The sequence below is a fragment of the Streptomyces sp. DSM 106670 genome (assembly GCF_055792845.1).
Window position 1 is genome coordinate 1,994,022 of the sequence record NZ_CM147704.1, and the last position, 55,603, is coordinate 2,049,624.

A 55,603-nucleotide genomic window follows, 5' to 3' on the forward strand; every position below is an offset into this window, starting at 1 on the left:
CGCCCAGAACGGCGGCAGCAGCGAGGACGGATAGACCCCGCCGGAGCTGGGGTTGCCCAGGACCGTGAAGATCAGGATGGTCAGGCCCAGGCCGACCGTGCCCGCCACCGACTGGAGGGCGACGCCCACGGCGCCGGAGGCGAACACCACCAGGGTGCCGATCCCGACCAGCTCCCAGAACGCCCCCGGCAGGCAGTCCAGCACCGGGCCGACGATGAGCGCGCCGCCGATGCCCGAGACGAAGCCGTACGGGAGCATCGCGGCGAGCCGGACCAGGGTGCGGCGCAGGGTGGGCTTCTTGGAGCCGGCCGCCATGTTCAGGGCCGAGGCGGCGAGGTAGCCGCCGATGGTCCAGCTGAGGACGAGGTAGAAGGACGACAGGCCCCGCGAGTCGCCCGCCGAGGGCGCGCGCAGGTCGCGTACGACGATGGTCCGCTCCTGCGCCCGCGCGACCTCCTGGAGGATCTCCGTGGCCGCCGTGGTGGCCGACGGGCCGCCCGCCGAGGCGACGAGCAGGGTGTCCCTGCGGCTCGCCGGGTCCACCACGAGGGCGGCGTCGGTACGCCGGTCCAGCAGCCGCGCCCGTGCTTCGGCGCGGTCCGCGACCGGGGTGACCTGGAGGGGGTCGCCGGGGAGTGCGTCGAGCCGGGCCACCAGGTCGCGTTCGACGGCGGGCGGGGCGACCAGCGTGATCGGCACCTTGTGCGGCTCGGGGGCGTGGAACGCGCCCATGTAGGAGAGCGCGAAGCCCAGCTGCAGCAGGAGCACCCCGAGCATGACGAGCGCGGACCGGGTGGAGACGGCGTCGCGCACCTCCCCCAGGAAGCCCCGGTCCCCTTCCGCCGCCCGTGCGGTCGATCCGGCCCCGGCCCCGGATCCGGGCCCGTACCCGTCGTCCCTCGCGTCTGCCACGCGGTCCTCCCTCGTCGGCCCGCCACGGCCGTGGCGAGGCCGTCACATGGTCGGCCCCGGGCGGCGCCCGGTGTCCGGGACGCGCCCCACGGGCGAGCCCCTCGACCCGAACGGCGGAGGGGCGGGGAGGTGGAGGGGCGGGCGGAGGGTCAGCCCGCTTCGGCGGCGGTCAGCACGCGCTGCCTGCGGACGTAGTACCAGGTCATGTTCGACGAGAGTCCCGCGATGAGCACCCAGACGATCCCGAGCAGACTGCCCTGTACGAAGGAGACCACGGCCGCCGCGACGGCGAGGACGCAGACGACGAGGGCGTAGAGAGCGATACGGGGCATGGGGGTCGACTCCTGTCGGGAACGGGTCGCGGTCCCGTCCAGTGTCCCCCATGCCCCGTTGTCGCCCCGTTGCGCCCCGCCCCGGGAGCCTTCCGCGGGGCGTGGCCCGGTCAGACGTCGGTGGTGCGCAGTCCGGCGTGGGCCTTGTAGCGGCGGTTGACCGAGATCAGGTTGGCGACCAGCGACTCGACCTGGTGGGCGTTGCGCAGCCGGCCCGCGAAGATGCCGCGCATCCCGGGGATACGGCCCGCCAGCGCCTGCACGATGTCCGTGTCGGCCCGTGCCTCGCCGAGGACCAGGACGTCGGTGTCGATCTCCTCGATGGACTCGTCCTGGAGCAGTACGGCCGAGAGGTGGTGGAAGGCGGCGGTGACCCGGGAGTCCGGCAGCAGGGCGGCGGCCTGTTCGGCGGCGCTGCCCTCCTCCGGCTTGAGGGCGTAGGCGCCCTTCTTGTCGAAGCCGAGCGGGTTGACGCAGTCGATGACGAGCTTGCCCGCCAGCTCCTCGCGCAGGGATTCCAGGGTCTTGGCGTGGCCGTCCCACGGCACGGCGACGATCACGATGTCGCTGCGCCGGGCGCACTCCGCGTTGTCCGTTCCCTCGACGCCGTGGCCGAGCTCGGCGGCCGCCTCGGCGGCGCGTCCGGCGTCCCGGGAGCCGAGGGTGACCCGCTGTCCGGCGCGGGCGAGCCGGTAGGCGAGGCCGCGCCCCTGCGGGCCGGTTCCGCCGAGCACGCCGACGCTCAGGCCGGAGACGTCGGGAAGGTCCCAGGGGTCCTTGGCGGGGGGCTTGGGCGCGCTGCCGCTGTCCTGTGTAGTCATGGTGCCGACCCTACTGCCAGGTAGCGCCCGGGAAGCCGCCTCGCGGGCCCTCGGTCCCGGTCGCCGAACGGCCCTCCGTCCCGGTCGCCGCGCGGTCCTCCGTTCGGGTGAGGGAGCGGCCGGCGGGCGTCCGTGGCGGGCGGCCCGGGGGTGGCGGAAGGGCGGTTCCGGGGCGTACCGGAATATGGGCTTGCCCGGAACGCCCGGCAGTACGGATCATGGCCTCTCGTGACCTCAGCACCTCCCTCGCCCTCCGGCTCCCCGACTCCTCCCCCGTCCGCCTCGGCTCCCCCGTCCTCGCCGTGGTCGGCCCGGATCCGCGCCCTGCTGCCGGACCTCGCGCCGTGGCGTTCCTCGGCGGACTTCCGGCTGCTGTGGGTGCAGGGTCTGATCACGTACTTCGGCAGCTTCATGGCGCTCATCGCGCTGCCGCTCCAGATCAAGGACCTCACGGGCTCGCCGCTCGCGGTCGGGGCGATGGGCGCGGTCGAGCTGGTGCCGCTGGTGGTCTTCGGGCTGTACGGCGGGGCGCTCGCGGACTCGGTGGACCGCCGCCGGGTCATTCTGCTGACCGAGGCGGGGCTCGGTGTGCTGGCGGCGATCCTGCTGGTGAACGCCCTGCTTCCGGAGCCGCTGCTGTGGCCGCTGTACGTGGTGGCCGGCGGGGTGTCCGCGCTCGCCGGGCTCCAGCGGCCCGCGCTGGACTCGCTGATGGCCCGGATCGTGCCGCACAAGCAGCAGACGGCGGCGGCCGCGCTGAACTCGCTGCGCTGGCAGATCGGGGCCATCGCGGGCCCGGCGCTGGCCGGTCTGGTGGTGGCGTACGCCGGTCACGGCACGGCGTACGCGGTGACGGTGTGCACGTTCGCCGTCTCCGTCGTGCTCTGTCTGCGGCTCTCCCCCGCGCCGCCGGCCGGTGACGCGCAGAAGCCGTCGCTGCGCGGGATCGTCGAGGGCGCGCGGTACGCGTGGAGCCGGCCGGTGCTGCTGGGGACGTACGCGATCGACCTGGCGGCGATGTTCTTCGCCTTCCCGAACACGATCTTCCCGTTCCTGGCGGACGAGCTGGACGCGGAGTGGTCGCTGGGCCTGATGTACGCGGCGGGCTCGGTCGGCTCGCTGGTGCTGGGGCTGACCAGCGGCTGGACGTCACGGGTGCGCAGGCACGGGCTGTTCGTGGTGTTCGGCGCGGTGGCGTGGGGGCTGGCCATCGCGGCGGCGGGCTGGTTCTCCAGCGTGTGGGTGGTGCTGCTGTGCCTGGCGGTGGCGGGGGCGGGCGACATGCTGAGCGGGCTGGGGCGCGCGACGATCTGGAACCAGACGATCCCGGAGGAGCTGCGGGGGCGGCTCGCGGGCATCGAGGTGCTCTCGTACAGCGTCGGCCCGCAGCTGGGTCAGGTGCGGGCCGGGGCGATGGCCGGCTGGACGGGGACCCGGTCGGCGATCTGGTCGGGCGGGGTGGCGTGCGTGGCGTCGGTGGTGCTGTTGACGGCCGCGTTGCCGAAGTTGGTGCGGTACGACTCGGAGACGGATGAGGATGCGGTGCGGAGGCGGGAGGCCCGGGTGGAAGGGTGACCCGGGGCTCCGCCCCGTACCCCGCTCCTCAAGCGCCGGACGGGCTGGGGTGCGGCCCCACGCGCCGGAGCGGCTGAAAAGATGTCCTCAATCGCCGGACGGGCTTGAGGTGCCCTTGTCCTTGTCGTGCCATTTCGGGTCCGTGTCCCACTCCAGGTTGCGGTCGCGGGCCGTGTCCATGGCGTGTTGGGCCGCCTCGCGGGAGGTGTAGGGGCCGAAGCGGTTCTGGGCAGGGCACTCCGGGCCCTCCTCGACCTTCTTGTGCTCCAGGCAGTAGTACCATTCGCCCGGTTTGCCGACCGTGCGCTTCTTGAACAGGGCCATCGACGGCTCCTTTCCTCCCTGCCATGGTGCCCCGGGGCCGCTGGTTAGACTCGCTGGCATGTCTGGCCAGTCGCTTCTCGTACCAGGGGAGATCACTCCCGTCCGTTCCGTACCCGGAAACATCCGGCGTCCCGAGTACGTGGGGAAGCCGGCTCCGCAGCCGTACACCGGCCCGGAGGTCCAGGACGCCGACACCGTCGAGCGGATGCGCATCGCGGGCCGTATCGCCGCGCAGGCGATGGAGGAGGCCGCCAAGCACATCGCCCCGGGGGTCACCACGGACGAGCTCGACCGGGTCGCCCACGACTTCATGGTCGATCACGGCGCGTACCCCTCGACGCTCGGTTACCGGGGCTTCCCGAAGTCGCTGTGCACCTCGCTCAACGAGGTCATCTGTCACGGCATCCCCGACTCCACCGTGCTGCGCGACGGCGACATCGTGAACCTGGACGTCACCGCGTACATCAACGGGGTGCACGGCGACAACAACGCCACCTACTTCTGCGGTGACGTGGACGAGGAGTCCCGGCTGCTGGTCGAGCGCACCCGGGAGTCGCTGAACCGGGCGATCAAGGCGGTCCGGCCCGGGCGTCAGATCAATGTGATCGGCCGGGTCATCGAGTCGTACGCGAAGCGGTTCGGCTACGGGGTCGTCCGCGACTTCACCGGGCACGGGATCAACTCCTCGTTCCACTCCGGTCTGATCATTCCGCACTACGACAGCCCGCACGCCACCACGGTGATGCAGCCGGGCATGACGTTCACCATCGAGCCGATGCTGACGCTGGGCACCCACGAGTACGACCTGTGGGAGGACGGCTGGACCGTGGTGACGAAGGACCGGAAGCGGACGGCCCAGTTCGAGCACACGCTCGTGGTCACGGAGACCGGGGCGGACATCCTCACCCTTCCCTAAATCACCCCGAAACGGTCAGAAGTGCACCCTTCACCCCCTCTGGGCGTAGGTTTTTACCGACAGGCAGTCGGGAACCAGTTGACTTAGGTAAACCTAAGTAGGAGGATCGGGCGTACCGGCACGCGCCGCCGCACCGTCGCGGCGGCCGCCTGCCGATATTTCCGTCTCTTTCTGGACTTCCCGTCCCCCTCGGTCCCCGGAGGCCCGCCTTGGACGCAACCGCCACCGTCACTCCCTTCTCGACGCTCATCCGCACCGCGTCGCACGAACAGCACACCGAGGCCGAGACCTCGACCTTCATGGGTGACCTGCTCGGCGGGCGGCTGGGAGTGGACGCGTACACGCGCTACACCGAGCAGCTGTGGTTCGTGTACCGGGCGCTGGAGGAGGGTTCGGAGGCCCTGCGGAACGACCCGGTCGCCGGCCCGTTCATACAGCCCGAGCTGATGCGCTCCACCGAGCTGGAGCGCGACCTGGCGCATCTGCGCGGGGCCGACTGGCGCGAGGGCCTGGAGGCGCTGCCCGCCACCGCCGCGTACGCGGACCGGGTCGCGGAGTGCGCGCGCACCTGGCCCGCGGGATATATCGCCCACCACTACACGCGCTACCTCGGCGACCTCTCCGGCGGCCAGATCATCCGCGACAAGGCGGAGAAGACCTGGGGCTTCGAGCGCAAGGGCGACGGTGTGCGCTTCTACGTCTTCGAGGAGATCACCAACCCGGCCGCCTTCAAGCGCGGTTACCGCGAGCTGCTGGACGCGGTGAACGCGGACGACCTGGAGAAGCAGCGCATCATCGAGGAGTGCAAGCGGGCCTTCTCACTGAACACCGCGGTCTTCCGCGAGCTGGGCGAGGTCTTCCCGCTCAGCGCCTAGACACCCCTTAGCAGCACCGGGTGAACGCAAGGCTGCGGGCGCACGGTTCCACCGGAGGTTTGGTGGAGCCGTGCGCTTTTCTCATTTCCGCTTTTCCCCTTTTTGCCGCAGGAAAAGGGAAATACCGCTCGGCACAAGGGGTTTGACGCTCCATCGACCTGCGGGTAGATTCCCGTGCCGTCTTCACTTCACTTTCACATGACATCCGGGCGGGGGGCCTTCTGATGCGTGGGTGCCATGCCTGAAAGAGAGAATTCCCGCCGCGGAGTCATGTCCGGCGACAGGAAATATCATCGTGCCCCGACTCCGCCCCCGTGCGGCTGTGACGAGCGGGCTGCTGGCAACAGCCCTCGTCTCAGGCACCTTTCTGGCTCCTGCGGCCCAAGCCGTGGTGGGAACCCCGTCCGCCGACAACGCCCACGCGTTCACCGCACGGCTGGACATAGGCGACGGCAAGCGCGCGTGCACCGCCACGCTGGTCGACCGTGACTGGCTGCTGACGGCGGCCAGTTGCTTCGCGGACAACCCGGCCGAGGCCCAGCAGCTCCTGCCGGGCGCGCCGAAGGACGCCACCACGGCGTACGTCGGCCGCACCGACAGCACCACCACCGCCGGCCAGGTCCGCACGGTGGTCCGGCTCGTGCCCCGCGGCGACCGGGACCTGGTGCTGGCCCGGCTGTCCAAGCCGGTCACCACCATCACCCCGGCCGCCCTCGCCACGACCGCGCCCGCCCCGGGCGAGACCCTCACGGGCACCGGCTTCGGCCGGACCGCCGACGAGTGGGCCCCGGTCAGGATGCACCAGGGCCGCTTCTCGGTCGACGGGTCGGACGCCACCACCGTGAACATCACCGGAGTGGACGGCGCCGCCGTGTGCGCAGGTGACACCGGTGGCCCGGTCTTCCGCGAGCAGGGCGGAAGCGCCACCCTCGTGGGCGTCAACAGCCGTTCCTGGCAGGGCGGCTGCTTCGGCACCCCGGCGGAGGAGACCCGTACCGGCGCGGTGGGCAGCCGCGTCGACGACCTCCACGGCTGGCTCTCCGAGACGGTGACGGCCGCCCCGTTCGTCGACTTCAACGGCGACGGCCACCGCGATGTCGCCATCGCCGACCCGAAGGCGACGGTGGGCACCGCGGCCGAGGCCGGTCTGATCCGCGTCGTGCACGGCAACGGGGCGGGCGTCTCCGAGGTGGTCCAGGGCGGCCCCGGCGTCAACGGCGGCCCTGAGGCGGGCGACGGATTCGGTACGGCGCTGGCCACGGTGGACTACAACGCCGACGGCTACACCGATCTGGTGGTCGGCGTGCCCAACGAGGACATCGGCAAGGTCGCGGACGCCGGGGCGGTGCAGATCGTCTACGGTTCGCCCGAGGGGCTGGGCAAGGGGCGCGGCGGGACCTGGTTCGAGCAGGGCAGCGGATCCGGAGCGCTTCTCGGCTCTGCCTCCGAGGCCAAGGACCACATGGGCTTCTCGATCGCCGCCGGGACCACCGCCGCGGGCGACCCGTACATCCTGATCGGCGTGCCCGGCGAGGACCTGGGCACCGTCGTGGACGCGGGCAGCGCGATCTACGTACGCGGTGACACCAACGTCGCGATCAACCAGGGCAAGGAGAGCGTGGCGGGCGGTCCCGAGACCGGCGACCAGTTCGGCTACTCGGTCGCCGGTTCGCCGAACCACCTCGCCATCGGCATCCCGAACGAGGCCATCGGCACCGTCGCGAACACCGGCATGATCCAGATCCTGAAGCACGAGTTCAACGCCGAGAAGATCCCGACGCCGGTGAAGTCCATCAACCAGGACACCGCGGGCATCAGCGGCGCGGCCGAGGCGAACGACCTGTTCGGCAAGGCGCTCTCGGTGACCTCCTACCGGCCCGAGGGAGCGGCCACGGACGGCGACTCGATCATCGCCGTCGGCTCGCCGGGCGAGGGCATCACGGTCGCGGGCGTGAACAGGCCGAACGCCGGCCGGGTCGTCACCCTGCGCGTCACGGCGGGCGGCGCGGTCAGCGAACTCCAGGACATCCAGCAGGAGCAGCCGGACGTCACCGGGGGCGCCGAGACGGGCGACCGGTTCGGCGAGCAGGTCTCCGTCGTCAACACCTCGCCCAGGAACGTCGGTACGACCACGTCGATGCTGCTGGCCGTCGGCATCCCGGGCGAGAACGAGGGCACGGTCGTCGACTCCGGCGCCGTCCAGACGTTCTCGCTGCTGGGCGCCCCGGGCCTCACGGACCGCTGGATCTCCCCGGGCGGCGCCCCGGGTCTGCCCGGCGTCCCCGGCACCAACGAGCTGCTCGGCAGCAGCATCCACGCCACCGCCACGGATCTGTACATCGGTATGCCCAACGGGCCGGGCGCCCGTGGCGCCGCGCATCTGATGCCGTGGTCCAACGTCACCGGCGGCGCGGTGCAGCCCGTGACCAGCTACGAGCCGGGCAAGGGCGGCCTGCCGGCCGTCGGCAAGGCGTTCGGCGGCGCGATCCGCTAGAGCGCGGCGGTACGGGCCGTCCGGGGCTCAGCCCCGGACGGCCATCAGGACGCGGCCCCCGACCTCCACCGTGCCGTCCGGCGCGGGTGCCGTGAGGATCTGGGAGCCGCGTCCCTGGGTGATGTTGAGGGCCCGGCCGAGGTGTGCGCTGAGCAGCAGGGCGGCCGCGCCGGTCGCCTCGTCCTCGACAATGCCGGTCGCATCGCCGCGCCTCGGGAAGGCCCGCGCGCGCACCCGCCCGGCGGCCTCGTCCTCCCAGGCCCAGGCGTAGAGCCAACCCTCGCCGGGTGGCGGTCCCGGCAGCGCCTCGACCTCGGCTGCGGTGGCGTACTGCTGGAGGATGCGCGGCGGGACCCACTCGGGGCGGGCGGTGATCCAGGTGAACTCCCCGTCCTGGCGCGCGAACACGTCCCCGACCGTCAGTTCCAGGATCTCCAGGTCCAGCAGCCAGGCGGTGCCCACCAGCGGGTGCCCGGCGAACGGCAGCCGCAGCCCCGGGGTGTGGATGTCCACCCGCCCGCGCTCCGGGTCGTCGACGAACACCGTCTCGCTGAAGCCGAGTTGCCGGGTCAGCCGCTGCCGGGACGCCTCGTCGGGGTGGCCGCTTCCGTCGCGTACGACGCCGAGGGCGTTGCCGTGCCGGCCGTCGGGTCCGCAGAACACCCGCAGGACGTCGATGCCCCGGGGTACGTCGTAGTCGTTCACGGGGGCATTCAAGCACTGCGCGGCGCCGGGGCGGGAACCGAGCGGGTACGGCCGCGGGGCCGCACCGGCGAGCACTGCTGCTGCCGGTACGGCCCCGGGGGGACGTGCGGGTGGTGCGGGTGGGTCAGGCGGTGACGTTACGACGACGGCGCGCCGCGATCACGACACCGGCGCCGGCCGCCACGACGACGCCGGAGGCGGCGATCAGGGCGCCGGTCGGGACGTCGGAGCCGGTGGAGGCCAGGGCGCCGGAGCCGCCGACCGAACCGCCGGTGGAGCCACCGACCGTGCCGCCGCCGGTGGTGGAACCGCCTGCCGTGGAGCCGCCGGTGGAGCCCGAACCGCCGGTGGAGCCGGAGCCGCCGGTGGAACCGCCGGTGGAGTCGCCCGGAAGCTGGGCGTCCTTGTCGATGGAGACCGCGACGTTCAGCGCGTCGAGCTCCTCGCCCTTCTTGTAGAAGCCGCCGAACGCCTTGGCGCCGTCCGTGGTGAGCGTCGCCGGGACGTTCTTGAGGGTGACGATGCCGTCCTTGGCGACGAGCGCGCCGGCCGGCACCTTCAGGTCGGCGAAGGACAGGGCGGTGTACTCGCTGACCTTGCCGGTCGCCTGGTCCTTGGCGGAGACGTCGGCGAGAAGCTTGCCGGAGGTGCCCTCGATGTCGACCTTCAGATTGCTGATCGACAGGTCGAGGACGTACTCGCCCTTGGTCTCGTGGCCGAGGAAGCGCACCTTGCCCTTGAACGCGGCGTCGAGGGTGTTCTTGTCGGCGTCGAGGAGGCCGGTGGCCTTGGTGAAGCGGTAGCCGTTGGCGTTGGCGGAGGCGCCGTCGCTCGTCTCGATCTTGCCGTGCGCGATGTTGCCGACGACGTAGGCGCGGAAGCTCTCCTTGACGCCCCAGTTGAGGGTGCCGTCGACGACCGGGCCGCTGACCGGCGCGGCGGTCTCGGAGGCGGTCGGGGTCGGCTTGCCGGTGGGCTCCTCGGTGGGGCCGGTCGGCTGGCCGGTCGGCTGCTCGGTGGGCTTGCCGGTCGGCGGGGGCGTCACCGGGGGTGTGGTCGGGTTCTCGGTGGGCGGCACGGTCGGGGCCTGCTTGACCGACAGGGTCACCGGGTCGAGGGCGGAGCCCTCCGCGTAGAAGCCGGCGAAGGCCTCCGCGCCGTCCGCGGTCAGGGTGGCCGGGATGTCGGCGAAGACCATCTCGCCGCCCGCGCCGCCGCCCGGCTTGACGGCGGTCATGTCGAGCGCGGCGATGGGGGCGTCGTCCTTGGTGACGACGGTGCCGTCCGTCTTCTTGCTGGTGAAGTCGGCGGTGATGGTGCCGGTCTCGCGGCCCGTGCCGGCCTTGATGTCGCTCAGCTTGACGTCGAGCACGCCGTGGTGGCCCTCGAACCGGACGCTGCCCTTGAACGCGGTGTCGGAGGCGTGCGTCGCGGTGTCGTAGGTGCCCTTGCCGTCGGTGAAGGTGAACACACCGTTGCCGTCGGCCTGCTGGGCGCCGTCGGCGACGGTGATCTCGCCCTGCGCGATGGGGCCGGCGATGTACTTGCGGAAGGACTCCTTGATGCCCCACTCCAGCTTGCCGTCCACCAGCTCCAGCTTCGGAGCCGCGGCGGGCGCGGCCGCCGGGGAACCGGCGGCGAGGGCCGGGAGGGCGAAGGCGGTGGCGCCGAGGGCGGCGGCCGTGGCGACGGCCGCGGCAAGGGCTATGGGGCGGCGGGTTGCTGCCATGTCGGTGTGTCTCCTCAAGGGACAGGGGGCGGAAGCGAAGCGTGGGGGGAGGGGGTGATGATCCATAAGGCACGCATGGGGGTGCCGGGTCAGGAAGTCGTGGAGGAATCGGGGCCGGCGGAGGCGTCGGCGGCCGCGGGGGCCGGCTGCGCGCCTCGGCGGCGCAGGGCGAAGAACGCCGCTCCGGCCGCGACGAGCAGCAGCACACCGCCGCCGATCGCGGCGTACGTGCCGGTGCCAAAGCCCGAGTCGGAGGCGGCCGCGACCGGTTCGGCGGAGGGCTCGGCCGAGGCCTTCTTCGTCGGCTCGGCGGCGGCCGTCGGCTCGCTGCCGAGGTCGGGCAGCGCGGGCAGCTGGGCCTTCTCGTCGACGGCCACGGCGAGCGAGACCGGGTCCATCGCGGTGCCCGCCTTGTACATGGAGCCGAACGCCTTGGCTCCGTCGGCGGTGAGGGTGGCGGGGGCCTCGGTGAGGGTGGCGAGGCCGTCCTTCGGCGCGAAGTCCTCGGCGGCGAAGGTGACGATCGGGACGCCCTTGGTGGTCTTGCCCTCGCTGGTGACGTCGGCCGAGAGGGTGCCCTCGCCCTTGGTGACGGCGACGGTGACGGCGGCGAACTTCAGGTCGAGGTCGTGGGCGCCGGTGAAGCGGATGCTGCCGCTGAAGTCCGCGTCCAGCGTCTCCTTCTCGGCGTCGTACGTCCCCTTGCCCTGCGGGAAGCGGAACAGGGCCCCGCCGTCCTGGGCGCCGTCGGCGAGCGTCCACTTGCCCTGGCCGATGGAGCCGGTGACGTACTCGCGGAAGGTGCGGCGTACGCCCCAGTCGACGGCGGCGTCCTCGAAGCGGCCCGCCTTCTCCTTGTCCTTCTTCTCCGCCTTGTCCTTCTTCTCGCCCTCGTCCTTCTTCTCGTCCGGGGCGGAGGGCTTCGGCTCGGCGGCGCCCTTGGTGTCGACGGAGAGGCTGACCGGGTCGAGCGGAGTGCCCTCGGTGTAGTAGCCGGCGAAGGCGGAGGCGCCCTCGGCTGTCAGCGTGGTCGGGATGTTGGTGAGGGCGACGGGGGTGGAACCGCCCTTCATGTTGATCCCGCCGAGGCCGAGCTTGGCCAGCGGGACCTGGGAGCGGTTGGAGACCTTGCCGGTCCCCCGCTCCTTGCTGACCATGTCCGCGAAGAGCGTGCCGCTGCCGCCGTTGATCCGGACGGTGGGCCGACTGATCGTGAGGTCCAGTTCGTTGGTGCCGTCGGCCTTCGTGTGGCCGGTGAAGTGCACCCCGCCGGAGAAGCCGGAGCTGAACGCCCCGGTGCCCGGGTCGTAGGAGCCGGTCGCCGAGTGGAAGCGGAACTGGCTGCCGCCGACGGTGGCCGCGCCACCGGTCAGATTCCAGCTGCCGTTGGCTATGGGCCCGGTGACGTAACTCTGGAAGGAGGACTTGATGCCCCAGTCCAGCCGACCGCCCTGCACCGTGCGGCTTGCCGCTTGCGCGGTGGCGGCGGGGAGCAGGGCTCCCAGCAGTACCGCGAGAAGCGCGACGGCGAGCGCGCGGGCCGATCTGGACGACAGCATGAGAGACCCCTCCGAGGACTGGATACGCAGGTAAGGCTAACCTAAGGTATTCCCAGCCTGTGCCGGAACCCCTCCGCCACCTCCACCATCTCCACACATCCGAACCACCCACCGCACGCCGCGGAACGACAGGACGGTGCCCAGTGCGCATCTCGCAGGACTTCGCCCCGACGGGCCCGGACACCGGACGCACGGCCCGCCGTCGCCCGGCCCGGGGCAGGGCGGCCGCCGCCCTCACCGCCGCCGTGGCCTTCGCCCTGGTCCTGACCGGCTGCGGCGGAGGCGACGATCCCGCGCCGAAGTCCGCGTCCGGAAAGAGCTCCGCCGACGCCGACCGGGTCGAGCCGCTGGCCGCCCCGCCCGCGCCGAAGTTGCCGGTGACGGTCGACTCGGCGGACGGCACGAAGGTCACGATCGGCTCCACCGACCGGATCGTGCCGCTGACCGGATCCCTCAGCGAGATCGTCTTCACGCTCGGCTTCGGCAAGCAGGTCGTCGCCCGGGACATCACCGCCACCTTCGAACAGGCGGAAAAGCTCCCGGTGGTGACCCGGGCCCATGACGTCTCGGCGGAGAGCGTGCTCTCGCTGAAGCCGACGATCGTCCTCGCCGACACCACCACGGGACCGTCCGAGGCGATCGACCAGATCCGCGACGCGGGCATCCCGCTGCTCGTCGTCGAGCCGGCCAAGGGGCTCGACGACGTCGGCCGCCGTATCGACACCGTCGCCGAGGCCCTGGGCGTACCGTCGGCCGGTACCGAGCTGAAGGAGCGCACCGAGAAGCGGATCGCCGACGTCCAGAAGTCCATCCCGGACCACGCCGACGGCAAGAAGCCCCGGGTCGCCTTCCTCTATCTGCGCGGTTCGGCCTCCGTCTATCTGCTGGGCGGCGCGGAGTCCGGGGCCAGTTCGCTGCTGGAGGCGGCGGGCGCGGTCGACGCCGGCAAGGAGTCGGGCCTGAACAAGGACTTCACCGCCATCACCAGCGAGGCGCTCGCCAAGGCGGCGCCGGACGCGATCCTGTTGATGACCAAGGGGTTCGAGTCGGTCGGCGGCATGGACGGCCTGGTGAAGATCCCCGGTATCGCGGAGACCCCGGCCGGCATGGACCGCCGGGTCGTCACGGTCGACGACGGGGTGCTGCTCAACTACGGGCCGCGCACCGACCGGGTGCTCACCGAGATCGTCGAGCAGCTGTACGCGAAGGGCGGCAAGGGCCAGTGACCACCTCGTACGAGGAACGCACCGAGCCCGTGGGGAAGTCCACGGGCAAGGACGCGAAAGGGCCCAAGGAAGCGGAGGACACCGCCTCCAAGTCCCCCCGGAGCAGGGCGTTCGTGCTCACCGCGGTGCTCTCCCTCGCCCTGCTCGCCGGCTGTCTGCTGTCCGCCGCGATCGGCGCGTACAACATTCCGCTCGGCGACGTCCTGTCCTCCGTGCAGCACCGGATCGGGCTCGGCGGCCAGGCGCTGGACCGGGTCGGCGAGAGCGTCCTGTGGAACGTACGGCTCCCCCGGGTCGCCCTCGCGGTGCTCGTCGGCGCGTCGCTCGGCTGCGCGGGCGCCCTGATGCAGGGCGTGTTCGGCAACCCGCTGGCCGAGCCCGGCGTGATCGGGATCTCGGCGGGTGCGGCGGTCGGCGCGGTCGCCTCGATCGCGCTCGGCCTGACCTTCTTCGGCAACTGGACCATCACCGTCTTCGCGTTCGTCGCGGGCCTGGCCACCGTGCTGCTCGTCTACGCGCTCTCGCGCTCCGGCGGCCGGACCGAGGTGGTGACGCTGATCCTCACCGGTATCGCCGTCAACGCCTTCGCGGGCGCGCTGATCGGTCTGTTCATCTTCTTCGCGGACAACGCGCAGATCACCCAGATCACCTTCTGGCAGCTCGGTTCGCTCTCCCAGGCGACCTGGCCCAAGGTGCTGGCCGTGCTGCCGTGCGCGCTGGCCGGGCTCCTCATCGCCCCGTTCTACTCGCGCAAGCTGGACCTGCTGGCGCTCGGCGAGCGGCCCGCCCGGCACCTGGGCGTGGACGTGGAGCGGCTGCGGATCGTGCTGGTGCTGGTGGTGGCGCTGCTGACGGCCGCCGCGGTCGCCGTCGCCGGGATCATCTCCTTCGTCGGTCTGCTCGTCCCGCATCTGCTGCGGATGGCGAACGGCCCCGGCCACCGTTTCCTCGTCCCGGGCAGTGCGCTCGGCGGCGCCCTGATCCTGGTGGCGGGCGACCTCGCGGCCCGTACGGTCGCGGCCCCCGCCGAACTGCCGCTCGGGGTGCTGACCGCGCTCTTCGGCAGCCCGTTCTTCTTCTGGCTGCTGCGCAGGACCCGTCGTAAGCAAGGTGGTTGGGCATGAGGACGCTGAGAGATCTGTTCGCGGTACGTCCCCGGGAGCTGCCCTCGCCCGTCGCCGCCGGCTCCTGTGCCGTCGAGGCGGTCGGCCTGTCGGTCCGGCTCGGGCAGCGGCAGGTGCTGGACTCCGTCGATCTGACCGCGCACGCGGGCGAGGTGGTCGCCCTGGTCGGGCCGAACGGCGCGGGCAAGTCGACGCTGCTGGCGGCGCTGGCCGCCGATCTGGCCCCCGGGAGCGGCGAGGTGCGGATCGACGGCCGCCCGGCCGACGCGTGGTCCGCGCCCGAACTGGCGCTGCGCCGCTCGGTGCTGCCGCAGTCCGCCGCGCTGTCCTTCCCGTTCCCGGTGGAGGACGTCGTACGGATGGGACGGGCGCCCTGGGCCGGTACGGAGCGGGAGGACGAGGACGACGCGGCGGTGGCGGCGGCGATGGCGGCCACCGAGGTGACCCGGTTCGCGGGCCGGCCGTTCTCCGCGCTGTCGGGCGGGGAGAAGGCCCGGGTGGCGCTGGCCCGGGTGCTGGCGCAGCGGGCCCCGCTGATGCTGCTCGACGAGCCGACCGCCGCCCTGGACCTGCGCCACCAGGAGCTGGTGCTGCGGATCTGCCGGGAGCGGGCGGCCGCCGGGGACGCGGTGGTGGTCGTGCTGCACGATCTCGGTCTCGCCGCGGCGTACGCGGACCGGGCCGCCGTGCTGCACGACGGGCGGATCGCGGAACTGGGCGCGCCGGACGAGGTCTTCACCGGGGAGCTGCTCGGCGAGGTCTACCGGCAGCCGGTGGAGGTCTTCCCCCATCCGCGTACGGGTACGCCGTTGATCGTGCCGGTACGTCAGAACTGACGCGGTTCCCGGGCCTGTTCTCGCTCAGGTCACGGTGTGGACGCTGTATCCGGTCCCCGCCCGCACGCCGTTCACCGCCCGGGTAGGGTTTCGACGGTCAGTGCGGGCGACGGATCAGAAGGCGCAGAAGCAACGGATGACGAGACACCCTGGACTGGGTCGGCTGACGGCGGGGCTCGCGACGGCGACGGTGCTGTGCCTGACCGCGAGCGGCTGTGTGACGGTGCACGGGGAGCTCGAAGTGCTGCCCGGGGCGAAGAAGTCCGAGGCCGCGCAGGCGCTGAAGGACTTCACCGACGCCTACAACGCGGCGGACAAGGCGTTCGATCCGGCGCTGGACGCGGACCGGGTGACGGGTTCGCTCGGCGCGATCAACCAGGCGGGCCTGAAGGCGCGGCAGACGTACAACCCGGACGGCAACAAGGCGCACAAGCCGCTGGTGCTGGACGACGCGACCTACATCATCCCCAAGAAGGCGGGCTGGCCGCGCTGGTTCCTCGCGGACACCGACTCCAACCGCGACCAGGACGGCGGGAAGCTGGACACCCGCTGGCTGGTGGTGTTCGTACGGTCGGGCCCCGACGCGCTGTGGAAGGCGTCGTATCTCGCGGTCGTCCCGCCGTCCCAGGTACCGCGGTTCACCCTGGACGAGGACGGGCTCGCCACCCCGGTGGAGCCGCAGGACGAGGCGCTGGCCGTCGCCCCGGCGGATCTGAGCACCTCCTACACCGCGTATCTGCGGGACGGCGAGCCCGATGTGTTCACGCCGGGCACGGCGACCTCGGGCTGGCGCGAGACGCGGCGGACCACCCGGCGGGCGGGGTTCACGTACCAGTACATCGACCAGCCGCTGACCGGGGCGGCGTTCGCACCGCTCGGGCTGCGCACCGAGGACGGCGGGGCGCTGGTCTTCTTCAGCAGCAAGCACTTCGAGCGGCAGACCGCGGCGAAGGGGCTCAGGCCGGAGGTCAACCGGGATGTGAAGGCGCTGCTGACCGGCGAGGTGAACAGCAGCCTCACCAAGGAGCGGGTCTCCAGCCAGCTGGTGCACGTGCCGCCGCGCGCCGGGGCGGCCGGGGCCGGTTCCGGCACGGGCTCCGGCGGCAAGGTGCGGATGCTGAACCGGCTGCCGGGCCTGGTCGCGGCGAAGGGCGCGTAGCGGCGCCGGCCGCCGAGCCGTCAGCGGCTCAGCGGCCAGGCGATCGAGTCGTGGTCCAGCTCGCTCTGCTCGGCGCTGCCCGCATACCGCGCGCAGGCGTCGGTCAGCGTCTCCAGCAGGGTCAGCGGGTCGGGCAGCTCATGCTCGGGGCCGCGCACCCAGTGGACGTCCAGCTCACCGGGAAGGCGGGCGGGCGGCAGGAGGACATAGCTGCCCCGGCAGTGCCAGCGCAGGCCCGGATGGGCGTCCATGGTCTCGGGGTGGCAGTCCAGCTCGCAGGGCCACCACTCGTCCTCGTCCTCGGGGGTGCCGCGGGTGGCGGTGAAGAACAGCATCCGGTCCTCGCCGGACTGGGCGACCGGGCCGACGTCGATGCCCGCGTCGAGAAGCCGCTCCAGGGCGCTGCGGCCGGCGGTGAGCGGGACGTCCAGCACGTCGTGGATCATGCCGGTCGCGGTGATGAAGTTGGCCAGCGGCTGGCCGGCGGCCCAGCGCTCGATCTGGGCGCGGTCGGTGGTCGACTGCGTCTGCCAGGCGAAGGAGACGGGGTGCCGGGCGGGGGTGGGACAGCCGATGCGTTCGCACGAACATCGGTATCCGAGGGGGTGGGCGGCGGGGGCGATGGGCATGCCCGCGTCGGCGACCGCCAGGAGCAGCCCCACTCTGGCCGACTCCTCGGCTTCGGCCCCCGGTGATTTGGGACGTCGCCGCAGCCACTGGGAGATCCTGCTCTCTGTGCCGCGGAAACGGCCGGAATCGGCGCCCATCTATCCCCTCACCTCAGCAGTTCACCTCAGCGTTGCCTGTCCATGGTCGCACCATCCTGCGGTTCGGGTGGCCAGAGTTCACCAGCGAGGCCGTGTACCACTGCACCGAGTGAGCACCATCACGTCCGATGTCACCACATACCGGATAAGGATCACGGTCGTGTCAGGGCCGCGGGGCGAGGCCGCCGAGGGTGTAGTCGACGATCGCGTCGGCGTACGCGTGGGTGAGCGGCTGCGTCCGGAGCAGCCAGCGGTGCATCAGCGGGCCGACGAGCAGCTCCAGGGCGATCCGGGGATCGGCGTCGGCGCGGACGTCTCCGGCCTCCTGGGCGGCCCGCAGCCGTGTGACATACAACGCGAGCTGCGGTTCGAGCAGCTTCTCGACGAATTCGGCGCCCACCTTGGCGTCCACGATGCCCTCGGCGGTCAGCGCGCGGGTGGGGACCGCCAGCGCCGGGTCGTTCAGCTCGTCGACGGTGGCCCGCAGGACGAGCTTGAGGTCGGCGGCGAGATCGCCGGTGTCGGGGATGCCCTGCGCGGCCTCCCCGGACTGCGGACCGGCCTCCTCGGCGGCCCGGCCCGCCAGGTCCAGGAAGGCTTCCATGAGCACGGCGGCCTTGGAGGGCCACCAGCGGTAGATGGTCTGCTTGCCGACCCCGGCGCGGGCGGCGATACCCTCGATCGTCGTGCGCCGGTAGCCCACCTCGCCGACGAGGGCGAGGGCGGCGTCGTGGATCGCGCGGCGGGAGCGGTCGCTGCGGCGGCTGGAGTCGGGTGCCTTGGTGGGAGCCATACGGCCAATCTAGCGCCGGGCGAGCCGATACGTATCGTCTTGGTGCTGTCCAGGGCGTCTCGCCCCGGTGCCTTACGTGGCGTCCTGATGGCCTCGACCGGGCGGTCCGGTGAACCACCCGATCGGTTCACTGCGGATCCGGCGCGCACGGCGCACCATGGGCTCACGCACAGACCGTGCGCATCCCACCGTTCCGCGGCCGTCGCCGCCGTTCGCGAGGAGCCCGAGTTGAACCGTGACGCCACCCCTCGTCGCTACCTGATGTGCGCACCGACGCACTTCCGGGTCACCTACTCCATCAACCCGTGGATGGACCCGTCCAAACCCGTCGACCTGCCGCTGGCCCAGACCCAGTGGGAGGACCTGCGCGACCGCTACCGGTCCCTCGGCCACACCGTGGAGCTGCTCACGCCCCGCCCGGACCTGCCGGACATGGTCTTCGCCGCCAACGGCGCCACGGTGATCGGCGGCCGGGTGCTCGGCGCGCTGTTCGCGTACCGGGAGCGGTTCGAGGAGGCCGCGGCCCACCGGGACTGGTTCCGGGAGCACGGCTTCGCCGAGGTCCAGGAGCCGGAGCACGTCAACGAGGGCGAGGGGGACTTCGCCGTCACCGCCTCGTATCTGCTGGCCGGGCGCGGCTTCCGCTCCAGCCCGCTGTCGCACATGGAGGCCCAGGAGTTCTTCGGGGTGCCGGTCATCGGCCTCGATCTGGTGGATCCGCGCTACTACCACCTGGACACCGCGCTCTGTGTGCTGGACGCGGCGGCCGACGAGATCATGTACTACCCGGACGCCTTCTCCCCCGCCAGCCGGGCGGTGCTGCGCCGGCTGTTCCCGGACGCGCTGCTCGCCCGGGAGGCGGACGCGGCGGCGTTCGGCCTCAACTCGGTGAGCGACGGGCGGCACGTCCTGCTGCCGCAGGGGGCGACGGGGCTGCTGGACCCGCTGCGGGACCGGGGCTTCGAGCCGGTCCCGATGGATCTGGGCGAGCTGCTCAAGGGCGGCGGCAGCGTGAAGTGCTGCACCCAGGAGCTGCGCGGCTAAGCGCGGTCAGCCGGTGCTCTCCGGCGGCCAGGGATCGCCCCAGGCGATGTTCCTGGCCGCCCGGTAGAGCTCGCCGTGCCGCTTGGTGACCGTGGAGCGGGCCAGGCCCTCCTCGCGGGTGCACAGCTCCAGCAGCACCTGGCCCTTGCGGATCTGCGGCCTGCGGGTGATCCGGGAGGCCGCCGGGGCGGTGGGGAAGCGGGTGGCGACGACGTAACTGAACTTCTCGTCCTCGTGGCTGAGCGAGCCGCCCTTGACCTGCCGGTGCAGCGAGGAGCGGCTGACCCGGGCCGAGAAGTGGCACCAGTCGCTGCCGGGGGCGATCGGGCAGGCGTCGCTGTGCGGGCAGGGAGCCGCGATGCTCAGCCCGGCGGCGGTCAGCCGGTCGCGGGCCTCGATGATCCGGGCGTATCCGTCGGGGGTGCCGGGCTCCACGATCACCACGGCCTGCCCGGCGGCCGCCGCCGCGTCGACCAGCTCGGTCCTGGCGGCGGCCGGCAGCTCCTTGAGGACGTAGCTGACGGTGATCAGGTCCGCCGGGGCCAGCTCCAGGGCCGCGCCGATCCGGGCCTGTTCCCAGCGCGCCTCGCGGAGCGCCGGCACTCCGGAGGCCTCGGCCAGTTCGCGGCCGAGCGCCAGGGCCGGTTCGGCCCAGTCCAGGACGGTGGTGGCCGGGCCCTCCCAGGCCCCGGCGACGGCCCAGCTCGCCGCGCCGGTGCCGCCGCCGACGTCGGTGTGGGTGGCGGGCGTCCAGTCGGGCGCGGCCTCGACGAGGGCGTCGAGGGCGGACCGTACGGCTTCGAAGGTGGCGGGCATGCGGTACGCGGCGTACGCGACGACGTCGGAGCGGTCGCGCAGGATCGGGGCGTTCGTCGGGGTCTCCCCGCGGTAGCTGGCGATCAGCCGGTCGACGGCCTGTGTGGCCTGCTTGGGCGGCAGTCCGTCGAGCAGCCCGGCCAGCGCCGCGCGCAGGGACTGTGCGGTGGGGAGGGTGACGTTCACCGCCGAATTGTAGGCGGAGGCGACCCGGCGGACGCATTCCGCTTCGCCGCCGCCCCAGGGGGTACGGGAGACCACACGGGCGGCGCGGTGGGCCCGCGGAGCGGTTCCAGGTAACCGGTACGGAACAGGATTCGGCCGAACTCCACACGGCCGGAGGCCTGTTGCTACGCTGGCCCGCGCGTGGACGGCATGAGATCACGATGGTCCGGCGGGGAGCCATGAGACAGAAGATCGTGCGGCTGACCCTGGTCGGCGGGGTGGTTTTTCTCGCCCTGCTCCTGCTGCTGGCCACCTGCGGCGGCAGCCCCGACCGCGGCGGGAAGGACGACGCGGCCTCCGGGGCGGCGAAGCCGGTGCTGCCGAGCGCGGGTCCGGTGACCCGGCTGACGGTTCCGCCGCAGTACACGACGGACCGGGGCTGGGAGATCATCGGCTCCTCCCCCGATGTCACCGTCTCCCATGCGACGGGTCTGCTGGCCTATCTGGAGCGGGCCGACGGGAACCGCTACCGGCTGCGCACGGTCGACACGGCCTCCGGCGAGCTGGGCTGGAAGAGCCGGGCCTGGCGGCCGCCGGACCCGCTGCACTACCCGAAGCTCGCCACGGTGACCAAGGGCGACCGGCAGTTCTTCGTGACCTGGTCCTACGGGAAGGTCGGCGACGGGCTGTCCCCGTCGAGCACCTTCCTCGCGCTCGATCTGTACGACGTCACCAACGGGAAGCGGCAGCGGGTCGAGGTGCCGTGGTCCGGGGCCCCGGACGTCAGCACGACCGGGCCGGACATCGTGATCAGCGACGCGAAGGCGAACAGCACGCTGGTCGACCCGGTCACCGGCGAGGTCTCCGAACTGGGCGCGGCCGAGCTGAAATACCCCAAGGGCTGCACGGCCTGCAAGCAGCTCACCGAGGTGCACGGTCAGACCGCCGGGGGGCTGCTGCTGGGCGGGGCCCGGGAGTTCTGGGTGCGCGGCGGCTGGTTCAGCCGGAAGGTGGCGCCCAAGGGCACCGAGCGGGACAGCGGTGTGGTGACGTCGGTGACCACGGACCAGGTGCTGGCGAAGTGGGCGCCCGCGAAGAAGACCAAGCGGGCGGCGACCCATGAGCTGTGGGCGGTGCACGACGCGACGACCGGCGAGGTGCTCGCCTCGGTGGAGTGCCACCGGCCCGCCATAAAGCCGGGGCGCTACCCGCAGGCGGTCCTCTCGCCCTCGGGCGAGTATCTGATCGCCGGGAACCTGGCGTTCGATCTGGAGGCGAAGCAGGGCCGCTGCTTCGAGGACGAGGGCGGCACCGCCCATCTGACGCTGGCCACGGTGACGGACGACGGCATCGCGTACGGGGCCGAGAACGCGCGCGACGCCTCGGAGGCGCTGTCCGGCGGCGGGCTCCCGGTCACGATGGACTTCGCGACCTGGAGCACCGAGCGGCTGTCGCGCAACGCCCGGCTGCCGGGGACGGAGACGACGGGGGTCGGGGTGTTCCGCTGGACGGACCGGCAGGACCGCACGCATCTGATCGGCTACCCGCGCACCGGCTGAGCCTTCCCCGGCCTGCTCCCCCAGGACTCAGAGGCCGCCGGCCTCGCATCCCGCGCGCTGCCAGGGGCGGCACAGGAGCAGGAAGCAGGCCACCGCCGCCACCGCGCACACCACCTGGACGAGGGCCATCGGGACGGCCGTGTCCTCCCCCGCGATACCGACCAGCGGGGAGGCTACGGCGCCGATGAGGAACGAGGACGTGCCGAGCAGCGCGGAGGCCGAGCCGGCCGCGTGCTTGGTCCGCATCAGGGCCTGGGCGTTGGTGTTCGGCATCGCCAGGCCCATCGCCGACATCAGTACGAACAGCCCGGCCGCGACCGGCACCAGACCGGCCTCGCCGAAGACGCCGGTCGTCATGAGCAGCAGGGCGACGGCGGCCAGCACGATCACCGCGAGGCCGAAGCCGAGCACCTTGTCGAGGCTGAACCGGCCCACCAGCAGCTTGCCGTTGATCTGCCCGACCGCGATCAGACCGATCGAGTTGAGCCCGAAGAGCAGGCTGAAGGTCTGCGGCGAGGCCCCGTAGATCTCCTGCACGACGAACGGCGAGGCGGAGATGTAGGCGAAGAGGACGGCGAAGGCGAGGCCGCCCGCGATCATGTAGCCGGTGAAGACCCGGTCGGCGAGGAGCCCGCGCATGGTCCGCAGGGCGTCGGTGACGCCGCCGGTGTGGCGGTCGGCGGGCGGCAGCGTCTCGTGCAGCCACTTCCACACGACGAGGGTGAGCGCGATGCCGACGCCGGTCAGGACGACGAAGATGCCGCGCCAGTCGGTGACCCGCAGGACCTGGCCGCCGATCAGCGGCGCGATGATCGGGGCGACGCCGGAGATCAGCATCAGGGTGGAGAAGAACCGGGCCATCTCCACTCCGTCGTAGAGGTCGCGCACCACGGCCCGCGCGATGACGATGCCGGCCGCGCCCGCGAGTCCCTGGAGGAGGCGGAAGCCGATGAGGAGTTCGGCGGTGGGGGCCAGGGCGCAGATCGCGGTGGCGAGGACGTAGACGACCATGCCGAGGAGCAGCGGCTTCCGGCGGCCCCACCGGTCGCTCATCGGTCCGACGACGAGCTGGCCGAGGGCCATGCCGGCCAGGCAGGCGGTCAGGGTGAGCTGGATGGTGGCGGCGGGGGCGCTCAGCGAGTCGGTGACCGCGGGGAGCGCCGGGAGGTACATGTCCATGGACAGCGGCGGCAGTGCGGTGAGTCCGCCGAGGACCAGGGTGACCAGGAGCCCGGTGCGCCGGGCGGCCTTCGCCGCCGGGCCGGGGAGGCCGGGGGCTTCCGCCGGGACAGGAGGGTCCGGCAGGCCTGCGGGGGCGGTGACCTGCGGGGCCGCCGGGTCGACGGCGAGGGCGCCCGCGTCGCCGTGTGGGACGGTCGGGTCGCCGTCGGCACCGGGTCCGGTGCCGGGGTTCGCGTCGGCTCCGGGACCGGTCCCGGAGGTGGGTATGTGCGCTCGCTGGGACCGGCTGCCGCCGCTGTCCGGCATTCTCTTCTCCACATCGTTGAATCCGCATCTATGCTCTCAGCTCGGCCGGAGTGGTCGATACCTTTTTCGGGCGGGCTGGGGTGGCGGGCATGGGTGAGACGGTGCGCTGGGGTGTTCTGGCGACGGGCGGCATAGCCGCGACGTTCACGGCGGACGTACAGAAGCTGCCCGACGCGGAGGTGGTGGCCGTCGCCTCGCGCACGGAGGCCTCGGCGCGGACCTTCGCGGAGCGGCACGGGATCGGGCGGGCCTACGGCAGCTGGGCGGAGCTGGTCGCCGATGACCAGGTGGACGTGGTGTACGTGGCCACGCCGCACTCGGCGCACCACGCGGCGGCCGGGCTGGCGCTGCGGGCCGGAAAGCATGTGCTGTGCGAGAAGGCGTTCACGCTCAACAGCCGGGAGGCGGCGGAGCTGGTGGCGCTGGCCCGGGACCGCGGCCTGTTCCTGATGGAGGCCATGTGGACCTACCTCAACCCGGTGATCCGCCGGCTGACCGAGCTGGTCCGCGACGGGGCGATCGGCGAGATTCGTACCGTACAGGCGGACTTCGGCTTCGCGGGCGACTTCGCTCCGGGGCACCGGCTGCGCGATCCGGACCTGGGCGGCGGGGCACTGCTGGACCTCGGGGTCTATCCGGTGTCGTTCGCGCAGCTGCTGCTCGGTGAGCCGGACCGGGTACAGGCGGACGCGCTGCTGTCCCCGGAGGGCGTCGACCTGAACACGGGGATGCTGCTCGGCTGGGAGTCCGGTGCGACCGCGCTGCTGTCCTGCTCGATCGTCGGCCACCATCCGACGGCGGCCACCGTGATCGGCACGGCCGGGCGGATCGACATCCCGCGCGACTTCTTCCACCCGGACCACTTCGTGCTGCGGCGGGCGGGCGCGGAGCCGGAGACGATCACCTCGGGGCCCGGTCCGCAGGGGCTCTCGGGCATGCAGTACGAGGCGGCCGAGGTGATGCGCGCGGTGCGGACGGGCGAGACCGAGTCCCCGCTCGTCCCGCTGGCGGGGTCGCTCGCGGTGATGCGGACGCTCGACGCGGTACGGGACCGCATCGGCGTCCGCTATCCGGCGGACCGCTGAGCCCGGTTACGCGGGGGTGAGCCCCGGGTTCCCCGCCTCGGTGACGAAGGAGGCGGCGGTGGCGAGCGGCGCCCCGGGGGTCGTGACGGCCGCCACCGTACGGAAGTCGGCGCGGGCCTCCTCGGTACCGAGGGTGACGAGGGCGTAGCCGCGCCGCCCGTTGTAGTGCTTCAGGTGCGGGTTGGCGCGGGTCTGGTTCTCCCAGTTGGCGGGCCGTTCCGCGCCGTCCTTGCCGCTGGAGACGGAGGTGGTGACGATCTCCGTGCCGACGGTGCGCGATGCGGGGTCGTCGAAGTCCTTCTTGAGGTCGAAGGCGTAGGAGACGTGGACGTCTCCGGTGAGGACCATCAGGTTCTCCGCCCCGGCGGCCTCGGCCCCGGCCAGGATCCGCTGCCGGGAGGCCGGGTAGCCGTCCCAGGAGTCCATCGACAGCTTGTAGGCGTCGGTGGGCACATCGCGCCGCCGGGCGAAGGTGACCTGCTGCGGGACGACGTTCCAGGTGGCGTCGGAGGCCCGCCAGCCGTCGATCAGCCAGCGTTCCTGGGTGGCCCCGGTCATGGTGCGCGCCGGGTCCTCGGACTCGGGCCCGGGGGTGCGCCAGCCGTCGCCGTACGCCTGGTCGCTGCGGTACTGGCGGGTGTCGAGGATGTCGAACTGGGCGAGCCGGCCGAAGCGGAGGCGGCGGTAGAGCGTCATGTCCGGGCCGGTGGGGCGCTGCGGGGTGCGCAGCGGCTGGTTCTCCCAGTACGCGCGGTACGCGGCGGCGCGGCGCAGCAGGAACTCCTCGGGGGGTACGTCGTTCTCCGGGATCTCGCCCGCGTAGTTGTTCTCGGTCTCGTGGTCGTCCCAGGTGACGACGAAGGGGTGGGCGGCGTGGGCGGCGCGCAGGTCCGGGTCGGACTTGTAGAGGGCGTAGCGCAGCCGGTAGTCCTCCAGGTTCTGCGTCTCGCGGTTGTAGTGCGCGGGGAGGGTGCGGTCGGTGTAGTTCCGCGCCCCGCCGGTGGCGGTGACGGCGTACTCGTACAGATAGTCGCCGAGGTGGAACACCACGTCGACGTCCTCGGCGGCGAGGTGGCGGTGGGCGGTGAAGTACCCGTCGTGGTACGCCTGGCAGGAGACGGCGGCCAGGGTGAAGGAGCTGTTACGGGCTCCGGGGGCCGGGGCGGTGCGGGTGCGGCCGACCGGGCTGGTCCAGCCGCCGGTGCGGAAGCGGTAGTAGTGGATCCGGCCGGAGTCGAGGCCCCGGACCTCGGCGCGGACGCTGTGGGCGAACTCCGGGTGGGCGGTGACCGTTCCGCGCCGCTCGATACGGCGGAAGCGCTCGTCGCGGGCCACCTCCCAGCGCACCTCGACCCGGGCGCCCGGAAGGCCGCCGCCCGGCTCGTAGGGGCGCGGGGCGAGCCGGGTCCAGATCAGGACGGACGTGGGGTGCGGGTCGCCGGAGGCGACGCCGAGGGTGAACGGGTCCTCGGTGATCCGGCGGGAGTCGAGTTCGGCGGCGCTCGCCGTGCCGGCGGCGGGCAGGTTCACGGCGAAGGCGAGCGCGGCGGCGGCCCCGGTGGCGGTCAGGAAGCGCCTGCGCCCCACGCCCGGTTCCAGTAAGCGGGCGGCGGCGCTGAGTTCGTCGGTTCGGGTGCTCTGATCGGGCGTCATGATGGTCTGTGCGGCTGTCATATGCCCCTCCTCAGCCCGGATGCTGTCGGGATTCATGGCAGTCGGCCGCGACGACTCACCGTTGTCGCGTGCACAACATCCGCATGGCGGGTCGATGAGCACCGCGTGCCCTGTGCACGGATCCGTCCCGTACGCTGCCGGGCCATGAACACCGAGCAGACAGCACAGACCGAGCAGACCCGGCGGACCCGGCGGAAGGTCGCCGTCGTCACAGGTGCGGGATCGGGGATCGGGCGGGCCGTCGCGCTCGCCCTCGCACACGCGGGCTGGTCGCTCGCGCTGGCGGGCCGGCGGGCCGAGCCGCTGGCGGAGACGGCGGCCGCCGCCGGGGACACCGAGGCGCTGTGCGTCACCACGGACGTGACGGACGCCGACGAGGTCGCCGCGCTCTTCACCGCCGTACGGGACCGGTTCGGCCGGCTGGACCTGCTGTTCAACAACGCGGGCACGTTCGGCCCCGGCGGCGTGGCGCTGGAGGACCTCGCCGCCGATGACTGGCGGGCGGTGGTGGACGTGAACCTGACGGGCGCGTTCCTGTGCGCGCAGGCGGCGTACCGGCTGATGAAGGAGCAGGACCCGCAGGGCGGCCGGATCATCAACAACGGCTCGATCTCCGCCCACGCGCCGCGCCCGCACTCGGTCGCGTACACCGCGACCAAGCACGCGATCACCGGGCTGACGAAGTCGCTGTCGCTGGACGGCCGCCCCTACCGGATCGCCTGCGGGCAGATCGACATCGGCAACGCGGCGACGGAGATGACCGAGCGGATGCGGACCGGGATCCTCCAGGCCAACGGGGAGCTGGCGGTGGAGCCGGTGATGGACGCGGCCGATGTGGCGCGGACGGTGGTGCACATGGCGGAGCTGCCGCTGGAGGCGAACATCCCGTTCGTCACGGTCCTGGCGACGAACATGCCGTACGTCGGACGAGGCTGAGCCGGAACGCGACCACACTCGACCGAACACAGCCCGAACTGGCCACCTACTGACCGGATTTGCCAATTTCTCTCACTATGAGGGAGCAAGCGCGTGCTGTCCGTATGATCGCATCCTGTTACGCCTTCACCAGAACGACACAGAAGGAACACCGCATGCGCATACGCACCGCTGCGCCGATCGCCCTGGCCGCCGCCACCGCACTGGCCGGCTCGCTCCTCGCCACGGCGGCCCCGGCCACGGCGGCCGCCCACCAGGGCGGGCTGCACTTCGGGACGGTTCAGTACGACGGCCCCGGCAAGGACGACCGGTCGAAGAAGTCGCTGAACGCCGAGTGGGTGAACATCCACAACAACAGCAAGAAGAAGATCCAGCTCAAGGGCTTCAAGGTGAAGGACAACACCGGCTACACCTACACCTTCGGCAGCTACAGCATCGGCGCGGGCAAGACGGTCAAGCTCCGCACCGGCAAGGGCAAGAACGTCTCGGGCACCGTGCACTGGAACCGGGGCTCGTACGTCTGGAACAACACCGGCGACAAGGCCCGGCTGATCAAGCCGAACGGGAAGCTCCAGGACTCCTGCTCCTGGAAGAAGTCCACGAAGGCGAACAAGGGCGTCAAGAACTGCCACTGACGCCCGAGAAGAGCCGGTCGCGGAACGGGGGGCCGCGACCGGCCCGTGCGCGCGCCGTACCGGGAATGAGGGGCGCGACGGCGCGGTTGGAGTGGTGCATGACACATGATCACGGGCCCGAGGTCCTGCGTTACACCGCCTTCTCCGCCGACCCGGCGGGCGGGAACCCCGCCGGTGTCGTCCTGGACGCCTCCGGTCTCGACGAGGAGCGGATGCTCGCCGTCGCGGCGGAGGTGGGCTACAGCGAGTCGGCGTTCCTGACGGAGCGGACCGGCGAGGGCGCGTACACGATCCGCTACTTCAGCCCGAAGGCCGAGGTGCCCTTCTGCGGCCACGCCACGGTCGCCACGGCGCTCGCACTGGCCGAGCGGGACGGTCCCGGCGAGCTGGAGTTCGCCACGGCCGCGGGGACGGTGCCGGTCACCGTCGTCCGCGAGAACGGCGAGTTCCGCGCCACCCTGACCAGCGTGGCCCCGCGGGTCGAGGAGGCCGACGCGGCGGACCTGGCGGAGGCGCTGGCGGCCCTGGACTGGGCGGCCGCCGATCTCGACCCGGCCCTGCCGCCCCGGATCTCCTACGCGGGCGCCCGGCACCTGGTCCTGGCCGCCGCCACCCGGGAGCGGCTGGCGGACCTGGACTACGACTTCGCGCGGCTCGAAGCGCTGATGCACCGGCTGGACCTGACCACCCTGCAACTGGTGTGGCGCGAGGGGCCCGAGCTCTTCCACGTCCGCGATCCGTTCCCGGTGGGCGGGGTCGTGGAGGACCCGGCGACGGGCGCGGCGGCGGCCGCCTTCGGCGCGTACGCGCGCGAGCTCGGGGCCGTACCGGAGGCTGCGGTACTGACGCTGCACCAGGGGGCGGACATGGGCCGCCCCGGCACGCTCACCGTCGAACTGCGCGCGGACGACGCCCGGGTCCGGGTCAGCGGAACGGGCGCCCGGATCAGCTGACCGGCGCCCCGGCGCACGGGGAGTGCGATCAGCGGCCGGGGGCGTGGCTCAGCGGCCGGCGCCCCGCCGCACGGAGGGCGCGGATCAGCGGCCGGCGAGCCCCTGAGCCCCGGCGGACTCCTTGGCTCCGGCGTGCCTCCCGGCCGGGGAGACGTGGGCGAACCAGCGCTCCGTCTCCTCCGGTTCGAGGGCGCGCTCCAGGACGGCGTCTCCGCGCATCCCGGGGAAGAAGCGGCCCGCCGGCCAGGACAGCCGGCCGGACGGCTCGTCCAGGACCAGCAGCCGGACGCCGTCGACGACCGGGATGCCGGCCGGAGCGTCCTCGTTCGCGATCGGAGCGCCGTCCGGGGCCGCCAGGTCGAAGGAGCCCACGGTCTCCACCTGCCCGGGGGTCTCCCGGCAGACGGCCGCCTCCTGCGGCGACGGCGCGTGGCCCTCGACATGGCCGCCGCCTATCAGCGCGTCGGCGAGCAGGGTGTGCAGCTGGAAGTTGTCGCCGATGCCGGAGATCCGCAGGAAGTACCCGGTGCCGCTCGCCCGGTGGAGGGCCACCAGCGGTTCGTCGTCCAGCACCAGGAGGGCGTGGGCGAGCGACCTGAACTCCTGGCCGGACGCCTGCGCCACGGTGGCGAGCAGACGCAGCAGCTCATGCCGGGACGCGACCCGGGCGCGCACCCCCCGGTGGTTCAGCAGGGCGACGGCCGCCATCTCCCACTGGCGGAGCGTCCACCAGCCGAGCGCCGCGTCGAGGCCCGCACGCTCGACGACGTCCTGGCCGGGCTCGCCGTCGCGCGGTACGGGAAACGCTCCGCCGCCGGTCGCGGCCCACGCGTCGGCGAACGCCGCGGCCTGCTCCAGCGCCGACCGCAGCCCGGCGAGGACGCCCGGCGCGCAGCGCTCGGCGTCCGCACCGCGCTCGACACAGGCCCCCACGAGGACGGCGACGACGGCACGGGGGCCGGGCGGCACCCGGTCCAGTACGGCGGCGAGCCGCGGCCCGCCGTCCAGCACCTCCGACTCCTTGGCCTGGCCGTAGGTCTCCTGCAGCCGGAGGAACGCCTTGCCGGACCGTTTGGCGTCCTGCGCGGCGGTGGCGGCCTCGAAGTCCGCGACCGCACCTCCGAACCCGGATCTACCGAATATCATTCCAGCACTTTATCGACGTACCGCCGGACACCACGAAGCCGGTCACCAACAGGACTTCCCGGGCCCGCCGCAGCGGCTTCCCCGGGCCCGCCGCCAAAGGTTTCCCCGGGCCCCTCAGCGGACGAAGACCCCGGCCCGCGCGGCGGCGACCGCCGCGTCGGCGGCCCGGTCGGCCGCCGCCTCGTCCAGCGGGGCGCCGCTGGCCAGCAGCCGGTAGTACAGCGGCGCCGAGACCGCCGCGATCACCTCGCCCGGGTCCGTGCCCACCGGCAGTTCACCGCGGCCGACGGCCTCCTCGACGCACCCCGACCACTCCCCGATCCGCACCGCGTAGAAGCGGTGCAGGGCCTCGGCGGTGCGCGGGTCGCAGGTGGCGGCGGCGATCACGGCCGCGAAGAGGGCGCCCTGCCGGGGGTCGGTGAGCGTACGGACCACGAGGCGGGCGTTGGCCCGGAGGTCCTCGGCCAGCGAACCGGTGTCCGCGCGCGGCAGCGACTGCTCCGCCATGTCCGAGAGCAGATCGGCCACCAGCCCGGCGGGGGCGGACCAGCGCCGGTAGACGGTCGTCTTGCCGACCTCGGCCCGCCGGGCGACGTCGGCCAGGTCGAGCCCGTCGAAGCCGTGCTCGACCAGCGCGTCACCTGCCGCCCGCAGCACCGCCTCCCGGACCCGGGCGGTACGGCCGCCGGGGCGCACCGTACCGGGCTCCACGCCGTCGACGGCGGGACCTTCAGACGTCATAACGGGTCTCCAGTTCCATTAAAGCCATCCCTCCTGTTACGGTGACGCCACCAGCTTAACGGAACCGAAGAACCATTAACGCGTCCCGCTCGGGAATGCCCAGAAACCAGAAACAGGAACAGGGACAGGAAGGCGCCCCGCCATGCCCACACCGTGCACCGCTCCCGGTACCGCCCCCGGCACCACTCCCAGCACCGCCCCCGGCACCGCTCCCGTACCCACCGGGCCGGCGACGACCGGTCCGGAGCCCGCCGGCCCTCGCATGACCAGCCGTCAGAAGCTCGTACTGGCGCTGCTGCTCGGCTCCCAGTTCATGATCGCGGTGGACTTCTCGATCCTGAACGTAGCGCTGCCCGTCGTCGGGGAAGGACTCGGCTTCTCGCTCGCCCACCTCCAGTGGATCGCCACGTCCTTCGCGCTCGCGGCGGCCGGATTCACGCTGCTCTTCGGACGCGTCGCCGATCTCGTGGGCCGCAAGAACCTGTTCATCGGCGGCATGGCCGTCCTCGGCCTCTCCTCCGCCCTCGGCGGCCTCGCCGGCTCGCCCGAGGTCCTTCTCACCGCGCGCGTGCTCCAGGGCCTGGCCACCGCGGCCGTCACCCCCGCCGGACTCGCGCTGCTGACCACCGCGTTCAAGGAGGGACCGCTGCGCGAACGCGCGCTCGGGCTGAACGGGGCCCTGATGTCGGCCGGGTTCACCGCCGGAGCGATCCTCGGCGGGCTTCTGACGGACCTGCTCTCCTGGCGGTGGGCCTTCTTCATCAACGTACCGGTAGCGGCCCTGGTCCTGGTCCTGGCGCCGTCCGTGATCACCGACTCGCGGCCGGAGCGGCGTCCCCGGCTGGACGTGCCCGGCGCGGTCACCGTCACCGGCGGGCTGCTGCTGCTCGTCCTCGGGCTCACCCGGGCCGGCGAGACCGGCTGGACCGACCCCGCCACGCTGGCGGCCCTGGCCGCCGGAGCCGTACTCCTCGCCGCCTTCGTCCGCATCGAGCAGCGGGCCGCGGCCCCGCTCGTCCCGACGCACATCCTCGGGCGGCGGAGCGTCGTCTGGGGCAACACCGCCGGGCTGATCGCCTTCGCCACCGAGACCTCGCTGGTGTTCCTGCTCACCCTGTACCTCCAGGAGGTCCTCGGCTACTCCGCGCTGGCCACCGGCCTCGCGTTCGGCGTGCTGGGCATCGGCACGGTCGTCGGCGGGCTGCTCGGCGGGCGGGCGGTGGGCCGCTTCGGCAACCGCCGCGCCATCGTGCTGGGCGGCGCCGTGCAGGCCGCGGCCACCCTCGCCCTGGTGGCCCTCGGCACCTCCGGTGCCTGGATCTGGCTGCTGCTGGCCGCCACCTTCGTCGGCGGCGTGGGCAACATGCTGATGATCGTCGGCTTCATGGTGACGGCCACCTCGGGCCTGCCGGACGAGGAACAGGGGCGGGCCACCGGACTGGCGACGATGACGCAGCAGGTCGGCATCGCCCTCGGCATCCCGGTGATGAGCGCGGTCGTCACCGCCCGCACGGGGACGGCGACCGGGCCGGAAGCGGTCCTGTCCGGCGTCTCCACCGCCATCCTCGTGAACTCCGCCCTGGTCCTGGCCGGAGCCCTGCTCGCCGGGTACTTCCTGACAGACGAAGGCCGCGGGCCGAAGGACGCGTGAGCGGTACCGGTACGTGAGCGGGGCCGGCCTCCCCGGGGGCGGAACAGGATCGACAGCGGGAGGATACGGACATGGCTGCCCCCGAGCCCGAGCCCGGCGCCGCCCCCGGCCCCGGTCCCGGCCCCGACTCTGGCCCCGCGCCCGGCCCCGACTCTGGCCCCGCCCGTGGCCCCGACTCCGGTCCCGGTCCCGACCCCGCGCCCACCCCCGCCCCCGACCCGCTGACCGTCCCGAGCCTGTCCGCGGGCCCCGACTTCGTGCTGCGCCCCTGGGAGATGAGCGATCTCCCGCTGGTCCGCGAGGCCTCCCTCGACCCGTACATCCCGCTCATCACCACCATCCCGCACCGCTACTCGGACGCGGCCGCCGAGGCGTTCGTCCGCAGACAGTGGGAGCGCGCGGCCACCGGCACCGGGTACCCGTTCGCCATCGTCCGCTCCCGGGACCGGCGCCCGGTCGGCGCGATCGGGCTGTGGCTGCGCGATCTGCCGGAGGGCCGCGCCTCCCTCGGCTACTGGCTCACCGCCCCCGCCCGGGGCCAGGGCGTCGCCCGCGCGGCACTGCGTACGGTCGCGGGCTGGGCCCTGCGCGATCTCGGCGTCCCGCGCCTCCAGCTCTTCGTCGAACCGTGGAACACCGCCTCCGCCCGGATCGCCGAGGACGTCGGCTTCCGGCGGGAGGGGCTGCTGCGCGGCTGGCAGCAGGTGGGCGACGAGCGACGGGACATGACCGTGTACGCGATGCTGAACACCGACGGGCCCGCAGATGACCGGGCGGCGACCGCGAACTGAACAGCGAGGCGTTACGATCGCGGGCACCGCTGCCGACCAGCAGCCGACGACCGGCAGCCGAGCCCAGGAGTACCGACCTTGTCCGCACCGTCCGCACCCCGCATCGGCGTATCCATCGTGACCATGGGGGACCGCCCGCAGGCGGTCGAGGCGCTGCTGGCGTCGGTCGCCATGCAGGACGTCCGGCCCACCCGGCTCGTGATCATCGGCAACGGCACGGCCCTCCCGGACTACGCCTCCACACCCGGCCTGGAGGACCTCGACGGCGGGGTGACCACCATCGAGCTGCCGGAGAACCTCGGCTGCCCGGGCGGCCGGAACGAGGGGCTGCGCAGGCTCGCCGAGATCGGCGACGTGGACGTGGTGATCGAGCTGGACGACGACGGACTGCTGGTCGACAAGGACGTCTTCCGGCGGGTACGGGACCACTTCGCGGCCGACGACCGGCTCGGCATCGTCGGCTTCCGGATCGCGGACGAGCTCGGCGAGACACAGCGCCGCCATGTGCCGCGGCTGCGGGCGGGCGACCCGATGCGCGGCGGCGAGGTCACCGCCTTCCTCGGTGGCGGCCACGCGTTCTCCATGAAGATGCTGGAGCAGACCGGCCTGTGGCCCGCGGAGTTCTTCTTCACCCACGAGGAGACCGACCTCGCCTGGCGCGCGCTCGACGCGGGCTGGAAGGTGCTGTACGAGCCCGAGCTGCTGCTCCAGCACCCGAAGACGTCCCCGGCCCGGCACGCGGTCTACTACCGGATGACGGCCCGCAACCGCGTCTGGCTCGCCCGCCGCAACCTGCCCCTCCCCCTGGTCCCCGCCTACCTCGGCACCTGGACCCTGCTCACCCTGGCCCGCACCCGCGACCCGAAGGGCCTGCGCGCCTGGGCGGGCGGCTTCGCCGAGGGCGTCCGCACCCCGTGCGGCGAGCGCCGCCCGATGCGCTGGTCCACGGTGTGGCAGATGACGAGGCTGGGCCGCCCGCCGGTCATCTGACCCGCGGGCCGGTGGGCCGGTGGGCCGGTGGGCCGGTGGGCCGGTGGGCCGGTGGGCCGGTGGGCCTACGGCGTCCAGCGGTAGAACACATCGGGCTCGTTCTCCTCGTTACGGCCGCCGTCGTCGAACGCGACGGCGGTGAACCCGTGCCGCTCGTAGAAAGCGCGGGCGGCGGCGTTGCGCCGGAACACATACAGGCCGATCGGCCCGTCCACCGCCCCGCGCACCTCCGCCAGCAGCCGGCTCCCGATCCCGCGCCGCAACGAGTCGGGCCGCAGATAGAGCTGATCGAGCTCGTCGCCCCCGGCCAGCACGGCGAACCCCAGCACCTCGCCGCCCGCCTCCTCGGCCACCCACACCGCGGTGCTGGTGGGCAGCACGACATGGGTGATCCACGCGCGGGTGTCCTCGTCACTGTGGATCCGGGGCAGCCAGGGCATGGCGGCGGCACGGGAGGCCAGAAACACCTCCGTCACGGCTTCCGCGTCCCGGCCCGTCGCCCGGCGAATCCGTACCTCGCCCGCCGACGCGACCCCGCCCACATACCCGCTCTCCGCCACCCGCGTCACTCCCCGTCTCAGGGCCGGTACACCCCCGCCCGTGCGGGCGGGGCACCATGGCCGCGGGCAGCAGACCACGCCAAGGGGTCGGCGCGCAGGTGAAATACCGGTGCGGCGAGAGGGCGTGGGGACACCGGGGGAGGAAAAGCGCGATGAGCTGGTTCGGGTGGATTCTCATCTTTTTCTGGGTCGGCAGCTTCGCCTGGACCCAGGACACCTTCCGCAAGGCCCTGCTCAAGCGTCACAAACGGAAGCTGGAACTGCTGAAGGCGACGACACAGGGGCAGCTCGCGATCGAGGCCGCGAACAGGCCGCCGGAGCCCGTGTGCGGCTGCACCCACCGCACCCACCGCCTCTCCAAGTACGACAAGCAGGGCCGGTGCCATGAGCAGGTCGAGATGGCGACCGCCTGGGACGAGAACAGGAAGCCGCTGCGCTACGGGCTGGCCGGTGAAACTGCCAGCAGTACGTGGGCCCGCAGCCGCTCTCGCAGGTGTACGCGGAAGAACTGACGGACCGCTGGCCGGCCGGGCCTCCGACGACGGAATAACCTCCGGCCGGGTGAGACACCTTGCCGGCGGCCCTTGCCGGCATGCCGGCGGACGAGCCGTGCCGCACGGCGGGGAAACGGCCCGACAGGGGGTGTGATCAGCACTCACCGCGGGATGACCAAGTCCCGGAGTTGCGCCAGACTGGGGCCCTTGTCCCGGTATACGAGGACGCCCGTGATGATCACCACCAACGGCAGCAGAGCAGTAAGAGCCGCGTCCGGAAGGCCCGCGAAGGCCGCGCCGGCCATCGCCGACACGACGACACCAGCCAGGACCGGCAAGCGGACCCACTCACGATGGACAACCCTCTGCGCGTCTCCGATCTGCTCGTCGTCGAGCAGATGGCTGACTTTCCCCTCGGCGTACCGTTCCGCGATCGTCAGCAACATGACGGTCAGATCCTGCATCGCCTGCTTAGGGTTCGAGTCCTGCTGAGCCTCAGCCGCCCGCAACGCCCCGACCACCCTGCCGATGTGGTCCACCGTGGCACGATTCTGATGAGCTCGTGCCCGGCCTCGGCGCAAGCGAGGACTCCGCCGGAGGGCGCCCTCTACAGCGCTCAACGAGACCCGGGGCACATCTTCCCCACCCCGATCGGTGGTCAGTCTCTTGTACTCGCGCCCACACTCCACAGCGGTCAAAACCAGGACCACAACCGGCCAGCAGAGCTCGAAGTCATCGCGAGAAGGGCCCCGCCAGGTCTGGCGTCGCCGCATCCGCGCTCGACGCGCACGTTCATCCGGATGCTGTGCGGCAACTCTGACGAATCGGATGAGCAACGGGATGATGCCCGCTACGAGGAGCGCCACAATGAGGAAGCGCAGGGCCTTGAAGACATCGCCAGGCCCGCTCCAGGACTGAACGAAATCCCAGAGGTTCGTCATGTGATGTTGAAGAACCGTCCACGGCTCCGAAACTGGAGGACGCCGTTCCGCCGGGTGCGGGTCCCACGTAAGGAGGGCCTTCGCGTTCCAGACGCAGAGGGCAAGCACAAGCGTGGCCATCAGCATCACAGGGATTCTGACCTGCGCGGCGTACCACCACCTCACCACCCACTCAGGCGTCAGGCCCTGTCCAGACACGACTCTGCCTGCCACAACCTGCGGAAAGACCTCCCGGCATTCCTGCAAGAGAGGCTCCGAATTCCGCAGCGCCCACCGGCGGCGACGACTCACAACTTCGCCCCCGACTCGGCGCTTGATGGCTCTCAAACTCATGCGCACGCGATCCCTGAACGGGACGTACGACCACAACACCAATCCCGCCAAGAGTGCAGATATGAGCACAAGCAGCAAAATAATTCCCAGGAGCACCTTCATCACAACTGGACAGTCTCGCCGACGGCACTGACAGTCGCCCCCGGATCGGCAGCCGCTGCTCGAAGTGCATGCCGGTTGGCCAAGTGCCCACACCCCGAAGGGTTTCGCCACCAGCCTCACATGGCAAGACGGCACTCTATGGATCCTGCCGTGCTCACCTCGAACATCCGACGCCCGTCGCCCTGTTGACGGCCCGAATCGCATACGCTGACGGGCGCGTGCAAGAGCGTGCCGCCTATCGTGGTCCCGCCGATGCCGTCCGCCGTCGACATCAGCGCGACGACCACACAGCCTCCCTCACCGCCCCCAACCCCTTCTCTTCACAGGCCGAGTGGAATAGCGACAACGACCCGTCAGCGGAGGGAAGATGTCGACCGCAGGGCACTCCGCATCGGAGCGCCGTCTCGATCAAGCCGTTACAGAACGCCGCTGCGGTCATGTCTCTCAAGGGCCCAGAGAAGATCGCCGAGCACGCCGTCGCCGAAGGCCCAATGCCAGCGCATCGTATTGATCTGCGCACGTAGGTCCCAGATGTAGATGATGGTCACGTATGCCCTGTCGCGGGGCGTCTCCACCTGCACCCCTCGAATCCCCTCGCGATCGGTGCCGGCGGAGTGCACATCACAAGAACCGTTCCGGGGTGGGCGTGCTCGGCGAAGGCCGTGAAGGCAGCGCGAATGCCGTCGTTGTCTGCGAGGCCGGCGAGGAGAGACGGACGGTCGCGATGGTGCCGGTCGTGACGGTGCGGTGGATCACCGCACCGTTGACCGGACCCACGAGCCCTTGTGGCCGCGGTTGCGAGTGCGCCACCCGTCGCGCTCGACGACGGTGACGCCTTCCGCCTCGAGAGCCCTGGCCAGGGCGGTCGCGGACGCAGGGACAGCCATGCAGCGCTGCCAATCTGCTAGTTGATGTTGGAGGAATGGCCAGGCAAACGGCGCTCACTCGTGCTTCGCTGGCCGTATGGAAGTCGTTGCCACAGGTCTCATAGCGGTACTCGGAACGCTGCTCGGCTCATCGCTGACCTATCTGTTTCAGCGGCGAACGGCGCAGCGCGCCGAGGACTTCGCCCGCAGTGAGCGACTGCGGCAGGAACGGATAGACGCCTACTGCTCATACGGCGGTGCCCTTGCGAACTACCGCCGTGGACAGATGGATTACTGGTTCGCCAAGCACGACGGGCGCTCCATGGAAGAGGAGTCGCTGCATGAAATGCGCCGAGAGGTACAGCGGTTGAGGACCGCCGCGATGGAGACGATGTTCCGGGCCGAGCTCCTGACACACTCCACAGAGCTGGAAGCCCGGGGCAGGCAGGCCCTCAAGACGATTGACCGGATTCCCGATGCACAGTCCCGGGAGGCTCTGGAACCGATACGTACGGCCTCACGCACAGTGATCTATGAGTTCATCGGCGCCTCACGACGATATATCCCCGGCTTGAACGAAGCTCCGCAGCCCAGTGTTATGTCGGGGGCCATATAGTCGCTGTGCTCGGCATCATCGTCCTGGGGCGGTGCAGGGAGACGATTGCGGAGTTCGCGGACGTCCTCCTCGAAGCGTCGGATGTGGAGGAGGTTGGTGGGATCATGCGTCGTCCACCTGCCCATCGACGGTGACCGTGCTGATGCCGAGCGACGTCCGCTCACGACTGGCCGGCTCACCTTCCGCGTCCCAGCCGTCCGGAGCGACCGGCCCAGTGCCTCTGCGAGGCAGAGCGCGGCAAGCAGCGGCGACTTGCCCCAGCCTTTCGGACAGGAGAGCACCACAGGGCGGATGCGACCAACTGTCACCAGCGAGCGCCCAGAATCGCCGGGCCCTCAATGGTGGGTCGGGAGCGTAGAGCTGAAGGACGAACAGGGCCTGTTCGTCAGTGAGGAGCAAGGTCTCGCTGGCTGCAGGGCCCGGGACGATCAGGCACTCGGCGGTCCAGCCCAGCGCCTGCCAGCCCAACGTGGGTAGCTCGCCGGAGCAGGTCTGCCTCCGCACCAGCACAGGCACTGTCAGGCTCTACGAATGACCTGTCGAAGCCCTAAAGCAGTCAGATCTCTTAGACCTTCACCACCACCTCTTCATAGGGCCTGGCGATGAAATATCCCACCCCTCCGACAGCCGCATGCCAAGCCTCTATGGCTTCACTTCAGGACCGGTCCCCGGCGTGGCCACGGTCCCGTCTTGCAACGAATCTCGCAAACACAGTGCGCCCAGTGGTACTGTCCCCACGGCCGCAGAGGGGGCCCGTCCCGACGCTGAGCTGCCCCAGTGCAGCGTCGCCCAAGGGATCAAGAAGCCTTAGCTTCACCGGACTTGACGTGTGTGTCTGATTGCGCCGTTGTTGGCGCGCCGATCAGTTATCGGACGCTTCGGGGCAGCAGCGTTCGAGGACGGATCGTGCCATGTCTGCTGGCGGACGCCTCTCCACCCTGACTCGAACTCGTATCGCCTACACCGGTGAGCCGTATCAGTTCGCCCTGGAAGCTCTCAAGGGCACACACGACCTACCGCCACTGCTAGACGTCACGGGAGAACAGGCACTGCTTGAGTCTCAGGTCATGGCGAATCTGAGCGACGGCGGAACATGGTCCGCTCACCCGGTCGGAATCTCTGGCGTGCGTCTGAACCGGGGTAGCCCCATCGTGGTCTGTCTTGACAGCCACGTAGAACTTTCGCGTGGAGAGAACTACCCCGTGGCCTGGCACGCCAGCGATCGCCTCTTGCCGTATATAGCAGATGACGGCCAGGTCGGTGGTGTCCTGGGGCTGCGTATCTCCGCGATCCGTGGAAGCGAGCTCCACCTCACCCTGGCGAACACTGACACTCGCCTCGTCCTCCGCGGCATCACCGGTACGCGATGGAGCGACTACCTCGACGAAAGGCGAAGAGGTCTGGCCACGGAGCACGCAGCACCACTCTGGAACGCCCTCGAACTCACCGACTACGAATGGCATGACGTGCAGTCACATCCCCGAGTCCGCGGAACGGAAAAGGTCATCGCGCGCTTGGGATCGGGGTTGCTTCGCAGAGTCGCCCTGTTCCATACGTCCCGTTCTGCCTACTCGACCCGATCTTGGACGACCGGCAGTGACTGGATCTTCGAACTGGACACACGCCGTGACGTACCTCTCGACCACGACACCCTGCTTAATAGACTCTCCGCCCCTGTTTGGGGACTTCCTCTCCGCATCGTCAAACATCACTGCACGTGTGATGACCCGCTCTTGACCAACGAGCGGTACATGCGGCAGTGCACGTACGAACTTGTTCATGACGACGTGCCGGAATGTGCACTGCAGTTCCGTTTCCGATGGGCCCCGCCGCGTACGGAAAGGACGCTAGAAGGCAGCTCGAACGGCTTGGCTCAAACCTCGGCTGGCTGAACCGCGTGCTCCCGCAGAACACCCTGGGATCTGCCTGCGAGGCAACCACGTGAACTGGGACAACATCACCCTTTACGTCCTGGCCGGCTTCAGCGTTGTGCTCCTCGCCCTCGGTCAGCTTCGCGAGTTGCTGCTAAAGGTCGCAGAGGTCGTCAACGCCTGGCACGAGCTTCGGAGCAGCGTGCGGCAGAGTTGCGCTGGAACGTGTACAGGCCGATCGGCTCGTCCACGGCCCCGCGCACCTCGGTCGGCAACCGGCTCCCCGTCCCCCGCCGCAACGAGTCGGGCCGCAGATCCCCGACCTCGGCCGTAGCCAAGCGCAGCCATACCCCGTCGTGTGCGGGCCGGTGCCGGACTCACGGTCCGTCACGCGGATGACCGGATCATGGGACTCAGCCACACCGCCAGGACCTCGGGCAGGCCACAATGGAAGGGCTTCCACATCCGTCGCGAGGGAAAGCCGGTGTCCATGGCTGAGGAGCTGCCGCGTGGGCACGCCACGCTCGACGAGGTGGCCGCACTGGCCGGAGTGTCGCGGTCGGTGGCTTCCCGGGTGATCAACCACGCTCCCCATGTCAGCCGGGCCAAGCGTGAGTCCGTGGAAAGGGCGATCAGGAAACTCGGCTACGTCCCCGACCCGAAGGCGCGCGCCCTGGCCACGCGGCAGGCGGGGGCGGCCGCGCTGGTCATCTCGCGGGACGACCCCGAGGTGCTGACGGACCCGTTCTTCGGGCAGGTCATCGCCGGTGTGGCCGGCGCCCTGGAGGAGGCCGACCTCCACCTGATGCTGTGCGTCGCCGCCACCCCGCGCGGCCGGGAGCGGGTGGCACGGCTCGTGCGTTCCCGGGCCGTCGACGGGGTGATGCTGACGGCGTCGCACGAGGACGACCCCTTGGCCCGGATCGTCGAGGAGAGCCCGCTGCCGGTGGTCTTCGGCGGGCGCCCGGTGGACTTCGAACCGCGCTGGTACGTGGACATCGACAACGTCGGCGGCGCGCGGGAGGCGACCGATCACCTGCTCGCACGGGGGCGGACCCGGGTGGTCACGATCTGCGGGCCGCTGGACACCGAGGTGGCCAGATCCCGGCACCGCGGCTACCGGGAAGCCATGACGCTCGCCGGTCTGACGCCCCGCCCGCCCGAGGAGGGGGACTTCTCCGAAGCCGCCGGAGCCGCCGCCATGACCCGGCTGCTGGAAGCGCATCCGGATCTGGACGGGGTGTTCGCGGCCAACGACAACATGGCGGCGGGCGCGCTGCGCGCGCTGCGCGGAGCCGGCCGGTCGGTGCCCGTGGACGTGGCCGTGGTGGGGTTCGACGACCTCGCCGTCGCACAGGTCACGGAGCCCGCGCTCACGACGATCCACCAGCCCATCCGGGGGCTCGGGCGCGAGATGGCCCGGATGCTCGTCGGGCTCATCGCGGGCCGGACCTCCGGCCCGCTGATCCTGCCCACCCATCTGGTGAAGCGTTCCAGCACCTGACGGCCTCCGGCCCCGCCGCCACCGGCCGGTGCCGGTAGCGGGCTGCCGGGTATCAGCCCCGGGAGCGCTTCCAGCCTGATGCAGCACGTCCGATCCCTTGTCGCCCAAATGATGCGCTGCTACTTTCTGGAAGCGCTCCCAGTTTCTCCGTACCGCAGGCGTCCTCCCCCACCGCACAGTCGTGCCGTCAGCGGACGCCGAGCCTGTCCCGCACATGGGTTTCACGGCACAAGGAGGCCGAGATGCACTCCCCCACGACATCACGTCGGTTCCGCACACCTCGCTGGCTGCTCGCACCGCTCGCCGCCCTCGCGCTGATCCTCTCCCCGCTGACCAGCCCCGCGTACGCCGTCGGCGGCAGCTTCACCGACAACTTCGACTTCCACGACACCGGCCGCTGGAGCAAGGCCGACGGCTGGTCCAACGGAGACATGTTCAACGTCGGCTGGCGCGCCGACCACACCTGGTTCAACGGCGGCGTCATGGGCCAGAACCTCGACGTCGCGACCTGCCCCTCCGGCTGCTCGGGCAAGCCCTACGCCTCCGGCGAATACCGCACCAACGACCTGTACTCGTACGGCCGCTTCGAGGCCCGGCTCCAGGCGGTCAAGCGCGAAGGCGTCGTGACCGGGTTCTTCACCTACACCGGCCCGAGCGACGGTCAGCCCTGGGACGAGATCGACGTCGAGATCCTCGGCAAGAACACCACCCAGATGCAGACCAACTACTTCACCGACGGTGTCGGCGGCCACGAGACCGTGATCGACCTCGGGTTCGACGCGTCCGCCGGGTATCACGACTACGCCATCGAGTGGTGGAACCAGGGCACGATCAACTGGTTCGTGGACGGCAGGCTCGTCCACCAGGAGAACGGCTCCCGCGGCCCGCTCCCCACCCGCCCGATGCGCATCATGACCAACCTGTGGCCGGGGATCGGGGTCGACGACTGGCTCGGCCGGTTCACCTATCCGGGCACTCCGCTGACCGCCCGCTACGACTGGATCAAGTACACGAAGTACTGATGCCGGCGAAGGAAGCGAGTACATAAGGAAGCAAGGAAGAAGCCCCTGACCGGCTCGACGCCGGTCAGGGGCTTCAGGGGTTCTTGCGGCAGACGAGCCGTGCTGTACGCCGGGTTCTGTCCCCGTATGCGGAGACGTGGTTTCACGGCGCCTCACGGGTGATCTACGCGCGAGCGACGCGGGCGTGCCAGACATCGCCGTCGCGGAGCAGTCGGCCACGGAGTTCGTGGGTGCGCGGGGCCCCGTCCTGGCGCCACCGGTGGATCAGGTCGCGAAGGACTTCGAGGGCGGGTGACCCGGGATCGTCGGCGATGAGGAACTGGTCGGTGGCGACGGCTGCGTGGTCGGTGCCGTCGGCGGCGAAGGAGCCGACGCCGACGCCGATGCCGACTCCCTGGTCGAGGGTGGCTTCGAAGAGCCCTGCAGGATTGGCCGCGATGAGCCAGTTCTTCAGGTGGAAGTAGTCGCCGTCCGGAGCGGGTGTCGGCTCGGTGTGGGGCTGGTCGCGCAGGCAAGCCAGGAGAGTGCCCATGTCTTCGTGGACCGCGGGGGGCAGCGTGGTCAGGGAGATGTGAGGCTGGTCAAGAGCGACAGCTCGGGCTGCTGGGGCCGGCCCGTCAGTGACTGTCATCGGGGTGTATCCACCGTGATGAATGGTCACGTGGCTGGGCCGGCGTTCGGCATCGACCGTGATGTGCGCGATGGCATACGTCCCGGGCAGCGCCGAGAGGCGTACACCGGTCAGGAGGACGCCTCCGGGCTTGAGTTGTCGAAGCCAGGTGTCGGGGATGGCAGGCGGTGTGGTGCCGACGAGGATGCAGTCGTACGGAGCATGCGCCTCGTAGCCGAGCAGGCCGTCACCGACGACCGTGTCGACCGCGTGGTTGTGCTCGGCGTAGAGGGCTTCGGCGCGCTTGGAGAGGTTGGGGTCGATGTCGACGGTGGTGACCCGGCCGAACGGTCCGACGAGGTGCGCGAGCAAGGCCGCGGAGTAGCCGGAGCCGGTGCCGATCTCCAGGACGTTGGTTCCGTGCGCGACGCCGAGCATCCGGACGTGACGAAGAGTGACGGCGGCGGGGGTGCAGGGGCGGACGGCGCGCCCGTCCGCTCCGTGGAAGCGGGCAGCGGGGACGGCCTCGGCGGCGTGGTCGGTGGTCTCGGGCATCGGTGATTCCTTGGGCTCAGACGCGAAGAGTGACGTGGAAGGGACGGTCGGGTGTGGTCGGTTCCCCGACGGGCAGGGCGTCCGCTTCGATCCAGGCATGCGACTCGCAGGGGTCGAAGCGGCAGCCTATGCACCAGTCCACGGCCCGCCCGCGCAGGCAGGAGGCGAGGCAGGCGGCCAGAGACATCTCCAGGCAGGCAGCACGCCCGGGAAAGAAGCGCGCTGCCCAGTCGCGGGCCGCGATCGTGTTCTCGGCCTCCGCCGCGGTTGAGGCACGGCGCGTGATGCGCTTGGCGAGACGGGCGACGGCGACAGTGGTCCGCAGCGGAGCTGCCTGTACCAGGGCCGTGGCCAGTGCGAGCGTGGTGATGGAGGTGAGTCGGTCGACCAGGGGCGGGCGCGGTACCTCGGCGGGTACAGCCATGGGGATGCTCACCGACGCCACCATTTCAGCCGCGGAGCCCACAACAGGCGTCGGGCGAGAAGCTGTTCGGCAAGAGCGGTCATGTCGGCGCGTACAACCTCCGGAGCGGCTCCGAAGAGCTCGGCCACCTGGTCGGCGGCCTCGCGCGCGGTGGCGCCGTCCGCGAGGTGACGCCACCACAGTGCGCCGGACGGGGTGAGGGCATACCAACGGCCCCGCCCGCGCAGGTCGAGGAGCATGGCGCCCCGGTCGGTGATAGTGGCGCGGACGGTCCGTGCGGGGCGCAGGTCAGGCATGGGCCACCTCCGAGCGGCGGCCGTCCGGCGTCGCGATGCGCTGCTGGTGCAGCCAGAGCTCGGTGGCGACGAGGGCTTCGAGTGCGGCGAGCTTGCCGGGTACGCCGGCCGCCAGGCGATCGAGTTCGGTGAGGACCGCTGCGGTGTCGATCCATCCCTCGGCGGCGAGCTCGCTGCCGGTGAGCAGATCACGCAGTACGCCGACGTGGCGGCGTAGGCCGGTGTACGCGTTGCCGTCGTACGCGCCCTTGGTGCGGCGCGTGAGCAGCCAGTCGGGCACCAGTCCGTCGAGAGCTGCGCCGAGCAGCGGCTTCTGGGTGGTGGTTGAGGCGCGCGATACGACGGGGACGGCCATGGCCGCGCGTACGACGGCATTGTCAAGAAAGGGAGCGTGGTGGGTGAGACCCATGACGCGTGCCTGGTTGCGGAGTTCGGCCTCATAGGTACCGAACTCGTGCAGCTCCGCCCACGCCCGATGGCGGCTGGTGTCCTGGGGCGCGACGGTGCAGCACTCGGCCGCCTCGGCGGCGCGCAGGGCAAGGTGGCGTCGGGCGTCCGGGGTGAGCCAGGCGTGGACGCCCGAGGCGCGAACCCAGTGAAGGCGGGCGAGAGGCTCGGGGCGCGTCACGGCGGGGCTCGCCGCGATGTCGTGGGCAAGGTGCCGCAATGCCAGGGAATGGGTGGTCCGGGAGAGGCGGACGGCGCCGGCGACTACGGCGTACAGCGGCAGATGGCGCAGCCTGGCACGCGCCAGGCTGTGGCGGAGGAGGGCCGCGGTCTCTCGTTCGCGGGCGAGGTCGGCGAGGTAGTACGGGGATGCGGACAGCAGGGTGTCAGCGCCGGAACCGGTCAGGTGAAGGTCGCTTCCGATCTTCACGCAGGGCCGTTGATAACCGGCGCGCATGCGCCAGCGCGCGGCGTCGGGGAACGGTTGGTCGGTGGCGGAGGCGTCGAGGAGATCGGCGAAGAACAGGCCCTCGGTGTCGGTCACGAGTGTGTGGTGCAGGCCGGGCCGACCGGCGGCAGCGCGTTGAGCGTAGATGACGTCCTCATTGCGGCTGTTGGCGTCGGCGTGGGTGACGGCGAAGAGCTCAGCGCCGGGCGTAGCTGTGGCCAGAAGCGCGAGGGAGGTGGAGTCCAGGCCGCCGGAGAAGTCGGAGGTGGGTTTGTCGGCCGCCTGTACGCGGGCTCGTACGGCGGTGACCAGTGCTGTACGGAGGTCCTGTGCCGCTTGGTCGAACGGGAGCTGGCGGGGCTGTTCGTACGGGGTGACGGTGTGTGTGCCGTCTCCGTGGATGATGAGCGCCTGGCCGCCTGGGACTCGCCGTACGCCGGTGAACGCTGTTCCGTCCGCGGCGACCTCCGGGACCGTGGGGCAGAGGAGGCGTGCGGTCAGCGTCGCGTAGTCGTATCCGGAGCCGGTGCGTGCGGCGAGCACCCGAGCTGAGACCGACCAGCTGGTCGTGTCCTCGTCTGTCTCTGCCATGTACACGGGCCGTGTTCCCGCCACGTCGGTGATGACGGCGGTGGTCCGCCCGTGCTGAGCCACTGCCCAATAGCTGCCCGGCCACCTGGTCAGTGCTGCCCACCTCCCGGCGCGTACGTGCCGCAGCCCGTCCCTCAATTGTGTGGCGTCCGCGAAGCACGGGCCGACGACCGTGAGGCGTACGTCTCCCTCGCATACGACACGACGAGGCTCGTGGCCGTCGATCTCTGTGCGGAGGCTGCTCGGATGGAACATGCCTTCCCCTTCTGCTGGGAGTGAGGTCTGGGGCGGAACCGGATTGATGGCTCCGCCCCGGACCGCTCGTCGGACCTACTCGAAGTAGCGGCCCTGGTCGGCGCTGTCCTCGGCGTACTTGCCGAGCGTCACCTTCGACACCGCGTCGAGTTCGATGAGTTGCGGAGAGGCGTAGCTCGGGCGAGGCTCGGCGCTCTGCGCGACCTCGGTGTGGTCGTTCATCCGGGTTTCCCTTCGTTGCTGGATCGGGATGGGGCTGCCGCCTCGGTACCGGTCACGATGCGACGGCGGAGGCGGACGCACGGGATGTTCGGCGTGGACGCGGCCGAGCGTGATGGGCTCCGTCCCGCATGCGGCTCATGCGACCTGGTCCAAACGGTGGACCTCCACGGAACCGCTTCCTGCTATCCGGAACCAGAGCAGAATCGGCGCATGGATGAGGCATTCATGACGCATCGCCGGGCATGACCTGTGATGCTTCGCTTTCGGGTATCACGACGAACCGCGGGGAGAACCGGTCCATGGCCCTGAAACGGCACGGCCTGATGCGCCGCCGCCGGGCGGTGGGCCTCACACAGGAGCGCCTGGCGGAAGCTCTGCGCGTGGAACGCTCCACTGTCGCGCGCTGGGAGTCGGGGAAGACGTCACCCCAGCCATGGATCCGGCCGCGTCTGGGCGAGTTGCTGCAAGTGAGTGCTGAGGAACTGAGTGAACTCCTCGTGGTGTCGTCAGCTGACAAGCAGCACCTCACCGAACGGACGCAGTACGCCATGCGCTACCCCTCGCGCGTGGATCTCGCTGCGGTTGCCGAACTGCGGTATGGCATGCAGTCGTTGGGTGAGCGCTACGATCGGATGCCCTCCGCGGCACTGCTGGCCCACGCCGGCGAGCATGCCAGCCGCGTCGCGTTCCTTGCCGGTGAAGCACCGGCCGGCCGCGTACAGCGGGAAATGCGTGTCCTTCAGGCGGATGCCGCGACCTTCATGGGGCAGCTTGTCTGGGACGCCTCCCAGCGCCGCGACCACGCGACAGCCCGCTCGTACTACGCGCAGAGCGTCGAGGTCGCACGTCACCTGCGCGACCCGAACGCGGAGGGACACGCGCTCCTACGCACCAGCTACGTGGCCCTGTACGGAGCAGGCGACTACAGAGAAGGACTCGAACTCGCCCTACAAGCCGCCCGGACCGCCCGATACACGAGCCACGTCCTCACCGGGCTCGCCATGCTGCACGCCGCGGAGGCCCACGCCTATCTCGGCGAAGCCCGCGAGTGCGAGCGCGCCCTGGCAGGCGCAGAGAAGCACCTTGAACAGGCCCACGGCTCGGACCCAGCCCATGATCTGTTCTCACCCACCCACTTCGGCCGTCTGGCCGGCTCCTGCTACCTCTCCCTCACCGACTATCGCAAGGCCGAACTGCTACTGACTCAGACAGCGGCCGAGCTCCACGATCGACGTAAGTCCCGCGCGATCGTCCTCGGCAATCTCACGCTGGCCCGCATCCGGCATGGGGACCTGGACGCCGCGCTCACCTCGTTCAGCGACGCCGTGAACGAACTGCATGGCACGCGTGGAGGTGGTGGGATGAACATCGTCTTCCGAGCTGCCCGAGAACTCCGTCCCTGGCGGAACGAACCAGCGGTGCAAGAGGCGCAGGACCGGCTGATGGCGCTGATGGAAGCGACATGACCACGGTATGAAGGAGCTCGACGTGCGTACACATGTGGACGAGGACAAGCAGCGCGTGCGCGAGCGCGTCTGGAACCTCCTCGATGCGCGGAGCGCCGCCTTGGACGTCACGTCCCACGGCCGCATCCCGAACTTCAAGGGCTCCGAAACCGCCGCAGACCTGCTCGCCGGGCTCCCGGCCTGGCACGAGGCGCGCATCATCAAGGCCGTACCGGACAAGGCCCAACTACCGGTACGCGCCCTCGCCCTCGCCGAGGGGAAGACGGTGTTCATGGCGGTGCCGAAGCTCGCCGACCCGCGTCCCTTCTACCTGCTCGACCCCGCAGCACTTGACGTTCCACCAAGTGAGGCGGCTTCCAGCAAGGTCGCGGCAACGGTGGCCCCGCGGGTCCACGTCACCGATCTTCAGCCCGTCGACATGGTGGTCGTCGGCAGCGTCGCGGTGAACCGGGCCGGCGTGCGCATCGGCAAGGGTGCCGGATACTCGGACCTTGAGTTTGCCTTCCTGATGGAAGCCGGCTTGATCAGCGAGCGGACGGTGGTCGTGTCCACGGTCCATTCCCTCCAGGTACTCGACGAAGACCTCCCGGCGACCGGACACGACTTCGGCGTGGATCTGATCGTCACACCCGAGGAGGTCATTTCCTGCCCGGCACCACATCGGCCGACCGGATTGGTATGGGAGCACTTGGACGCCGAGAAGATCGCCGCCATTCCGGTACTCGCGGCTCGGGCTCCGGAGACTCTCCACGGGCCCTTCGGATCATGAAATACGGCGCCCCGCCCCTGTTCAGGGGCGGGGCCGAGAGACGAGCCGTGCTGTACGCCGGGTTCTGTCTCACGGTCGCCTCGCGGCGGCCGCGGAGACGGCCATCCATCTAGGACCGGCATTGCTGCCGGCCTCGTGCGGTCTACCCGTGAACTCGGGCGAGCAGCCCTCGGACGTTCACGCAGGGCCGTCCCGTTTCCGGCACGGCCCCTCTTGACCTTGCTCCGGGTGGGGTTTACCTAGCCGCCTGAGTCACCTCAGGCGCTGGTGGTCTCTTACACCACCGTTTCACCCTTACCCGCGACCGAAGTCCCGGGCGGTCTGTTTTCTGTGGCACTGTCCCGCGGGTCACCCCGGGTGGCCGTTAGCCACCACCCTGCCCTGTGGAGCCCGGACGTTCCTCGGGAGGATCCGGGGATCCTCACGCGGCCGTCCGCACGACTCGTCTGCCGTGATCGCCATCCTACCGGGCCGTCCGGGCGGCCCCGCAGGCGTCCTCAGCCGAAGTCCCCGGTCTCCAGGTCGAAGGCGAAGGGCTCGGGAAGCGGGAGCGGCTTGCCGTACGGGATCGTGAGGAGCTGGCGGTAGTCGTCGTTCACCGGATCGCTGAACAGCGTCACGGAGCTCTCGTCGCGGTCGATGAGCAGGTAGAGCGGGATGCCGCCGCGGGCGTAGCAGCGGCGCTTGGCCTCACGGTCGGCCTGCGGCTTGGTGGAGGTCACCTCCACCACCAGGGCGACGCCCTCGCAGGGCATCCATGGGTCGGCGCCGCGGAAGAGGCGAAGTCCCGCGGGAGCGAACGTGCCATCGGGGACGGCGTGGTTCCTGGGGCGGCCTTCGCTCGTCGGGAGCTCCAGTCCTTTGTTCCCGGAGAAGTCCATGTCGGTGCGGGACTTCCTCAGCACCTGTTTCAGGACCACGTTGACGCAGTCCTCGTGGTCCCCGTCCGGCAGCGGCCTCACCACGATCTCCCCCTCGATCAGTTCCGCCCGGAAGCCTTCCGGCATCCCCAGGGACAGGAAACCCTCCAGCAGGATCCCTGCCTGCTTGGCCTGGTCGTATGTCCCGGCAGGCATGCCACCCCCCTTCCTCGGTCGCCCACCAGCATGTGACAGAGGAGGGGCGGTGGTCCGCGAGATCAGGTCTTCTTCGCCCGATCGTGGCAGGGCCCACTGTGGGCAGGGCCGGTGCTTGACCTTGTCGCAGCGTCAACGTTTCTACTGGCCCCATGCGTATCGGAGAGATCGCCGCGCTCGTGGGAGTCACCTCCCGGGCCGTCCGGCACTACCACCACATCGGCCTCCTGCCCGAGCCCGCCCGGCAGGCCAACGGCTATCGGGCGTACACCGTCCGCGACGCCGTTCTGCTGGCCCGGATCCGGCGGCTGACGGAGATCGGGCTCTCCCTCGACGAGGTGCGGGACGTGCTCGCCGACGACGCGGGGCGGGAGCTGGCCGAGGTGCTCGGGGAGCTGGATGCCGATCTGGCGCGGCAGGAGCGGGAGATCCATGAGCGGCGGCAGGTCCTGGCCGTGCTCCTGGAGGCGCCGCTCGCCCCGGACGGGCCGCTCTCCCCCGCCCTCGCCGCGCTCCTGGAGAAGGCGCCCGCCACCGGCTCCCCGGCCGCCGCGAAGGACCGCGAGCATCTGGCACTGCTGGACGCGGCGGGCGGTGGGGCCGGGGCCGAGGTGTTCGCGGCGCTGCGGCCGCTGGCCGAGGACCCGGGTGTCCTCGCGCTGTACGAGCGGCTGGACGAGCTGGCCGGGGCCGGGGTGGACGATCCGCGTATCGCGCCCCTGGCGGCCGAGCTGGTCGCGGCCGTGCCGGACGAGGTGCTGGCGGTGATCCCGGACGGGGAGCCCTCGCCGAGCGGGTTCGGGCGGGTGTTGCTCGACGACTACCCGCCCGCGCAGCGCGAGGTGGTGGGCCGGGTGATGGTGGCCCTGGCCGAGCGGGTCCGGACGCGCGTTCACCGGAGAACGCCGTGATGGTGGTGGGGCTGCGGGCGGCCCGGGTCGTCGCGTGGTCGGTGCTGCCCGCCGAGCTGGTCCTGGTCGTCTGTCTGGTGGCCGGGGTACGGATACCCGCCCCGGTCCTGCTGGGCGCCGAGGCCCTGGTGGTGGCCGTGCTCGTCCTGGACGCCTCGGTGCTGTGGCGGCTGTACGCGGCGGCCCGGCGGCGGGACGGGGCCGGGCGGCGGGAGGCCCTGCGGTCGGCGGTGGGCACGCTGGTGCCGGTGGCGTTGCGGCGGCTCGTGGTGCACGAGTTCCGGGCCCTGCACAGCCTCGGACTGTGGGTCGTACGTCGGCGGCACCGGATCCCGGAGGGGGCGCTGCCCGTCCCGTACACCGAGCCGCAGACCGGGGTGATGTACGCCTTCGCGTTCGTCTCCGTCCTGGAGACGGTGGTGCTGGCGCTGGTGATCCCCTGGCCGATGGTCCACGCGATCCTGCTCGTCGTGGACGTGTACGGCGTCGTCGTGGTCCTCGCGATCCACGCGGCGTGCGTGACCCGGCCGCACGTGGTGGAGGCGGACGGTTCGCTGCGGCTGCGCTACGGCGCCCTGTTCGACCTCCGGGTGCCCGCCGCCGCCATCGCCGCCGCCCGGGTGGACCGGCGCTTCCCGGGCGGCGGGCCGGTCCGGGTCGACGAGGACGGGACGCTCGATCTGGCGGTGGGGAGCCAGACGACGGTGACCGTGGAGCTGACGGAGCCGGTGGAGTTCGTGCGGCCGCTCGGCCGGCGCGGCAGCGCCCGTACGCTCCGGTTCAACGCGGACGATCCCCGGGCCGCCGTCGCGGCTCTCGTGAAGCCCGCGCCCGCACCCCAGGCCACGGCCCAGCCCGCGCCCCGGCCCGCGCCCACGCCCCAGGCCCCGCCCCCGCCCGCGCTCGCTCCCCCGCTCACGCCGGGGCGAACAGCACCGTCCTCGACGCCGGACCTGCCTGGGTGAGCCGGACCCGCAGCCGCTCCCCCAGCGGCAGCGGGGCCGTGCCTCCCTCGATCCGGCCGACGACCGCCGGGTCCCGGAGGTGGACCGTGCCGGTGGTGGGGTTCCGCTCCTGCACGTCCACGACGTACGCGTCGAAGAGCTGCCCCACCTGCCCCTCCAGCAGCGCCGCCTCGATCAGGTCCACGCAGGACCGCTCCACGGTGTTGGCCCGGCGCGTCCCCTCCGCCATCTCCTTCGGCAGGGCGGGCAGGGCCTCCCGTACCCACTCGGGAGGTTCCTCGCCCGCCGTCGCGGCGAGGCAGAGTTCGGACGCGTACCGGTCGACCAGGCGGCGCAGCGGTGCGGTGCAGTGCGTGTAGAGGTCGGCGACCGCCGCGTGCACGGCGGGGTCGGGGAGTTCGCCGTGGTCGAAGGCGGTGTAGCCCGCGCCGCGCAGGAGGGTCGTGCACTCCTGGAGGAACGCCGCGTGGTTGCCCTTCCTCGGGTCGAGGGAGCGGACGACCTCCGCGTACGGGACGTGGTGCGGCCAGTCGATGCGCAGGGCGCGGGCGGAGCGCCGCAGCCGGGCCACGGCTCCGTCCGGGGCGACCGGGAGGGTGCGCAGGATGCCGGTGCCCGTGTCGGCCATGAGGCGGGCGGCGGCCATACCGGTGAGCAGGGAGATCTGCGCGTTCCAGGCCTCGGCGGGGAGCGGGGCGCGGTAGGCGAGGCCGTAGGAGCCGTCGTGCTCGATGATCTCCTGCTCGGGGACGTTCAGTGAGATGCCGCCGCGGGCCAGCTCCTGTTCCTCGCGCAGCCGTCCGATGTCCCGGAGCAGGGCGAGGGGTTCCTCGGCGGTGCCCGCGTCGATCTGCCGCTGGACGCCCGCGTAGTCGAGCTTCGCCCGGCTGCGGACCAGGGCCCGGCGTACGTCGGTGGCGACGGCCTGCCCGTCGCCGTCCAGGTCGATCCGCCACAGTGCGGCCGGGCGGGTCTCGCCGGGGAGGAGGCTGGCGGCGCCCTCGGAGAGGACGGTGGGGTGGAGGGGGATCCGGTCGTCGGGGAAGTAGAGGGTGGTGACCCGGCGGTGGGCCTCGGCGTCGAGCGCGCCGCCCGGCCGGAGGAACGCGGCGACGTCCGCGATGGCGTAGTGCACCCGGTAGCCGGACCCGCCCCGGCGGCGTTCCAGATACATCGCCTGGTCGAGGTCGGTGGAGGTGGCCGGGTCGATGGTGAGGAACGGCAGGTCCGTGGCGTCCTCGTGGGCCGCCAGGTCCGGGTTCCGCGCCGCTTCCGCCGCCTCCGCGAGCGCCTCGGGCGGGAAGGCGCCGGGCAGGTCGAGTTCGGTGCGCAGCGCCCGCAGGGCGGCCCCGAGCGAGCAGTCGGCTGCACCGGTCATACGGAGGTGGCGGCGGGGCATGGACCGAGCGTAGGCCGGGCGGGGGCGGGCGGCATCCGGGCCGTCGGCGGCCGGTGCTTCCCGCTCGCCGGTCGTCGGCACGTGCGTGCGCGCCTGCCGCCGTACGGGAGGCGCCGGCCCGTCCCCGTACCCTTGCCGAGGACCCGGTGAGCCCGCACGCCGCCCGGGTCCGCGCTTGCGCCGTACGTACGAAGGAGAACCGCCGTGCTCGTGCTGTTGCCGCCCTCCGAAGGAAAGGCCGCCTCGGGGCGCGGGGCTTCCCTGAAGCCGGAGTCGCTGTCGCTGCCGGGGCTCGCCCCGGCCCGTGCGGCGGTGCTGGACGAGCTGGTCGAGCTCTGCCAGGCGGACGAGGAGAAGGCCCGTGAGGTGCTCGGCCTGAGCGTGGGGCTGCGCGGCGAGGTCGGCAAGAACGCCGAGCTGCGGACCGCCGGGACCCGTCCGGCCGGGGAGCTGTACACCGGTGTGCTGTACGACGCTCTCGACCTGGCCTCGCTGGAGACGGCCGCGCGGCGGCGGGCGGCCTCGTCGCTGCTGGTCTTCTCGGGGCTGTGGGGCGCGGTCCGGATCGGCGACCGGATTCCGCCGTACCGCTGCTCGATGGGCGTGAAGCTGCCCGGCCTCGGCGCGCTCGGCGCGTACTGGCGTGCCCCGATGGAGACCGTGCTGCCCGAGGCCGCCGGGGACGGGCTCGTCCTGGACCTGCGGTCCTCCGCGTACGCGTCGGCCTGGAAGCCGAAGGGCGAGGTGGCGTCGCGCACGGCGAGCGTGCGGGTGCTGCACTCCCAGCTGGTGGACGGGGTGGAGAAGCGGTCCGTGGTGAGCCACTTCAACAAGGCGACCAAGGGCCGGCTGGTGCGGGATCTGCTGATCGCCGGTGCGCGGCCCCAGGGTCCGGCGGAGCTGGTGGAGGTGTTGCGGGATCTCGGGTACGCGGTGGAGGCCGAGGCCCCCGCGCGGGCCGGGCGGCCGTGGTCGCTGGACGTGGTGGTGACGGAGATCCACTGACCGTCCCGGAACGGCGGCGGCTGACGTCCCCGGAACGGAAGCCGTCGACCGCCTGAGGACGGAGCGTTGATCACCCCGGAGCGGTGGCGTTGCATGCTGCGCAACGGGCGTTGCAGGTACTGCCTTGCTCGCGGCAGGATGACCCCATGACCTCCTCCGTGCCGTCCGCCACGCCCTCCCCCACAGCGCTCACCACCGCCCCCGACGCCTCCGTGCTGGATCTCGCGCCCGTCGTCCCCGTCGTCGTCCTGCACGACGTGGCCGACGCGGTGCCGCTGGCGCGGGCCCTGGTGGCGGGCGGGCTGCCCGCGATCGAGGTGACGCTGCGGACGCCCGCCGCGCTGGAGTCGATCCGGGCCATGGCCGCCGAGGTCCCGGGCGCGGTGGTCGGCGCGGGCACGGTGATCTCGCCGGAGCACGTACGGGACACGGTCGACGCCGGGGCGCGGTTCCTGGTCAGCCCGGGGTGGACGGACGCGCTGCTGGAGGCGATGAAGACGTCCGGGCTGCCGTTCCTGCCCGGTGTCTCGACCACCTCCGAGGTGGTGGCCCTGCTGGAGCGCGGGGTGCGGGAGATGAAGTTCTTCCCGGCCGAGGCGGCGGGCGGCACGGCCTATCTGAAGGCCCTGTCCGCGCCGCTCCCCCAGGCCCGGTTCTGCCCGACCGGCGGCATCTCGCTCGCCTCCGCCCCGTCGTACCTCGCGCTGCCCAACGTCGGCTGTGTGGGCGGCAGCTGGATGGTCCCGGCCGACGCGGTGGCGGCGAAGGACTGGGACCGGGTGGCCCGTCTCGCGGCCGAGGCGGCGGCGCTCGCCCCGTGAATCAGCGAGGGTCCGCTCAGCGCAGGAGCTGTACGGCGTAGAGACCGCCGACGCCCAGCGCCAGCACTCCCAGCAGCAGCCGCAGCGCCGTCTCCGGCAGGCGGGGCTGGAGGCGGGCGCCGAGGTAGCCCCCGCACAGTCCGCCGAGCCCGCAGGCCAGGCCGAGGGACCAGTAGGGCGCGATGTCGCCGGTGACGGACAGGGACAGCAGCGCGTACGTGCCCGCGCCCACGACCGAGGTCACGAACGTGGCGGCCAGCGCGGCCGGGGCGACCTTCGCCACCGGCATGCCGCGCCCGACCAGGAGCGGGCCGAGGAGTGAGCCGCCGCCGATCCCGTAGATCCCTCCGGCGACGCCGACCGCCATGGCCAGCCGGGTGACGGCGCGGGACGAGGGCTCGCGTGCGGGCGCCGTACGCGATGCGCGGCGCAGCGTGCGCAGACAGAGCCAGCCGCCCAGCGGCAGCAGCAGCACGGCGATGAGCAGCCGGAACACCGACGGGCCCGGCACCGCGAACACCCGGATCACCGCGCCGACGACGACCCCGGGCACCGTACCCAGCACGAGCAGCCGGGTCAGCGGCCCCCGCAGGGTGCCGGCCCTGTGGTGCCGCAGCAGGGCGCCGGGGCCCGCCACCACGTTGTAGAGCAGGTTGGTCGGGGTGACCGCCGGGCTGGGCACCCCGAGCACGCTGACCTGGACCGGCAGCAGGAACACCGCGCCGGACACCCCGACCGGGGCGGTCGCCACCGAGATCAGCAGTCCGGCGGCGAACCCGAGCAGCCCCGTGGACCAGCTCACGCGCGCCCGCCGCTAGCGCAGGTGCGAGGTGTCGTTGAGCAGGCGTACGGAGGCGTTGCCGTCGCCGTAGTGGGCGACCGTGGAGATCGAGGCCGCCGACAGCTCCATCCTGAACAGCGACTCCGGTGGGGCTCCCAGGGCGAGCCGGACGAGGGTCTTGATCGGGGTCACATGGGTGACGAGCAGGACCGTGCGGCCCGCGTACCGGGCGACGATCCGGTCCCGGGCGGCCGCGACCCGCTCGGTGACCTCCGCGAAGCTCTCGCCGCCGCCGGTCGGGGCGGTGTCCGGGGAGGCGAGCCAGGCGGTGAGGTCGTCGCCGTACCGCTCCCGTACCTCTGCGAAGGTCAGCCCCTCCCACGCGCCGAAGTCCGTCTCGCGCAGGCCCTCGTCGATCCGGACGTCGAGGCC

At 71.6% G+C, this 55,603-nt stretch carries 51 protein-coding genes, 1 other RNA gene and 2 pseudogenes (2 of these 54 only partly in view); 27 read left to right on the forward strand and 27 right to left on the reverse strand.

The features are described from left to right. From ACSMXR_RS08750 to npdG, 3 genes are all read right to left on the reverse strand, one after another. Positions 1–912, reverse strand: partial view of an ABC transporter permease gene (locus ACSMXR_RS08750; protein ID WP_473171565.1) — the 5' portion only. 201 nt of this gene lie to the left of the window's left edge; the window shows 912 of its 1,113 coding nt (coding positions 1–912); its start codon is at positions 910–912; its stop codon lies off the left edge, out of view. A gap of 149 nt (positions 913–1,061) precedes the next feature. Beyond that, positions 1,062–1,244 (reverse strand): hypothetical protein, encoded by a 183-nt coding sequence (locus ACSMXR_RS08755; RefSeq protein WP_030080896.1) that lies wholly within the window; start codon positions 1,242–1,244, stop codon positions 1,062–1,064. 110 nt (positions 1,245–1,354) lie between these two features. Beyond that, a complete protein-coding gene (gene npdG / locus ACSMXR_RS08760) occupies positions 1,355–2,065 on the reverse strand; it encodes an NADPH-dependent F420 reductase (protein ID WP_376184758.1) in 711 nt (236 codons plus the stop codon). Positions 2,066–2,380: 315 nt separating this feature from the next. On the opposite strand from npdG, the gene ACSMXR_RS08765 reads away from it, so the two are divergent. Further along, positions 2,381–3,640: an MFS transporter gene (locus ACSMXR_RS08765; protein ID WP_137232863.1), complete on the forward strand. Its 1,260-nt coding sequence runs from the start codon at positions 2,381–2,383 to the stop codon at positions 3,638–3,640. Between the two features lie 87 nt (positions 3,641–3,727). Here ACSMXR_RS08765 and ACSMXR_RS08770 read toward each other — a convergent pair whose 3' ends face one another. Next, positions 3,728–3,964 (reverse strand): hypothetical protein, encoded by a 237-nt coding sequence (locus tag ACSMXR_RS08770; protein WP_473171566.1) that lies wholly within the window; start codon positions 3,962–3,964, stop codon positions 3,728–3,730. Positions 3,965–4,022: 58 nt separating this feature from the next. Here ACSMXR_RS08770 and map point away from each other — a divergent pair, with 58 nt between their 5' ends. The 3 genes from map (at position 4,023) to ACSMXR_RS08785 (ending at position 8,249) form a co-directional block, all read left to right on the forward strand. Next, on the forward strand, positions 4,023–4,880 hold the full coding sequence (map, locus tag ACSMXR_RS08775; RefSeq protein ID WP_030080903.1) for a type I methionyl aminopeptidase: 858 nt from the start codon (positions 4,023–4,025) through the stop codon (positions 4,878–4,880). Between the two features lie 209 nt (positions 4,881–5,089). Further along, entirely contained in the window at positions 5,090–5,755 is a 666-nt protein-coding gene (locus ACSMXR_RS08780) for a biliverdin-producing heme oxygenase (protein ID WP_473171567.1), read from the forward strand. 322 nt (positions 5,756–6,077) lie between these two features. Then, positions 6,078–8,249, forward strand: coding sequence for a trypsin-like serine protease (locus ACSMXR_RS08785; RefSeq protein WP_473172357.1), 2,172 nt, complete (start codon positions 6,078–6,080; stop codon positions 8,247–8,249). A gap of 27 nt (positions 8,250–8,276) precedes the next feature. Here ACSMXR_RS08785 and ACSMXR_RS08790 read toward each other — a convergent pair whose 3' ends face one another. The 3 genes from ACSMXR_RS08790 to ACSMXR_RS08800 all read right to left on the reverse strand — a co-directional run bounded on the left by ACSMXR_RS08790 (position 8,277) and on the right by ACSMXR_RS08800 (position 12,242). After that, positions 8,277–8,954, reverse strand: coding sequence for a PhzF family phenazine biosynthesis protein (locus tag ACSMXR_RS08790; RefSeq protein ID WP_137232823.1), 678 nt, complete (start codon positions 8,952–8,954; stop codon positions 8,277–8,279). Positions 8,955–9,078: 124 nt separating this feature from the next. After that, on the reverse strand, positions 9,079–10,683 hold the full coding sequence (locus tag ACSMXR_RS08795) for an HtaA domain-containing protein (RefSeq protein WP_473171568.1): 1,605 nt from the start codon (positions 10,681–10,683) through the stop codon (positions 9,079–9,081). Positions 10,684–10,772: 89 nt separating this feature from the next. Next, on the reverse strand, positions 10,773–12,242 hold the full coding sequence (locus ACSMXR_RS08800) for an HtaA domain-containing protein (RefSeq protein WP_473171569.1): 1,470 nt from the start codon (positions 12,240–12,242) through the stop codon (positions 10,773–10,775). A gap of 143 nt (positions 12,243–12,385) precedes the next feature. Here ACSMXR_RS08800 and ACSMXR_RS08805 point away from each other — a divergent pair, with 143 nt between their 5' ends. The 4 genes from ACSMXR_RS08805 to ACSMXR_RS08820 all read left to right on the forward strand — a co-directional run bounded on the left by ACSMXR_RS08805 (position 12,386) and on the right by ACSMXR_RS08820 (position 16,587). Next, positions 12,386–13,468, forward strand: coding sequence for a heme/hemin ABC transporter substrate-binding protein (locus tag ACSMXR_RS08805; RefSeq protein ID WP_137232826.1), 1,083 nt, complete (start codon positions 12,386–12,388; stop codon positions 13,466–13,468). Further along, the gene (locus ACSMXR_RS08810) at positions 13,465–14,592 is read left to right on the forward strand and encodes a FecCD family ABC transporter permease (protein WP_381908099.1); all 1,128 of its coding nucleotides are present in this window, start codon (positions 13,465–13,467) and stop codon (positions 14,590–14,592) included. The genes ACSMXR_RS08805 and ACSMXR_RS08810 overlap by 4 nt, the downstream gene beginning before the upstream one ends. Further along, positions 14,589–15,428: a heme ABC transporter ATP-binding protein gene (locus tag ACSMXR_RS08815; protein WP_137232827.1), complete on the forward strand. Its 840-nt coding sequence runs from the start codon at positions 14,589–14,591 to the stop codon at positions 15,426–15,428. Before ACSMXR_RS08810 ends, ACSMXR_RS08815 begins: the two co-directional genes overlap by 4 nt. A 136-nt stretch (positions 15,429–15,564) precedes the next feature. Beyond that, positions 15,565–16,587 (forward strand): SCO2278 family lipoprotein, encoded by a 1,023-nt coding sequence (locus ACSMXR_RS08820; RefSeq protein ID WP_473171570.1) that lies wholly within the window; start codon positions 15,565–15,567, stop codon positions 16,585–16,587. Positions 16,588–16,607: 20 nt separating this feature from the next. On the opposite strand, the gene ACSMXR_RS08825 is transcribed toward ACSMXR_RS08820, so the two are convergent. Both ACSMXR_RS08825 and ACSMXR_RS08830 read right to left on the reverse strand, forming a co-directional pair. Further along, entirely contained in the window at positions 16,608–17,354 is a 747-nt protein-coding gene (locus tag ACSMXR_RS08825; protein ID WP_103509116.1) for a bifunctional DNA primase/polymerase, read from the reverse strand. A 163-nt stretch (positions 17,355–17,517) separates the two neighbouring features. Continuing rightward, positions 17,518–18,147 carry a TetR/AcrR family transcriptional regulator gene (locus tag ACSMXR_RS08830; protein WP_218527738.1) on the reverse strand — a complete coding sequence of 210 codons (630 nt, stop codon included), beginning with the start codon at positions 18,145–18,147 and terminating at the stop codon, positions 17,518–17,520. A gap of 207 nt (positions 18,148–18,354) precedes the next feature. Between ACSMXR_RS08830 and ddaH the strand changes: the two are divergent. After that, positions 18,355–19,191 (forward strand): annotated as a pseudogene (gene ddaH, locus ACSMXR_RS08835) (dimethylargininase); the annotation flags it as partial. A gap of 6 nt (positions 19,192–19,197) precedes the next feature. Here ddaH and ACSMXR_RS08840 read toward each other — a convergent pair. Next, positions 19,198–20,193, reverse strand: a complete 996-nt coding sequence (locus tag ACSMXR_RS08840; RefSeq protein WP_473171571.1) for a small ribosomal subunit Rsm22 family protein — start codon at positions 20,191–20,193, stop codon at positions 19,198–19,200. 218 nt (positions 20,194–20,411) lie between these two features. On the opposite strand from ACSMXR_RS08840, the gene ACSMXR_RS08845 reads away from it, so the two are divergent. Next, complete coding sequence (locus ACSMXR_RS08845; protein WP_137232832.1) at positions 20,412–21,731, forward strand: hypothetical protein; 1,320 nt, start codon at positions 20,412–20,414, stop codon at positions 21,729–21,731. A gap of 27 nt (positions 21,732–21,758) precedes the next feature. On the opposite strand, the gene ACSMXR_RS08850 is transcribed toward ACSMXR_RS08845, so the two are convergent. Beyond that, positions 21,759–23,219: a multidrug effflux MFS transporter gene (locus tag ACSMXR_RS08850; RefSeq protein WP_473171572.1), complete on the reverse strand. Its 1,461-nt coding sequence runs from the start codon at positions 23,217–23,219 to the stop codon at positions 21,759–21,761. Between the two features lie 89 nt (positions 23,220–23,308). On the opposite strand from ACSMXR_RS08850, the gene ACSMXR_RS08855 reads away from it, so the two are divergent. Continuing rightward, complete coding sequence (locus ACSMXR_RS08855) at positions 23,309–24,304, forward strand: Gfo/Idh/MocA family protein (RefSeq protein WP_473171573.1); 996 nt, start codon at positions 23,309–23,311, stop codon at positions 24,302–24,304. A 6-nt stretch (positions 24,305–24,310) separates the two neighbouring features. Here ACSMXR_RS08855 and ACSMXR_RS08860 read toward each other — a convergent pair whose 3' ends face one another. Further along, positions 24,311–25,978 (reverse strand): alkaline phosphatase D family protein, encoded by a 1,668-nt coding sequence (locus ACSMXR_RS08860; protein WP_473171574.1) that lies wholly within the window; start codon positions 25,976–25,978, stop codon positions 24,311–24,313. A gap of 144 nt (positions 25,979–26,122) precedes the next feature. Between ACSMXR_RS08860 and ACSMXR_RS08865 the strand changes: the two genes are divergently transcribed. From ACSMXR_RS08865 to ACSMXR_RS08875, 3 genes are all read left to right on the forward strand, one after another. Then, positions 26,123–26,914, forward strand: coding sequence for an SDR family oxidoreductase (locus ACSMXR_RS08865; RefSeq protein WP_473171575.1), 792 nt, complete (start codon positions 26,123–26,125; stop codon positions 26,912–26,914). 155 nt (positions 26,915–27,069) lie between these two features. Further along, positions 27,070–27,549 (forward strand): lamin tail domain-containing protein, encoded by a 480-nt coding sequence (locus tag ACSMXR_RS08870; protein ID WP_473171576.1) that lies wholly within the window; start codon positions 27,070–27,072, stop codon positions 27,547–27,549. A 98-nt stretch (positions 27,550–27,647) separates the two neighbouring features. Beyond that, the gene (locus tag ACSMXR_RS08875; protein WP_473171577.1) at positions 27,648–28,502 is read left to right on the forward strand and encodes a PhzF family phenazine biosynthesis protein; all 855 of its coding nucleotides are present in this window, start codon (positions 27,648–27,650) and stop codon (positions 28,500–28,502) included. Between the two features lie 84 nt (positions 28,503–28,586). On the opposite strand, the gene ACSMXR_RS08880 is transcribed toward ACSMXR_RS08875, so the two are convergent. Both ACSMXR_RS08880 and ACSMXR_RS08885 read right to left on the reverse strand, forming a co-directional pair. After that, positions 28,587–29,648, reverse strand: a complete 1,062-nt coding sequence (locus tag ACSMXR_RS08880; RefSeq protein WP_473171578.1) for a hypothetical protein — start codon at positions 29,646–29,648, stop codon at positions 28,587–28,589. A 114-nt stretch (positions 29,649–29,762) separates the two neighbouring features. Next, positions 29,763–30,389: a TetR/AcrR family transcriptional regulator gene (locus tag ACSMXR_RS08885; RefSeq protein ID WP_218527730.1), complete on the reverse strand. Its 627-nt coding sequence runs from the start codon at positions 30,387–30,389 to the stop codon at positions 29,763–29,765. A 262-nt stretch (positions 30,390–30,651) separates the two neighbouring features. Here ACSMXR_RS08885 and ACSMXR_RS08890 point away from each other — a divergent pair, with 262 nt between their 5' ends. From ACSMXR_RS08890 to ACSMXR_RS08900, 3 genes are all read left to right on the forward strand, one after another. After that, the gene (locus ACSMXR_RS08890) at positions 30,652–32,040 is read left to right on the forward strand and encodes an MFS transporter (protein WP_218527729.1); all 1,389 of its coding nucleotides are present in this window, start codon (positions 30,652–30,654) and stop codon (positions 32,038–32,040) included. Positions 32,041–32,111: 71 nt separating this feature from the next. Continuing rightward, entirely contained in the window at positions 32,112–32,831 is a 720-nt protein-coding gene (locus ACSMXR_RS08895; protein ID WP_473171579.1) for a GNAT family N-acetyltransferase, read from the forward strand. 123 nt (positions 32,832–32,954) lie between these two features. Further along, positions 32,955–33,821, forward strand: coding sequence for a glycosyltransferase family 2 protein (locus ACSMXR_RS08900; RefSeq protein ID WP_473172358.1), 867 nt, complete (start codon positions 32,955–32,957; stop codon positions 33,819–33,821). A gap of 65 nt (positions 33,822–33,886) precedes the next feature. Here ACSMXR_RS08900 and ACSMXR_RS08905 read toward each other — a convergent pair whose 3' ends face one another. Further along, positions 33,887–34,381: a GNAT family N-acetyltransferase gene (locus ACSMXR_RS08905; protein ID WP_473171580.1), complete on the reverse strand. Its 495-nt coding sequence runs from the start codon at positions 34,379–34,381 to the stop codon at positions 33,887–33,889. Positions 34,382–34,533: 152 nt separating this feature from the next. Between ACSMXR_RS08905 and ACSMXR_RS08910 the strand changes: the two are divergent. Next, positions 34,534–34,931, forward strand: a pseudogene (locus ACSMXR_RS08910) (hypothetical protein). A gap of 105 nt (positions 34,932–35,036) precedes the next feature. Here the strand turns inward: ACSMXR_RS08910 and ACSMXR_RS08915 are convergent. After that, positions 35,037–35,414 carry a hypothetical protein gene (locus ACSMXR_RS08915; RefSeq protein WP_364881815.1) on the reverse strand — a complete coding sequence of 126 codons (378 nt, stop codon included), beginning with the start codon at positions 35,412–35,414 and terminating at the stop codon, positions 35,037–35,039. A gap of 1,253 nt (positions 35,415–36,667) precedes the next feature. Continuing rightward, positions 36,668–36,799, reverse strand: coding sequence for a hypothetical protein (locus tag ACSMXR_RS08920; RefSeq protein WP_364881818.1), 132 nt, complete (start codon positions 36,797–36,799; stop codon positions 36,668–36,670). A 415-nt stretch (positions 36,800–37,214) separates the two neighbouring features. Here ACSMXR_RS08920 and ACSMXR_RS08925 point away from each other — a divergent pair, with 415 nt between their 5' ends. The 3 genes from ACSMXR_RS08925 (at position 37,215) to bglS (ending at position 42,130) form a co-directional block, all read left to right on the forward strand. Continuing rightward, entirely contained in the window at positions 37,215–37,733 is a 519-nt protein-coding gene (locus ACSMXR_RS08925; RefSeq protein ID WP_473171581.1) for a hypothetical protein, read from the forward strand. A gap of 2,361 nt (positions 37,734–40,094) precedes the next feature. Then, the gene (locus tag ACSMXR_RS08930; protein WP_473171582.1) at positions 40,095–41,108 is read left to right on the forward strand and encodes a LacI family DNA-binding transcriptional regulator; all 1,014 of its coding nucleotides are present in this window, start codon (positions 40,095–40,097) and stop codon (positions 41,106–41,108) included. 242 nt (positions 41,109–41,350) lie between these two features. Further along, positions 41,351–42,130, forward strand: a complete 780-nt coding sequence (gene bglS, locus ACSMXR_RS08935; RefSeq protein ID WP_137235206.1) for a beta-glucanase — start codon at positions 41,351–41,353, stop codon at positions 42,128–42,130. 163 nt (positions 42,131–42,293) lie between these two features. Here the strand turns inward: bglS and ACSMXR_RS08940 are convergent, their stop codons facing one another. The 5 genes from ACSMXR_RS08940 to ACSMXR_RS08960 form a co-directional block, all read right to left on the reverse strand. Further along, positions 42,294–43,295, reverse strand: coding sequence for a methyltransferase domain-containing protein (locus tag ACSMXR_RS08940; RefSeq protein WP_473171583.1), 1,002 nt, complete (start codon positions 43,293–43,295; stop codon positions 42,294–42,296). A 16-nt stretch (positions 43,296–43,311) separates the two neighbouring features. Next, a complete protein-coding gene (locus ACSMXR_RS08945) occupies positions 43,312–43,719 on the reverse strand; it encodes a lasso peptide biosynthesis B2 protein (RefSeq protein ID WP_364881833.1) in 408 nt (135 codons plus the stop codon). Positions 43,720–43,727: 8 nt separating this feature from the next. Further along, positions 43,728–43,958, reverse strand: coding sequence for a PqqD family protein (locus ACSMXR_RS08950; RefSeq protein ID WP_473172359.1), 231 nt, complete (start codon positions 43,956–43,958; stop codon positions 43,728–43,730). Positions 43,959–44,007: 49 nt separating this feature from the next. Beyond that, a complete protein-coding gene (locus ACSMXR_RS08955; protein WP_473171584.1) occupies positions 44,008–45,756 on the reverse strand; it encodes an albusnodin/ikarugamycin family macrolactam cyclase in 1,749 nt (582 codons plus the stop codon). Positions 45,757–45,831: 75 nt separating this feature from the next. Beyond that, a complete protein-coding gene (locus ACSMXR_RS08960) occupies positions 45,832–45,978 on the reverse strand; it encodes a hypothetical protein (RefSeq protein ID WP_473171585.1) in 147 nt (48 codons plus the stop codon). A gap of 299 nt (positions 45,979–46,277) precedes the next feature. Between ACSMXR_RS08960 and ACSMXR_RS08965 the strand changes: the two genes are divergently transcribed. Both ACSMXR_RS08965 and ACSMXR_RS08970 read left to right on the forward strand, forming a co-directional pair. After that, entirely contained in the window at positions 46,278–47,444 is a 1,167-nt protein-coding gene (locus tag ACSMXR_RS08965; protein WP_473171586.1) for a helix-turn-helix transcriptional regulator, read from the forward strand. Positions 47,445–47,451: 7 nt separating this feature from the next. Further along, the gene (locus tag ACSMXR_RS08970; protein WP_193462231.1) at positions 47,452–48,213 is read left to right on the forward strand and encodes a 5-formyltetrahydrofolate cyclo-ligase; all 762 of its coding nucleotides are present in this window, start codon (positions 47,452–47,454) and stop codon (positions 48,211–48,213) included. Between the two features lie 37 nt (positions 48,214–48,250). Here the strand turns inward: ACSMXR_RS08970 and rnpB are convergent. Both rnpB and ACSMXR_RS08980 read right to left on the reverse strand, forming a co-directional pair. Next, positions 48,251–48,658: RNase P RNA component class A (gene rnpB / locus ACSMXR_RS08975), an RNA gene on the reverse strand. A 52-nt stretch (positions 48,659–48,710) separates the two neighbouring features. Next, a complete protein-coding gene (locus ACSMXR_RS08980) occupies positions 48,711–49,289 on the reverse strand; it encodes a Uma2 family endonuclease (RefSeq protein ID WP_473171587.1) in 579 nt (192 codons plus the stop codon). A 152-nt stretch (positions 49,290–49,441) separates the two neighbouring features. Here ACSMXR_RS08980 and ACSMXR_RS08985 point away from each other — a divergent pair, with 152 nt between their 5' ends. Further along, positions 49,442–50,200 (forward strand): MerR family transcriptional regulator, encoded by a 759-nt coding sequence (locus ACSMXR_RS08985; protein WP_473171588.1) that lies wholly within the window; start codon positions 49,442–49,444, stop codon positions 50,198–50,200. Further along, positions 50,200–51,165 (forward strand): hypothetical protein, encoded by a 966-nt coding sequence (locus tag ACSMXR_RS08990; RefSeq protein WP_473172360.1) that lies wholly within the window; start codon positions 50,200–50,202, stop codon positions 51,163–51,165. The genes ACSMXR_RS08985 and ACSMXR_RS08990 overlap by 1 nt, the downstream gene beginning before the upstream one ends. Here ACSMXR_RS08990 and ACSMXR_RS08995 read toward each other — a convergent pair. Beyond that, a complete protein-coding gene (locus ACSMXR_RS08995; protein ID WP_473171589.1) occupies positions 51,116–52,564 on the reverse strand; it encodes an RNB domain-containing ribonuclease in 1,449 nt (482 codons plus the stop codon). The genes ACSMXR_RS08990 and ACSMXR_RS08995 overlap by 50 nt on opposite strands. A gap of 204 nt (positions 52,565–52,768) precedes the next feature. Here ACSMXR_RS08995 and yaaA point away from each other — a divergent pair, with 204 nt between their 5' ends. Continuing rightward, complete coding sequence (gene yaaA, locus ACSMXR_RS09000; protein ID WP_137235210.1) at positions 52,769–53,569, forward strand: peroxide stress protein YaaA; 801 nt, start codon at positions 52,769–52,771, stop codon at positions 53,567–53,569. A gap of 146 nt (positions 53,570–53,715) precedes the next feature. Beyond that, the gene (eda, locus tag ACSMXR_RS09005) at positions 53,716–54,390 is read left to right on the forward strand and encodes a bifunctional 4-hydroxy-2-oxoglutarate aldolase/2-dehydro-3-deoxy-phosphogluconate aldolase (RefSeq protein WP_473171590.1); all 675 of its coding nucleotides are present in this window, start codon (positions 53,716–53,718) and stop codon (positions 54,388–54,390) included. A 16-nt stretch (positions 54,391–54,406) separates the two neighbouring features. On the opposite strand, the gene ACSMXR_RS09010 is transcribed toward eda, so the two are convergent. Then, positions 54,407–55,192, reverse strand: coding sequence for a sulfite exporter TauE/SafE family protein (locus ACSMXR_RS09010; protein WP_473171591.1), 786 nt, complete (start codon positions 55,190–55,192; stop codon positions 54,407–54,409). Positions 55,193–55,204: 12 nt separating this feature from the next. Further along, positions 55,205–55,603, reverse strand: the final stretch of a protein-coding gene (locus ACSMXR_RS09015) for a bifunctional RNase H/acid phosphatase (RefSeq protein ID WP_473171592.1). The gene runs 912 nt beyond the window's last position; 399 of the gene's 1,311 nt are visible here — the last part of the coding sequence; the start codon falls outside the window, past its right edge — the gene reads right to left on this strand; the stop codon is at positions 55,205–55,207.

Excerpts from the sequence above, each read along its gene's own strand:
- ACSMXR_RS08755 (WP_030080896.1), bottom strand. The coding sequence starts at position 1,244 with ATGCCCCGTATCGCTCTCTACGCCCTCGTCGTCTGCGTCCTCGCCGTC.
- npdG (WP_376184758.1), bottom strand. The coding sequence starts at position 2,065 with ATGACTACACAGGACAGCGGCAGCGCGCCCAAGCCCCCCGCCAAGGAC.
- ACSMXR_RS08770 (WP_473171566.1), bottom strand. The coding sequence starts at position 3,964 with ATGGCCCTGTTCAAGAAGCGCACGGTCGGCAAACCGGGCGAATGGTAC.
- map (WP_030080903.1), top strand. The coding sequence starts at position 4,023 with ATGTCTGGCCAGTCGCTTCTCGTACCAGGGGAGATCACTCCCGTCCGT.
- ACSMXR_RS08795 (WP_473171568.1), bottom strand. The coding sequence starts at position 10,683 with ATGGCAGCAACCCGCCGCCCCATAGCCCTTGCCGCGGCCGTCGCCACG.
- ACSMXR_RS08800 (WP_473171569.1), bottom strand. The coding sequence starts at position 12,242 with ATGCTGTCGTCCAGATCGGCCCGCGCGCTCGCCGTCGCGCTTCTCGCG.
- ACSMXR_RS08815 (WP_137232827.1), top strand. The coding sequence starts at position 14,589 with ATGAGGACGCTGAGAGATCTGTTCGCGGTACGTCCCCGGGAGCTGCCC.
- ACSMXR_RS08820 (WP_473171570.1), top strand. The coding sequence starts at position 15,565 with ATGACGAGACACCCTGGACTGGGTCGGCTGACGGCGGGGCTCGCGACG.
- ACSMXR_RS08825 (WP_103509116.1), bottom strand. The coding sequence starts at position 17,354 with ATGGGCGCCGATTCCGGCCGTTTCCGCGGCACAGAGAGCAGGATCTCC.
- ACSMXR_RS08830 (WP_218527738.1), bottom strand. The coding sequence starts at position 18,147 with ATGGCTCCCACCAAGGCACCCGACTCCAGCCGCCGCAGCGACCGCTCC.
- ACSMXR_RS08845 (WP_137232832.1), top strand. The coding sequence starts at position 20,412 with ATGAGACAGAAGATCGTGCGGCTGACCCTGGTCGGCGGGGTGGTTTTT.
- ACSMXR_RS08850 (WP_473171572.1), bottom strand. The coding sequence starts at position 23,219 with ATGCCGGACAGCGGCGGCAGCCGGTCCCAGCGAGCGCACATACCCACC.
- ACSMXR_RS08855 (WP_473171573.1), top strand. The coding sequence starts at position 23,309 with ATGGGTGAGACGGTGCGCTGGGGTGTTCTGGCGACGGGCGGCATAGCC.
- ACSMXR_RS08860 (WP_473171574.1), bottom strand. The coding sequence starts at position 25,978 with ATGACAGCCGCACAGACCATCATGACGCCCGATCAGAGCACCCGAACC.
- ACSMXR_RS08865 (WP_473171575.1), top strand. The coding sequence starts at position 26,123 with ATGAACACCGAGCAGACAGCACAGACCGAGCAGACCCGGCGGACCCGG.
- ACSMXR_RS08870 (WP_473171576.1), top strand. The coding sequence starts at position 27,070 with ATGCGCATACGCACCGCTGCGCCGATCGCCCTGGCCGCCGCCACCGCA.
- ACSMXR_RS08875 (WP_473171577.1), top strand. The coding sequence starts at position 27,648 with ATGACACATGATCACGGGCCCGAGGTCCTGCGTTACACCGCCTTCTCC.
- ACSMXR_RS08880 (WP_473171578.1), bottom strand. The coding sequence starts at position 29,648 with ATGATATTCGGTAGATCCGGGTTCGGAGGTGCGGTCGCGGACTTCGAG.
- ACSMXR_RS08885 (WP_218527730.1), bottom strand. The coding sequence starts at position 30,389 with ATGACGTCTGAAGGTCCCGCCGTCGACGGCGTGGAGCCCGGTACGGTG.
- ACSMXR_RS08890 (WP_218527729.1), top strand. The coding sequence starts at position 30,652 with ATGACCAGCCGTCAGAAGCTCGTACTGGCGCTGCTGCTCGGCTCCCAG.
- ACSMXR_RS08895 (WP_473171579.1), top strand. The coding sequence starts at position 32,112 with ATGGCTGCCCCCGAGCCCGAGCCCGGCGCCGCCCCCGGCCCCGGTCCC.
- ACSMXR_RS08900 (WP_473172358.1), top strand. The coding sequence starts at position 32,955 with ATGGGGGACCGCCCGCAGGCGGTCGAGGCGCTGCTGGCGTCGGTCGCC.
- ACSMXR_RS08925 (WP_473171581.1), top strand. The coding sequence starts at position 37,215 with ATGGAAGTCGTTGCCACAGGTCTCATAGCGGTACTCGGAACGCTGCTC.
- ACSMXR_RS08930 (WP_473171582.1), top strand. The coding sequence starts at position 40,095 with ATGGCTGAGGAGCTGCCGCGTGGGCACGCCACGCTCGACGAGGTGGCC.
- bglS (WP_137235206.1), top strand. The coding sequence starts at position 41,351 with ATGCACTCCCCCACGACATCACGTCGGTTCCGCACACCTCGCTGGCTG.
- ACSMXR_RS08940 (WP_473171583.1), bottom strand. The coding sequence starts at position 43,295 with ATGCCCGAGACCACCGACCACGCCGCCGAGGCCGTCCCCGCTGCCCGC.
- ACSMXR_RS08945 (WP_364881833.1), bottom strand. The coding sequence starts at position 43,719 with ATGGCTGTACCCGCCGAGGTACCGCGCCCGCCCCTGGTCGACCGACTC.
- ACSMXR_RS08950 (WP_473172359.1), bottom strand. The coding sequence starts at position 43,958 with ATGCTCCTCGACCTGCGCGGGCGGGGCCGTTGGTATGCCCTCACCCCG.
- ACSMXR_RS08955 (WP_473171584.1), bottom strand. The coding sequence starts at position 45,756 with ATGTTCCATCCGAGCAGCCTCCGCACAGAGATCGACGGCCACGAGCCT.
- ACSMXR_RS08960 (WP_473171585.1), bottom strand. The coding sequence starts at position 45,978 with ATGAACGACCACACCGAGGTCGCGCAGAGCGCCGAGCCTCGCCCGAGC.
- ACSMXR_RS08965 (WP_473171586.1), top strand. The coding sequence starts at position 46,278 with ATGGCCCTGAAACGGCACGGCCTGATGCGCCGCCGCCGGGCGGTGGGC.
- ACSMXR_RS08970 (WP_193462231.1), top strand. The coding sequence starts at position 47,452 with ATGAAGGAGCTCGACGTGCGTACACATGTGGACGAGGACAAGCAGCGC.
- ACSMXR_RS08980 (WP_473171587.1), bottom strand. The coding sequence starts at position 49,289 with ATGCCTGCCGGGACATACGACCAGGCCAAGCAGGCAGGGATCCTGCTG.
- ACSMXR_RS08985 (WP_473171588.1), top strand. The coding sequence starts at position 49,442 with ATGCGTATCGGAGAGATCGCCGCGCTCGTGGGAGTCACCTCCCGGGCC.
- ACSMXR_RS08990 (WP_473172360.1), top strand. The coding sequence starts at position 50,200 with ATGGTGGTGGGGCTGCGGGCGGCCCGGGTCGTCGCGTGGTCGGTGCTG.
- ACSMXR_RS08995 (WP_473171589.1), bottom strand. The coding sequence starts at position 52,564 with ATGCCCCGCCGCCACCTCCGTATGACCGGTGCAGCCGACTGCTCGCTC.
- eda (WP_473171590.1), top strand. The coding sequence starts at position 53,716 with ATGACCTCCTCCGTGCCGTCCGCCACGCCCTCCCCCACAGCGCTCACC.